The organism is Kribbella sp. NPDC050459 (genome assembly GCF_040655315.1).
Classification (GTDB): Bacteria; Actinomycetota; Actinomycetes; order Propionibacteriales; family Kribbellaceae; genus Kribbella.
Window position 1 is genome coordinate 1 of record NZ_JBFAJQ010000019.1, and the last position, 56,743, is coordinate 56,743.

At 69.7% G+C, this 56,743-nt stretch carries 53 protein-coding genes (1 of these 53 cut by a window edge); 32 read left to right on the plus strand and 21 right to left on the minus strand.

The genetic code is table 11. The features are described 5' to 3' along the window. Positions 1-130: 130 nt before the first annotated feature. The 6 genes from ddaH to AB0I12_RS39065 are packed head-to-tail and all read left to right on the plus strand — an operon-like array spanning position 131 to position 5,509. Positions 131-1,009 (plus strand): dimethylargininase, encoded by an 879-nt coding sequence (gene ddaH, locus AB0I12_RS39040; RefSeq protein WP_359940331.1) that lies wholly within the window; start codon positions 131-133, stop codon positions 1,007-1,009. Beyond that, positions 1,009-1,350: a hypothetical protein gene (locus AB0I12_RS39045; protein ID WP_359940334.1), complete on the plus strand. Its 342-nt coding sequence runs from the start codon at positions 1,009-1,011 to the stop codon at positions 1,348-1,350. Before ddaH ends, AB0I12_RS39045 begins: the two co-directional genes overlap by 1 nt. A gap of 45 nt (positions 1,351-1,395) precedes the next feature. Continuing rightward, positions 1,396-1,848 (plus strand): cobalamin-dependent protein, encoded by a 453-nt coding sequence (locus AB0I12_RS39050; RefSeq protein WP_359940337.1) that lies wholly within the window; start codon positions 1,396-1,398, stop codon positions 1,846-1,848. Next, positions 1,845-3,245, plus strand: a complete 1,401-nt coding sequence (locus tag AB0I12_RS39055) for a methylaspartate mutase (RefSeq protein ID WP_359940340.1) — start codon at positions 1,845-1,847, stop codon at positions 3,243-3,245. Before AB0I12_RS39050 ends, AB0I12_RS39055 begins: the two co-directional genes overlap by 4 nt. Beyond that, the gene (locus tag AB0I12_RS39060; RefSeq protein ID WP_359940343.1) at positions 3,190-4,197 is read left to right on the plus strand and encodes an asparagine synthetase A; all 1,008 of its coding nucleotides are present in this window, start codon (positions 3,190-3,192) and stop codon (positions 4,195-4,197) included. Before AB0I12_RS39055 ends, AB0I12_RS39060 begins: the two co-directional genes overlap by 56 nt. 28 nt (positions 4,198-4,225) lie before the next feature. Further along, complete coding sequence (locus AB0I12_RS39065) at positions 4,226-5,509, plus strand: amino acid permease (RefSeq protein ID WP_359940346.1); 1,284 nt, start codon at positions 4,226-4,228, stop codon at positions 5,507-5,509. Here AB0I12_RS39065 and AB0I12_RS39070 read toward each other — a convergent pair. Then, the gene (locus AB0I12_RS39070) at positions 5,477-6,493 is read right to left on the minus strand and encodes a matrixin family metalloprotease (protein ID WP_359940349.1); all 1,017 of its coding nucleotides are present in this window, start codon (positions 6,491-6,493) and stop codon (positions 5,477-5,479) included. The genes AB0I12_RS39065 and AB0I12_RS39070 overlap by 33 nt on opposite strands. A 36-nt stretch (positions 6,494-6,529) precedes the next feature. Between AB0I12_RS39070 and AB0I12_RS39075 the strand changes: the two genes are divergently transcribed. Then, positions 6,530-7,876: a glutamate synthase-related protein gene (locus AB0I12_RS39075; protein ID WP_359940352.1), complete on the plus strand. Its 1,347-nt coding sequence runs from the start codon at positions 6,530-6,532 to the stop codon at positions 7,874-7,876. Between the two features lie 36 nt (positions 7,877-7,912). On the opposite strand, the gene AB0I12_RS39080 is transcribed toward AB0I12_RS39075, so the two are convergent. After that, positions 7,913-8,683, minus strand: coding sequence for a BTAD domain-containing putative transcriptional regulator (locus AB0I12_RS39080; RefSeq protein ID WP_355695614.1), 771 nt, complete (start codon positions 8,681-8,683; stop codon positions 7,913-7,915). 349 nt (positions 8,684-9,032) lie between these two features. Between AB0I12_RS39080 and AB0I12_RS39085 the strand changes: the two genes are divergently transcribed. The 6 genes from AB0I12_RS39085 (at position 9,033) to AB0I12_RS39110 (ending at position 16,028) form a co-directional block, all read left to right on the plus strand. Beyond that, a complete protein-coding gene (locus tag AB0I12_RS39085) occupies positions 9,033-10,316 on the plus strand; it encodes an ATP-grasp domain-containing protein (protein ID WP_359940355.1) in 1,284 nt (427 codons plus the stop codon). A 24-nt stretch (positions 10,317-10,340) separates the two neighbouring features. Next, complete coding sequence (locus tag AB0I12_RS39090; protein WP_359940358.1) at positions 10,341-11,684, plus strand: SidA/IucD/PvdA family monooxygenase; 1,344 nt, start codon at positions 10,341-10,343, stop codon at positions 11,682-11,684. Positions 11,685-11,699: 15 nt separating this feature from the next. Then, on the plus strand, positions 11,700-13,163 hold the full coding sequence (locus AB0I12_RS39095) for a cation:proton antiporter (RefSeq protein ID WP_359940361.1): 1,464 nt from the start codon (positions 11,700-11,702) through the stop codon (positions 13,161-13,163). A gap of 240 nt (positions 13,164-13,403) precedes the next feature. Then, the gene (locus tag AB0I12_RS39100; protein WP_359940364.1) at positions 13,404-14,030 is read left to right on the plus strand and encodes a sigma-70 family RNA polymerase sigma factor; all 627 of its coding nucleotides are present in this window, start codon (positions 13,404-13,406) and stop codon (positions 14,028-14,030) included. 147 nt (positions 14,031-14,177) lie between these two features. Continuing rightward, entirely contained in the window at positions 14,178-15,212 is a 1,035-nt protein-coding gene (gene mgrA, locus AB0I12_RS39105; protein WP_359940366.1) for an L-glyceraldehyde 3-phosphate reductase, read from the plus strand. A gap of 162 nt (positions 15,213-15,374) precedes the next feature. Then, positions 15,375-16,028 (plus strand): hypothetical protein, encoded by a 654-nt coding sequence (locus AB0I12_RS39110; RefSeq protein WP_359940369.1) that lies wholly within the window; start codon positions 15,375-15,377, stop codon positions 16,026-16,028. Between the two features lie 206 nt (positions 16,029-16,234). Here the strand turns inward: AB0I12_RS39110 and AB0I12_RS39115 are convergent, their stop codons facing one another. Together AB0I12_RS39115 and AB0I12_RS39120 are read right to left on the minus strand one after the other, a co-directional pair. After that, the gene (locus tag AB0I12_RS39115; RefSeq protein WP_359940372.1) at positions 16,235-17,203 is read right to left on the minus strand and encodes a TAXI family TRAP transporter solute-binding subunit; all 969 of its coding nucleotides are present in this window, start codon (positions 17,201-17,203) and stop codon (positions 16,235-16,237) included. Continuing rightward, positions 17,203-19,224 (minus strand): TRAP transporter fused permease subunit, encoded by a 2,022-nt coding sequence (locus tag AB0I12_RS39120; RefSeq protein ID WP_359940375.1) that lies wholly within the window; start codon positions 19,222-19,224, stop codon positions 17,203-17,205. Before AB0I12_RS39120 ends, AB0I12_RS39115 begins: the two co-directional genes overlap by 1 nt. A 118-nt stretch (positions 19,225-19,342) precedes the next feature. Between AB0I12_RS39120 and AB0I12_RS39125 the strand changes: the two genes are divergently transcribed. Continuing rightward, the gene (locus tag AB0I12_RS39125; protein WP_012918592.1) at positions 19,343-20,008 is read left to right on the plus strand and encodes a response regulator transcription factor; all 666 of its coding nucleotides are present in this window, start codon (positions 19,343-19,345) and stop codon (positions 20,006-20,008) included. A 36-nt stretch (positions 20,009-20,044) separates the two neighbouring features. Continuing rightward, entirely contained in the window at positions 20,045-21,385 is a 1,341-nt protein-coding gene (locus AB0I12_RS39130; protein ID WP_359940379.1) for a HAMP domain-containing sensor histidine kinase, read from the plus strand. Between the two features lie 39 nt (positions 21,386-21,424). Here AB0I12_RS39130 and AB0I12_RS39135 read toward each other — a convergent pair whose 3' ends face one another. Next, positions 21,425-22,540, minus strand: coding sequence for a TAXI family TRAP transporter solute-binding subunit (locus AB0I12_RS39135; protein ID WP_359940382.1), 1,116 nt, complete (start codon positions 22,538-22,540; stop codon positions 21,425-21,427). A gap of 190 nt (positions 22,541-22,730) precedes the next feature. Between AB0I12_RS39135 and AB0I12_RS39140 the strand changes: the two genes are divergently transcribed. Further along, complete coding sequence (locus AB0I12_RS39140; protein ID WP_359940385.1) at positions 22,731-25,745, plus strand: glycoside hydrolase family 38 C-terminal domain-containing protein; 3,015 nt, start codon at positions 22,731-22,733, stop codon at positions 25,743-25,745. Between the two features lie 177 nt (positions 25,746-25,922). Next, entirely contained in the window at positions 25,923-27,248 is a 1,326-nt protein-coding gene (locus tag AB0I12_RS39145) for a cytochrome P450 (RefSeq protein WP_359940388.1), read from the plus strand. Between the two features lie 55 nt (positions 27,249-27,303). On the opposite strand, the gene AB0I12_RS39150 is transcribed toward AB0I12_RS39145, so the two are convergent. Further along, positions 27,304-27,807, minus strand: a complete 504-nt coding sequence (locus AB0I12_RS39150; protein ID WP_359940391.1) for a DUF5709 domain-containing protein — start codon at positions 27,805-27,807, stop codon at positions 27,304-27,306. A gap of 59 nt (positions 27,808-27,866) precedes the next feature. Between AB0I12_RS39150 and AB0I12_RS39155 the strand changes: the two genes are divergently transcribed. Beyond that, positions 27,867-29,030, plus strand: coding sequence for an FUSC family protein (locus AB0I12_RS39155; RefSeq protein WP_359940394.1), 1,164 nt, complete (start codon positions 27,867-27,869; stop codon positions 29,028-29,030). 902 nt (positions 29,031-29,932) lie between these two features. On the opposite strand, the gene AB0I12_RS39160 is transcribed toward AB0I12_RS39155, so the two are convergent. Further along, entirely contained in the window at positions 29,933-30,511 is a 579-nt protein-coding gene (locus tag AB0I12_RS39160; protein ID WP_359940397.1) for a hypothetical protein, read from the minus strand. Positions 30,512-30,685: 174 nt separating this feature from the next. Here AB0I12_RS39160 and AB0I12_RS39165 point away from each other — a divergent pair, with 174 nt between their 5' ends. After that, entirely contained in the window at positions 30,686-31,105 is a 420-nt protein-coding gene (locus tag AB0I12_RS39165) for a hypothetical protein (RefSeq protein ID WP_359940400.1), read from the plus strand. 182 nt (positions 31,106-31,287) lie between these two features. Here the strand turns inward: AB0I12_RS39165 and AB0I12_RS39170 are convergent, their stop codons facing one another. After that, the gene (locus AB0I12_RS39170) at positions 31,288-31,815 is read right to left on the minus strand and encodes a hypothetical protein (protein ID WP_359940403.1); all 528 of its coding nucleotides are present in this window, start codon (positions 31,813-31,815) and stop codon (positions 31,288-31,290) included. 301 nt (positions 31,816-32,116) lie between these two features. Here AB0I12_RS39170 and AB0I12_RS39175 point away from each other — a divergent pair, with 301 nt between their 5' ends. Next, complete coding sequence (locus AB0I12_RS39175; RefSeq protein ID WP_359940406.1) at positions 32,117-32,428, plus strand: hypothetical protein; 312 nt, start codon at positions 32,117-32,119, stop codon at positions 32,426-32,428. A gap of 360 nt (positions 32,429-32,788) precedes the next feature. Here the strand turns inward: AB0I12_RS39175 and AB0I12_RS39180 are convergent, their stop codons facing one another. Then, on the minus strand, positions 32,789-33,232 hold the full coding sequence (locus tag AB0I12_RS39180) for an OsmC family protein (protein ID WP_359940408.1): 444 nt from the start codon (positions 33,230-33,232) through the stop codon (positions 32,789-32,791). A 7-nt stretch (positions 33,233-33,239) separates the two neighbouring features. Continuing rightward, positions 33,240-34,394, minus strand: a complete 1,155-nt coding sequence (locus tag AB0I12_RS39185) for a phosphatidylinositol-specific phospholipase C1-like protein (protein ID WP_359940410.1) — start codon at positions 34,392-34,394, stop codon at positions 33,240-33,242. Positions 34,395-34,481: 87 nt separating this feature from the next. On the opposite strand from AB0I12_RS39185, the gene AB0I12_RS39190 reads away from it, so the two are divergent. Further along, positions 34,482-35,099: a TetR/AcrR family transcriptional regulator gene (locus AB0I12_RS39190; protein ID WP_359940412.1), complete on the plus strand. Its 618-nt coding sequence runs from the start codon at positions 34,482-34,484 to the stop codon at positions 35,097-35,099. 30 nt (positions 35,100-35,129) lie between these two features. On the opposite strand, the gene AB0I12_RS39195 is transcribed toward AB0I12_RS39190, so the two are convergent. Both AB0I12_RS39195 and AB0I12_RS39200 read right to left on the minus strand, forming a co-directional pair. Then, positions 35,130-35,522 (minus strand): DUF3592 domain-containing protein, encoded by a 393-nt coding sequence (locus tag AB0I12_RS39195; protein ID WP_359940415.1) that lies wholly within the window; start codon positions 35,520-35,522, stop codon positions 35,130-35,132. A gap of 192 nt (positions 35,523-35,714) precedes the next feature. Then, positions 35,715-37,571, minus strand: coding sequence for a DUF5107 domain-containing protein (locus tag AB0I12_RS39200; protein WP_359940418.1), 1,857 nt, complete (start codon positions 37,569-37,571; stop codon positions 35,715-35,717). Between the two features lie 36 nt (positions 37,572-37,607). Here AB0I12_RS39200 and AB0I12_RS39205 point away from each other — a divergent pair, with 36 nt between their 5' ends. After that, complete coding sequence (locus tag AB0I12_RS39205) at positions 37,608-39,263, plus strand: FAD-binding dehydrogenase (protein ID WP_359940421.1); 1,656 nt, start codon at positions 37,608-37,610, stop codon at positions 39,261-39,263. 75 nt (positions 39,264-39,338) lie between these two features. Then, positions 39,339-40,505, plus strand: a complete 1,167-nt coding sequence (locus tag AB0I12_RS39210; protein WP_359940424.1) for a tannase/feruloyl esterase family alpha/beta hydrolase — start codon at positions 39,339-39,341, stop codon at positions 40,503-40,505. Here AB0I12_RS39210 and AB0I12_RS39215 read toward each other — a convergent pair. Both AB0I12_RS39215 and AB0I12_RS39220 read right to left on the minus strand, forming a co-directional pair. Further along, entirely contained in the window at positions 40,489-41,370 is an 882-nt protein-coding gene (locus AB0I12_RS39215; RefSeq protein WP_359940427.1) for an RIO1 family regulatory kinase/ATPase, read from the minus strand. The genes AB0I12_RS39210 and AB0I12_RS39215 overlap by 17 nt on opposite strands. A gap of 150 nt (positions 41,371-41,520) precedes the next feature. After that, on the minus strand, positions 41,521-42,234 hold the full coding sequence (locus AB0I12_RS39220) for an NIPSNAP family protein (protein ID WP_359940430.1): 714 nt from the start codon (positions 42,232-42,234) through the stop codon (positions 41,521-41,523). Positions 42,235-42,403: 169 nt separating this feature from the next. Here AB0I12_RS39220 and AB0I12_RS39225 point away from each other — a divergent pair, with 169 nt between their 5' ends. From AB0I12_RS39225 to AB0I12_RS39240, 4 genes are read left to right on the plus strand one after another with little or no spacing between them, the layout of a single operon-like run. Continuing rightward, a complete protein-coding gene (locus AB0I12_RS39225) occupies positions 42,404-43,198 on the plus strand; it encodes a sigma-70 family RNA polymerase sigma factor (RefSeq protein WP_359940433.1) in 795 nt (264 codons plus the stop codon). An 18-nt stretch (positions 43,199-43,216) separates the two neighbouring features. Then, the gene (locus AB0I12_RS39230; protein ID WP_359940436.1) at positions 43,217-44,080 is read left to right on the plus strand and encodes a hypothetical protein; all 864 of its coding nucleotides are present in this window, start codon (positions 43,217-43,219) and stop codon (positions 44,078-44,080) included. Between the two features lie 36 nt (positions 44,081-44,116). Next, positions 44,117-45,037, plus strand: a complete 921-nt coding sequence (locus AB0I12_RS39235) for a Ku protein (RefSeq protein WP_359940439.1) — start codon at positions 44,117-44,119, stop codon at positions 45,035-45,037. A 24-nt stretch (positions 45,038-45,061) separates the two neighbouring features. Further along, positions 45,062-45,787, plus strand: a complete 726-nt coding sequence (locus AB0I12_RS39240) for a sulfite exporter TauE/SafE family protein (RefSeq protein ID WP_359940441.1) — start codon at positions 45,062-45,064, stop codon at positions 45,785-45,787. Here AB0I12_RS39240 and AB0I12_RS39245 read toward each other — a convergent pair. Beyond that, positions 45,756-46,418, minus strand: coding sequence for a hypothetical protein (locus AB0I12_RS39245; protein WP_359940677.1), 663 nt, complete (start codon positions 46,416-46,418; stop codon positions 45,756-45,758). The genes AB0I12_RS39240 and AB0I12_RS39245 overlap by 32 nt on opposite strands. A 164-nt stretch (positions 46,419-46,582) precedes the next feature. On the opposite strand from AB0I12_RS39245, the gene AB0I12_RS39250 reads away from it, so the two are divergent. Beyond that, positions 46,583-48,673 carry a thiamine pyrophosphate-dependent enzyme gene (locus AB0I12_RS39250; protein ID WP_359940444.1) on the plus strand — a complete coding sequence of 697 codons (2,091 nt, stop codon included), beginning with the start codon at positions 46,583-46,585 and terminating at the stop codon, positions 48,671-48,673. Here AB0I12_RS39250 and AB0I12_RS39255 read toward each other — a convergent pair. Then, positions 48,666-49,142 (minus strand): DUF1992 domain-containing protein, encoded by a 477-nt coding sequence (locus tag AB0I12_RS39255; RefSeq protein ID WP_359940447.1) that lies wholly within the window; start codon positions 49,140-49,142, stop codon positions 48,666-48,668. The genes AB0I12_RS39250 and AB0I12_RS39255 overlap by 8 nt on opposite strands. Positions 49,143-49,229: 87 nt before the next feature. Between AB0I12_RS39255 and AB0I12_RS39260 the strand changes: the two genes are divergently transcribed. The 4 genes from AB0I12_RS39260 to AB0I12_RS39275 are packed head-to-tail and all read left to right on the plus strand — an operon-like array spanning position 49,230 to position 53,502. Further along, on the plus strand, positions 49,230-49,811 hold the full coding sequence (locus AB0I12_RS39260; protein ID WP_359940450.1) for a hypothetical protein: 582 nt from the start codon (positions 49,230-49,232) through the stop codon (positions 49,809-49,811). Positions 49,812-49,844: 33 nt separating this feature from the next. Continuing rightward, positions 49,845-51,386 carry an aldehyde dehydrogenase family protein gene (locus tag AB0I12_RS39265; protein WP_359940453.1) on the plus strand — a complete coding sequence of 514 codons (1,542 nt, stop codon included), beginning with the start codon at positions 49,845-49,847 and terminating at the stop codon, positions 51,384-51,386. After that, positions 51,383-52,555: an FAD-binding oxidoreductase gene (locus tag AB0I12_RS39270; protein WP_359940456.1), complete on the plus strand. Its 1,173-nt coding sequence runs from the start codon at positions 51,383-51,385 to the stop codon at positions 52,553-52,555. The genes AB0I12_RS39265 and AB0I12_RS39270 overlap by 4 nt, the downstream gene beginning before the upstream one ends. Continuing rightward, the gene (locus AB0I12_RS39275; RefSeq protein ID WP_359940459.1) at positions 52,555-53,502 is read left to right on the plus strand and encodes an ornithine cyclodeaminase family protein; all 948 of its coding nucleotides are present in this window, start codon (positions 52,555-52,557) and stop codon (positions 53,500-53,502) included. The genes AB0I12_RS39270 and AB0I12_RS39275 overlap by 1 nt, the downstream gene beginning before the upstream one ends. On the opposite strand, the gene AB0I12_RS39280 is transcribed toward AB0I12_RS39275, so the two are convergent. From AB0I12_RS39280 to AB0I12_RS39300, 5 genes are all read right to left on the minus strand, one after another. Continuing rightward, a complete protein-coding gene (locus AB0I12_RS39280) occupies positions 53,495-54,238 on the minus strand; it encodes an SDR family oxidoreductase (protein ID WP_359940462.1) in 744 nt (247 codons plus the stop codon). The two genes, AB0I12_RS39275 and AB0I12_RS39280, sit on opposite strands and share 8 nt — an antisense overlap. Beyond that, a complete protein-coding gene (locus AB0I12_RS39285; RefSeq protein WP_359940465.1) occupies positions 54,235-54,714 on the minus strand; it encodes an SRPBCC family protein in 480 nt (159 codons plus the stop codon). The genes AB0I12_RS39280 and AB0I12_RS39285 overlap by 4 nt, the downstream gene beginning before the upstream one ends. Beyond that, on the minus strand, positions 54,711-55,058 hold the full coding sequence (locus AB0I12_RS39290) for a metalloregulator ArsR/SmtB family transcription factor (protein WP_359940468.1): 348 nt from the start codon (positions 55,056-55,058) through the stop codon (positions 54,711-54,713). The genes AB0I12_RS39285 and AB0I12_RS39290 overlap by 4 nt, the downstream gene beginning before the upstream one ends. A gap of 33 nt (positions 55,059-55,091) precedes the next feature. Further along, positions 55,092-55,721: a hypothetical protein gene (locus AB0I12_RS39295; protein ID WP_359940470.1), complete on the minus strand. Its 630-nt coding sequence runs from the start codon at positions 55,719-55,721 to the stop codon at positions 55,092-55,094. Positions 55,722-56,441: 720 nt separating this feature from the next. Continuing rightward, positions 56,442-56,743, minus strand: the 3' portion of a protein-coding gene (locus tag AB0I12_RS39300) for a class I SAM-dependent methyltransferase (RefSeq protein ID WP_359940473.1). It continues 451 nt past the right edge of the window; the window shows 302 of its 753 coding nt (coding positions 452-753); the start codon falls outside the window, past its right edge; its stop codon occupies positions 56,442-56,444.

Sequence of the window (56,743 nt, forward strand, 5' to 3'; positions counted from 1 at the left end):
GTCTCGATGCGGAGCATCGTGGCCTTTGCACCCGTGCGGCGAGGTGCCGTGCCGAGTGCCCCGCAGTAGGCGATGGATCACCAGACAGGGCCTAAGTATCTGATCGCGGCGCCCGCAGGCTCTTGTCGGCATGAACCTCATTTCCGACGCCGGCACCGCGACCGCCACCGCCGACCTGCCGCGCAACGCCGTGATCCGGCGAAGCACCCACCGCCGGTACCTGATGTGCCCGCCGACCTACTTCGACGTCACCTACTCGATCAACCCGTGGATGAATCCGGCCAAGCCCACCGATCAGCCGATCGCGATGGCGCAGTGGCAGCGGATCCACGACCAGCTCGTCGGCCTCGGCCACACCGTCGAGCTGATCCCCCCGGCGCCGGGGCTGCCGGACATGGTGTTCGCCGCGAACGGCGCCACCGTCTGGGGTGACCGCGCGCTGGTGGCCCGCTTCCGGCACGCCGAGCGCGACGCGGAGTCGGCGTCGTACCTGGAATGGTTCCGCAGCCGTGGTCTGCAGGTCCAGCAGGCCGCGACGGCGAACGAGGGCGAGGGTGACTACCTGACCGCCGGCCGCTGGCTGCTGGCCGGCAGTGGTTTCCGTACGGACCGCCGGGCGCATCTGGAGAGCGAGCAGTACTTCGATCGCCCGGTGATCGGCCTGACCCTCGTCGACGACCGGTACTACCACCTGGACACCGCGCTGGCAGTGCTGGACGCGGACACGGTCATGTACTACCCCGGCGCCTTCACATCGGGCAGCCAGGCGATCCTGCGCGAGCTCTTCCCGTCCGCGATCATCGCCGACGCCGACGACGCCGGTGTGTTCGGCCTGAACGCCGTGTCCGACGGCCGTCACGTGCTGATGTCCGCCGGCGCGACGAACCTGATCGCGAAGTTGCGCGAGGCCGGCTTCGAGCCGATCGGCATGGACGTCTCGGAACTGCTGCGAGCCGGCGGCGGCGTGAAGTGCTGCACCTTGGAGCTCCACGATCCGGCGGGTGGCTGATGATCGACTACAACGGCAGGAAGTTCTCCCCGGCCGGCCACGAGGCCGGGGACGGCGAGGCGACGGTCGCGTCGTACCGCCAGCACGGCGACCTGCTCTGGGCGGACTTCAGCGGCGGCCGGGTACGCCGGGGCGCACTCACCGGCCTGTGCCGCCCGGACGACACGCTGGAGTTCAGCTACACCATGGTGCTGTCCGACGGCGAACTCGTCGTCGGACGGTGCGAGAGCACGCCCGAAGTGCTGCCCGACGGCCGGATCCGCTTGCACGAACGCTGGGAGCGGTACGGTCCGCAGGCCGCGACCGGTGTGTCCGAACTGGAAGAGATCGACCCGGGCTGATCGCCGGGATGTATCAGACCGGCGCGGGTCGCCGCTCTGTTCGTCATGGATCACGCCGCGGGGAAGGAGATCAGTGTCGACGGCTTGTCCGTCGTACTGACCAGCGTGTCGTCGGACTCGCACACCTGGAATCTTGTCGTCCTGCAGTTGCTGCTCGAGGAGCTCGGCCATCAGGTCCGCAACCTCGGCGCCTGCGTCCCGGACGACCTGATGGTCTCGGAATGCCTGCGGCTGCGGCCCGACCTGATCGTCGTCAGCACGGTGAACGGGCACGGCTTCCACGACGGGCTGCGGCTGATCGGTCAGGTCCGCAACCACCCGGAGCTGGCCGGTACGCCGATGGTGATCGGCGGGAAGCTGGGGATCTCCGGGCCCGGGAGCGAGCGCAGCCGGTCCCAGCTGAAGGCCGCGGGGTACGGAGCGGTCTTCGAGGACGGCACCGGACTGACCGCCTTCCGGTCGTACGTCGGTCGACTGACCACCGGCCGGGCTTCGTGAGCGGCCCGGGCACCGGCTCGTTCGGTGACTTCGTCGCCCGCGCCCATCGGTCCGGCCGGCTGGTGGTGCAGCCGCGGATGGGGGTCAGCGATCCGGTCGCGATGCGGGCCGGCCTGCTGGCCACCAAGAGCGCGGCGGCCACCACGGTCGGGACGATCACGCTCGACAGCTACACCCGGATGGGTGACAACGTGAATGCGCAGTCGGCGCTGGCGAGCGGCATCGAACTCAACGGCTATCCGATCGTCGCGCACGACCCGGCCACCACCCGCAGGGTCCTGGACGGTGTCGTCGAACCCGACTTCCCGGTCCAGGTCCGGCACGGTTCGCCCTGCCCCGAGCCGATCGTGGCCGCGCTGATCCGCGCCGGGCTGCACGCGACCGAGGGCGGGCCGGTCTCGTACTGCCTGCCGTACAGCCGGATGCCGTTGTCGGAGTCGATCCCGAACTGGGCCCGTAGCTGCGACCTGCTGGCCGAGGTCAGGTCCACCGGAGCCGAACCGCACGTCGAGAGCTTCGGCGGCTGCATGATGGGCCAGCTGTGCCCGCCCAGCCTGCTGGTGGCGTTGAGCGTGCTCGAGTGCTTGTTCTTCCGTCAGCACGGGATCCGCAGCGTCTCACTGAGCTACGCCCAGCAGACCAACCCGGACCAGGACGTCGAGGCGCTCCTGGCCCTACGCCGGCTGGCCGCCCAGTGGCTGCCGGACATCGAGTGGCACATCGTCGTCTACACCTACATGGGCGTGTATCCCAGGACGCCGGACGGCGCCTCGCGGCTGCTCGAGGAGGCCGCACGGCTGGCAGTCCGGACGGGCGCGGGCCGGCTGATCGTGAAGACAGTTGCCGAAGGCTACCGAATTCCCACCTTCGCGGAGAACATCGCCGCCCTGGAGACCGCGGCGCTGGCCGCCGAGCACTGCCTCACGATCGCCGGCGAGACCGCCGACACCGGCATCCACGCCGAGGCGACCACCTTGATCGAGGCTGTGCTGGACCTCAGCCCGGACATCGGGACGGCGCTGGCCACCGCGTTCCGGCGCGGCTACCTCGACGTGCCGTACTGCCTGCACCCGGACAACGCCGGCCGGGCCCGCAGCTACCTCGACAGCGCGGGGCGGTTGCAGTGGTCCTCCGTCGGGTCGATGCCGATCCGCGGTGCGGTCGGCCCGACCGACCCGGCGGACCTGACGGCGGCGGGGCTGCTGGCCTCGTTGTCGTACGTCGAACGCACCTACGACAGCGCCAGCCTGGAGCACGAGTACCGCGCCGCACCCGCGGCCACGCACCTTCCGACACCGACCGCACCGCCCCTACCGGGCGCCTCAGCAGGGAGCACAGGAGATGACCGAGACCCGGATCCCGGAGACCGAAGCCCGGCTGCCCGCCAGTCCGCGTGAGCACCTCACCTCGCCGGTCACCCGGTCGGTGCTGAAGATCCAGCACCGGATGCTGACCGCGGCCCGGCAGTACCTCGGCGCCCAGGGGTTCATCGAGTTGCTGCCGCCCGTGATCGGCCCGGTCACCGACCCCGGCGCCCGCGGCGCCAAGCAGGTCGACGTGGACTACTACGGGCACCGCTACAAGCTGATGACGAGCGCGATCCTCTACAAGCAGGCCGTGCTGACCTCGTTCGACAAGATCTTCTTCATCGCGCCCAACATCCGGCTGGAACCGCTCGAGACCGCGTCGACGAGCAGGCACCTGGCCGAGTTCCACCAGATCGACATCGAGATGGCGAACGCGTCCCGGGACGACGCGATGACAGTCGCGGAAGAACTCGTTCGCCACATCGTGCAGCAGGCGGTGGAGCACCTGCCCGGTGAGTTCGAGGCGCTCGGCCGGGACACCTCGGAGTTCACCGAACTGCTCACTGAACCGTTCCGGCGCCGGACGCACGCGGACGCGGTCGCGGACCTGCAAGCCATGGGGCACGACCAGAACCCGGACGCCGAGCTCGACTGGGAGGGCGAGGCGAAGCTGTCGGCGAAGGCGAGCCGGCCGTTCTTCGTCACCGACTACCCGAAGGGGTCGCGCGGCTTCTACGACCGGGAGAACAAGGACCTGCCCGGGATGCTGCGGAACTTCGACCTGATCGCGGCGGAGGGGTACGGCGAGCTGTGCAGCGGCAGCGAACGCGAGCAGGACTACGCGACGATCATCGCGCGGATGCGGGAGACCGCGGAGAACCCGGCGAAGTACGCGTGGTATCTGCAGATGCTCAAGGACGGCGTCCCGCCGAGCGCGGGCTTCGGACTCGGCCTCGAGCGGTTCACCCGGTACGTCGCGGGGCTGGATTCGGTCTGGCAGGCGAGCGCGTTCCCGAAGGTGCCGGGGATCGCCTCGCCGTGACCGCCCGGTTGCCGCGAAGATATCGCCCATGACAGAAACCTCGTCGGCGCCGGCGGGCCGGCTCAGTCTCGGACAAGGTACGGCGTTGTACGTCGGCGCCGTGCTGGCGACCGGCGTCATCGCGCTGCCGGCGCTCGCTGCCGACGTGGCGGGCCCGGCCTCGCTGCTGGCCTGGCTGGGACTCGCGGTCGTGTCCGCCCCGCTGGCCGCCACCTTCGCCGCGCTCGGCGCCCGCTACCCGGATGCGGGCGGGATCGCGACGTACGCGCGGCTGGCCTTCGGCGAACGGGCCGCGGCGATCGTCGGCTGGTGCTTCTACCTGTCCGTTCCGGTCGGCGGGCCGGCTGCCGCGTTGTGGGCGGGCGGGTATGTCGAAGGGGCGCTGGGCGGCGGACGGAGCACCATCGTCGCCACCATGGTGGCGCTGCTGGTCATCGTGCCGGGCGCGAACGCCTTCGGCATCCAGGTGACGGGACGCGTCCAGATCGCCCTGGCCGGGCTGCTGACGGTCTTCCTGGGTCTCGCGGTCGCGCTGTCGCTGCCGCACGCCGACCTGTCCAACCTGGAGCCGTTCGCACCGCATGGCTGGCAGGCGATCGGACCGGCCGCCGCTTTGCTGGTCTGGAGTTTCGTCGGCTGGGAAACAGTCACCTACCTGACCGCGGAGTTCCGGCGGCCGGCCCGCGACGTACCGCGGGCCACTGCCTTCGCGGTGATCATCGTCGGCGTGATCTATCTCAGCGTCGCCTTCGCCACGGTCACCGTCCTGGGTCCGCGGGCCGGCGACACCGCGGCGCCGCTCGGCGATCTCCTGGCCATCGGCCTCGGCGGCAACGCCCGGGTGCTGGCCGCGGTGGCCGCGCTGCTGCTCACCTTCGGCGCGATGAACGCGTACTACGCGGGCGCCGCCAAGCTCGGCGCCGCCCTGGCCCGCGACGGCGCACTGCCCGCCTGGCTGGACCGCGGCAGCTCAGCAGGTGAGGTTCCCCGGCGCAGCCTCGCCGTACTGAGCGCGATGTCGATGACGACCGCCGCAGTCGTGGTGGTGGCACGGCTGGAGCCGCAATCCCTTGTCCTGCTCACCACCGGGCTCTTCGTGACCGTGTACGCCGTGGGCGTCGCGGCAGCGGTGAAATTGCTGCCGCGACGCAGCGGAGCACGGTTCGCCGCGCTCGTGGCGCAAGGAGCTGTCGTGGTGCTGCTCCTGATGGCCGGGGTCTACCTGATCTGGCCGTTGGTCGTCACCATCGGCGCGTTGCTTTATCTGCGACTGACGCGATCAGCGAGACCCGTAGAGCGCCCGCAGCCCTAGGACGTCGCCGCGGCCGAGGGTGCGCATGTGGCCGGTACAGCGTCGGACGCCTGGGTACATCGTCAGGTTGACGTCCTCGGCCGCGCTGAGGTTGACCAGTCCGTAGACGTGGCCGATCTCGTGGGTCAGCACCGACTCCACGTCGTACCGCCAGCGATCCTGATCGGGCGGCAGCGCCGGCCGGCAGGCGGGGTCGTTGACCGGATCGTAGGTCCACTTGTAGTCGGTGTCGTTCATCCTGATGTCCGCCGAGACGGCCATCGTGACGCCGTGCCGCGTCTCGGCCCAGGTGCACGTCCACGCCAGTGTCGCTTCGAGGAAGCCGCCGGGCAGATCCCCCGCGTCGATCACGTTGCGGCCGTCGGAGTCGCCGCAGGTGGTCTGTCCGTCGGCGTACAGGAAGTTGCCGCGCTCGTTGGTGTGGCCCACGAATGCGCCGGCCGCATGGATTCCGCCGCGCAGACCGCAGGTGTTGCGGCCTTGCGTCATGTTGGCGGTTGCCCTGCGCGCGGCTGCGTCGAAGGCGGCTTGGCTCTGGTTCGCGAGCGCCGTTCCTCTGGTCGTACGGAACAGCCAGGGTTTGTACCACTTGTAAGGACGCAGACTGAACGTGTCCCGCTCGCAAGCCCCGGGCCCTGGCAGGTCCGGGAACTTGCTCGCCTGGTGGTGTGAGTCGGTCGTCACCACGCCGCGGGCGTCGGTGGCGAGGGTGAAGGTCCGGGCTCCGTCCGGATACAACATGTCGAGAGTGACGCTGCGCCCCGGCTGCTGAACCGGGAGCGGCACCCCGTTCCCGGCGTCGACGAGCCGGCCGACGGCACCGCACTCGATCGCGGACCGGGAGGCCAGGTCGGCGAGTTTCAGGACGCCTCGCGGCAGGCCGCACGGATCGGCCGCGACGGCTGCTGTTGTGGTCAAGGGCGGTGCCGAGCCGACGCCGAGCGTCGCGCTCACGAGCACCACGATGGCACGCGTGTACTTCATGATGTTCCCCCCTTGGCGCTGCTACGCCGTATATCCGTGAGAGACTCCGCGCGCGCTGCGGTGATACGGCGTATTTTCGGCGGACCGCCGCCGCCTCTTCCGGTCAGAGACCGATCGAAGGAGGGCATCCTGTACGCCGATGGGTTCCCCGAAGCAGCGATCCGCGAACGCGCCAAGGCCGGCGCCGCCGACGCGTTCCCACCCGCCGACGACTACGGGCAGGCGCTGTTCGGCGCCGGCAGCGGTGCCGCCGAACCGCCGTTGCCCGACGACCCCATCGACCGGCTGCGGCTGGTCCCGCCGGTCTTCGTCCCGCAGCGGCTCGCCCAGCTCGTCGAACTGGCCCGCGAGCCGGTGTACCGCGACGTGCGGCTCGAGACGACGATCGGCGGCTTCCGGTCGACGGTGCCGGTGTACGTGTCGGCGTTCGGGTCGACCGAAGCGGCGAGCGTAGCCCTCGGGGTGGCCGCCGCCCGGCAGGCCGGCCGGCTCGGCATCCCGATGGTCATCGGCGAGAACGTGATGCCGGTCAACAGCTACGGCCGGCTCGAGGCCGACGCGGAGCGTTCACTGCTCGGCCGGATCCGCGCGTACCAGAAGGAGGCGCTCGACGGGTACGGCGGCGTGGTCGTCCAGCAGAGCACCGAGGACGCCGACGCCGAGGTCTGGAACCTGGTGTACAGCGACCCGAATGTCCTTCCGCTGCTGGAATCCGGGCGGCTCGCGTTCGAACTCAAGGTCGGTCAGGGCGCCAAACCGGGACTGGGCGGGATGACGCTGGTCGACGCGAACGCCGCCGCGCGCCTGACGAGCGCGTACCTCATCGACCCCGTGTTCGGTGGCGAGCAGGTCCTGCGCAGCAGCAGCCCGGGAACCTTCACCGAGGAGATCCTGCGGCAGCAGATCCGCTTGATGCGCAACAACTACCCGCGGGCCCGGGTCTGGGTGAAGCTACCGCCTGCCCGCGACGTGTCGGCGGCGGCGCGGGTCGCATGGGCAGCCGGCGCGGACGCGGTCTCCGTCGACGGCGCGGAGGCCGGCACCGGCTGGGCGCCGCGCGCGTTCCTTCGCCATGTCGGGCTTCCGCTCGGCGAGTGCCTGCGGCGGATCGGTCAGGACCGAAACGACGCGGATCCCTCGTGCCTGCTGGTCTCCGGGCGCATGTGGGAGGGTGCCCGCGTCGCCAAGTGCCTGGCCCTCGGCGCGAACGCGGCCGGCCTGGGCCGGGCCGCGCTCATCGCGGTGGACACCGACCCGGAGCAGGGCCTCGTCAACCTCGTCGAGTGCCTGGCGCTCGAGCTGCAGTTCCTCGTCAGCGCGCTCGGCAAGTACCACGTGGAGGCACTCGGCGCCGAGGATCTGTGGAGCCCGGCCGATCGCTGACGTTCCGCCAGGGCTCCACAGATTCAAGCGATTGCTCTAGGCCAAGGTCCTTCGGGACGCGAGGAACCGGCTCTGGTCCAGCCTCGGCAGGTCGGCCACGTTGGTCCGGGGACGGGCCCGGACCTGCCGGCTGCGCACCAGGTTCACCAGGTCCGCCGAGGGTTCGACGCCGAGCTCGGCCGCCAGGCTCCGCTCGAAGAACTCGAGCCGGCGGATCGCCTCGACCACGTTGTCCTCGGCCAGGTGGACCTCGATCAGCACCCGGGTCGCGCTCTCCCGCAACGGCTCCAGACGGACCGCGGCCATGGCTGCCTCGATCGCCTCGGCGTACCGCCCGGAGCAGGTCAGCTGCTGGGCCGTCAGCTCGAGCGCGTGCAACTGGAGCTGGCGCAGGCGTTCCCGCCCGAGCAGGACCCAGTCGTCGTACCAGCCGGGCAGCAGCTCTCCCATCGCCGCGAGCGTCGGCAGCAGACCTTGGTCGGCTCCGCATTCGCCGTCGTTGATCACCCGGCGAATGGCGGTGATCAGCGTGTTCACGTCGACGTCCACGGACTCGTCGACGCGGAGCGTCTCGTCGCCGGTGACCAACGGCTGCACGCTCAGCTGACGGAGCCGCCACAAGGCGGTCCGCAGACAGGCCTGCGCCTTGGAGTCCGACACTTCCGGCCAGAGCGTTCCGGCCACTTCGGCACGGCTGGACCGTCCGCGGAGTGCGACGAACGCGACGACCCGGCGCGCGCTGAGCGGAATGGACAAGGTCTGTTGACCATCGACGACCCAGAAGCCGTCGAGCATGCGAAGCCGCACGGATGGGTGGGCTTCATCAGGCGGGTTCGCCGGATCCGGACGATCCGCCGGTACGGGCTGCGCGTGCATCTATCGATCTCCCCCACTGGATGCGTATTCCTCACGACCGCCACCGATCGACAATGCTCTCCCCCAGCGAGAACCTTGGGCGGGCAGGCTCCCAGGTGCAGGCATAGACGCCTCCTCTTTGCGTGGCTGCCGAGCTACCTTCCGTGAAGTCTGAGCCGTCAACTACTCGAGTGCAAGCCGTCAGGACGACGGATATCCCCTGCCGACGACGGCACTTGGTGTATCACCAACCACGGGTCAGCCGCTCTCGTTCGTCAGTAACAGCTCCCGGGAGGACGGCGTGACCGACAACACCGAAGGTGTCGTGCTGCAGTTGAGCAGTGGCTTCCAGCCGTACCGCGAGTACCTGATGCGCGGCGCGGCCGCCCGCGGGCCGCTGTGGCTGATCGACGACGAACCGGCCGGCTGGCAGCAGCCGTACATCGCCGGCAGCTCCGTCGTCCTTCCGCTCGAGGGCGCGGGACTCGCGCTCGACATCGATCGTTTGCTTGCGGTCGCCGACTCGATCGCTCGTATTCATGGGGTTCGCGGCGTCTTCACCTACGACGAACCGTCGGTGGTCGCGGCCGCGCTGATCGCGGACCGGCTCAAACTGCCGGGCCTGACCGCGGAGGGCGCGCAGGGTTGTCGTGACAAGGCGCGAACCCGGCAGGCGCTCACCGACGCCGGTCTGCCGCAGCCGGAGTTCGCGGTCGCCACAACGGCCGAAGAGGCCGCGACCGCCGCCGCGACGATCGGCTACCCGGTCGTGGTCAAGCCGCGCGGGATGGCCGCGAGCATCGGCGTCGCGGTGGTGGACGACGCGTCCGGAATCGTTGAAGCGTTCGAAAGAGCGGACAGTTCCAGCCGCAGCGGTCCGGCCGAGTACCAGGGCGGGGCGTTGATCGAGGAGCTCGTCGACGGTCCGGAGATCAGCGTCGACGGAGCGGTCGTGGCGGGCGAGTACCAGCCGTTCTTCGTTGCCCACAAGCAACTCGGCGCCCCGCCGTACTTCGAGGAGATCGGCCACATCGTCGACGGCGCGGACCCGCTGCTGACCGATCCCGAGCTGCGCAAGCTGCTGCAGTCCGCCCACGAGGCGATCGGCACGCCGTACGGCATCACGCACACCGAGATCCGGTTCAGCTCCAAAGGACCGGTCGTGATCGAGGTGAACGGACGCCTCGGCGGCGACCTGATCCCGTACCTCGGCAAGCTCGCGACCGGTATCGACCCCGGCGCGATCCTCGTCGACGTGGCGCGCGGCAACCGCCCGTACCTGGAAGCCGATCACCGCACGTGTGTCGGCATCCGGTTCTGCTACCCGCCCGAGGACGCCCGCGTCGTGAAGATCTCCGTCCCGGAGCCGGGAGCCGTGCCCGGCCTGGTGGAGGCGCATCCGATGGTGGCCGAGGGCGCGACGGTCCGGCTGCCGCCGCGGGCGCACATCGGGCGGCACGCGTACGTCATCTGCACCGCGAACGATCCCGCGACCTGTGCCGACCGGCTGACCGCCGCGGCAGAGCTCGTCGAACTGAAGTACGACGCACTGAACGAGTCCGACTACTCGGGCCGGCCCTGGTAAGCCACGACCCTATTTGGAGCCCTCATGACCAACCACGAGGTCGAACTGCTCGCCGTCGGCGCCGGGCCGGCCAACCTCGCCCTCGCCGTCGCACTGGAAGAACTCGGTGTCGACGGCCTGGCCGAGAACTCGCTGTTCATCGAACGCGGTCAAACGGTCGAATGGCAGCGCGGTCTGCTGCTGCCCTGGACGAAGAGCCAGGTGGCCTTCGCCAAGGACCTGGTGACGCTTCGGAATCCGCGCAGCAGGTTCACCTTCCTGAACTACCTGCGCAGCGTCGGCCGGCTAGACGACTTCATCAACATGGGCAGTTTCACGCCGTACCGGGTGGAGGTCTCCGGGTACCTGAGGTGGGTGTCGGAGTCGCTGCGGAAGGTCCGGCTCCAGCTCGGCTGCGACTGCGTCTCGATCGAACCGCAGCGGAACCCGGCCGGCGCCTTGACCGGATGGCTCACCCGGCTCGGCGACGGCAGCACGATCTCCAGCCGCTATCTGGTGATCGGCGCGGGGCGCGACCCGTACGTTCCGGCCGAGTTCGCCAAGTTGCCGGCCGACCGCGTGATCCACAGTACGCAGTACCGCCAGCGGGTCGCAGCACTCGACAAGACCAAGCAGCACCGGGTCGCAGTGGTCGGCGCGGCGCAGAGCGCGGCCGAGATGTTCCGGGCGACGCAGATCGACCTGCCGAACAGCGACGTCAGCTGGGTGATGCGCTCGATCGGGTTGCGCGCCTACGACACGAACAAGTTCACCAACGAGCTCTACTACCCGTCGTACATCGACAAGTTCTTCGAGGCCCGGCCGGAGGGCAGGGACCAGATCCTGCGGGAGATGCACCTGACGAACTACTCCGGCGTCGAGAGCGATCTTCTGCAAGAGTTGTACACGAGCATGTACCTTGACCGGCTGGCCGGTGTCGACCGGCGCCGGCTGGTGCCGATGACCGACATCGTCGGCGCCCGCACCGAGGGGGACGAGGTCGTGCTGGAGCTGAGCGACCGCAAGACCGGTACCGTCAGCGAACTGCGCCGCGACCTGGTGCTCCTCGGGACCGGGTTCGTCCGGGAGATGCCGCGGCTGGTCCGTGGGCTCAGCGACGCCATCGGGCTCGACCGGATCGAGGTGAACCGGCAGTACCGCCTGCAGCTCGACGAGCCGTCGGACGCCGCCTGCTACCTGCAGGGTGTGAACGAGGCGACGCACGGCATCGCCGATTCGCTGCTCAGCGTGCTCGGCAACCGGGCAGGCGACATCGCCCAGGACATCCTCGCGCACCGCGCGGGACGGCGGACCAACGGTGTGCACCGGCCCGCGGCCGAGCGGCTCACCGCGGTCCCGGTGTCCGCCGACGGCGCCGTCCCGGCCTGACCGGGGAGCAGCACGATGCAGCGGCAGGACGGCTCGTTGTTTCCCATGCCCGGCCGCGCCACGGCGGTCGGTGCCCTCCTGGTGGCCGGCGCGGCCGCCCTGGTCGGCATCGGCTACGCCGCCGGCTGGCTGCGCCCGGACCACACATCCGCGGCGGCGTCCGTACCGGGCGCCGCCGGACCGAGCGCCGCGCAACAGATGTGGCGGCTGCTGCTGGCGGTCGCGGTCATCTGCGCGCTGGCGACCCTCTGCGGCCGGCTGGCCCGGCGGATCGGTCAGCCCGCGGTCGTCGGTGAGATCGTCGCCGGTCTGGTGCTCGGCCCCTCGGTGATCGGCTCGCTGGCGCCCTGGCTGTTCGACGCCATCCTGCCGGCCGAGGTCCGGCCGAACCTGGGTCTGCTGGCGCAGGCCGGGCTGGCCGTCTTCATGTTCACCGTCGGGAGCGATTTCGGCCGGGACCGGATCGGCCGCGACCGCGGTGCGGTCGCCGCCGCCAGTCTCGCGATCATGGCGGTCCCGTTCGCCCTCGGGCTGCTCGCGGCGCTACCGCTCTATTCGACGCTGGCCGGTCCCAGCGTCCATCGGCTGCCGTTCGTCGTCTTCATCGGTACGGCGCTCAGCATCACCGCCTTCCCCGTCCTGGCCCGGATCGTGCAGGAATGCGGACTGCAGGGCACCCGCCTCGGCTCGCTGGCCATGCTGTGCGCGGCAGCGGCCGATGTGCTCGCCTGGTGCGCGCTCGCCGTCACGATGGCGATGATCCGGTCGTCCGGGCCCGGTGAAGCATTACTCGCACTCGGCCTGACGCTGCTGCTGGGCGCGGCGGTCCTGCTGGTGCTCCGGCCGCTCCTGCAGCGACTCGCCCAGCGGTTCGCCGGGTCCCTGCCCACGCCCATCCTGGTGCTGCTCGTCCTCGGGCTGATCCTCGGCCTGGCCGCGGCGACCGACCAGATCGGCGTCCACGCGATCTTCGGCGGTTTCCTCGCCGGTCTGGTCCTGCCGAAGGACAGCCCGCCGGTGGCGGCCGTGGCCGAGCAGATCGGCGGGCTCAACCGCGCGCTGCTGGTACCGGTCTTCTTCGCCTCGATCGGCCTGCAGACCAACGTCAACGCGGCGATCTCGCAGCCGCAGGTGCTGGCCGCCGGCGCTGTCCTGCTGGCCGTCGCGGTCCTCGGCAAGCTGGGCGGCGCCGTACCGGTGGCCCGGGCCGGCGGGCTGCCGGTGCGGTCCGCGGCCGGCCTGGGAGTCCTGATGAACGCTCGCGGGATCACGGAGATCGTCGTTCTGTCTGCCGGGCTCGGCGTCGGCATCATCAACCACAGCGCCTTCACGGTGATGGTGCTGATGGCCCTGATCACCACGATGATGGCGGCACCGTTGCTGCGCTGGTTGGGCCCGACTTTGCGCGATCGGAGCGTTACCGAGCAGTCGCCGAGCGACACATATGCAAACGGTGACGCGACAAGCACGATTCCGTGACGAATTGACTACGCCTGCGTGACGGCCCCGGTGATCGAATAGGCGCCGAAGGCAGCACTGACGACGACCACGGGGGCATGGTGAGGCAGAGGGCCGTCCGGAGTTTTGCCGCAGCACGGCTGCACCGAAGCCGCTGATGCCAACGGCTTTCGGGCCGGTGCATACGCGCACCGGCCCGATCTTCCCCTGCCCACGCGCGCTCCGTCGCCACCTGCGCGGATCAGCGAAAGGAAGTGAAGCGTGTCGACGATCTCGCTACGCAGCACTGCACGGCCGGCCAACGGAACGCGTCACCACACCGATTCCATCCACTCGAGCACGATCGAGGATGTCCTGAACCGCGCACTCGCCTCGGACTGGTCGGCGTGGAAGGAGTTGGAGCGCCGCTACGGCTCGCTGCTGCTGCACACTGCGCGCGGTGTCGGCCTGAGTCACAGCGACGCCTTCGACGTCGCTCAGCAGACGTGGCTGCGGTTGTGGCAGCACGGTGGCCAGATCCGTGATGCGCAGTGCCTTCCCGCGTGGCTGGCCGCGACGGCACGGCGGGAGGGGCTGCGGGTGGCGATCAGCCGCAAGCGGTACCTGCTGTACGCCGATCCGACCACCGAGCACGGCGACGGCCAGCGGGCGGCCGTGGTCGACGTCTACCCGGCCGACGGTGAGTACGAGCCTTCCACCGAGCGGGCCCTGGCCCGGCTCCCAGGGCGCTACCAGCGACTGATCCGGCTGCTGATGTCGGACAGCTGCCCGTCGTACCTGGAGATCGCCGAAACGCTGAACCTGCCCATCGGAAGCATCGGACCGATGCGGATGCGGGCCCTGCAGATGCTGCGCCGTACCCCCGAGCTGGCCACCGCCGCCCGATGACCGGCGCGGCCGCGAGCTCCGGTGCCCCGGACCGGGGACACCGGGGCTCGTGGCCCAGAAGACGGGGTTCTGGGTTTGAGTGCTGCCGTTTCTGCTTGAAAACAAGGGGTTTCACACTTGTCGTGACATGGGGCAGACTGGGCTTCCGTGACTGATTATGTGGCGGCCGAGAGCCGGTACGACGACCAGATGAGCTACCGGCGGACCGGACGGAGCGGGCTGCAGCTGCCGGCCATCTCGCTCGGCCTGTGGCACAACTTCGGCGACGACAAGCCGTTCGCGACGCAGCGCGACATCCTGCGCCGGGCGTTCGACCTCGGCGTCACGCACTTCGACCTGGCGAACAACTACGGCCCGCCGTACGGCTCGGCCGAGACGAACTTCGGGACCCACTTCGCGCGCGACTTCCGGCCGTACCGCGACGAGCTGATCATCTCGACCAAGGCCGGCTACGACATGTGGCCGGGGCCGTACGGTCAGGGCGGCGGCTCGCGGAAGTACCTGCTCGCCTCGCTCGACCAGTCGCTGAGCCGGATGGGCCTGGACTACGTCGACATCTTCTACTCGCACCGGTTCGACCCGGACACCCCGCTCGAGGAGACGATGGGCGCGCTCGACGCGGCGGTCCGCTCGGGCAAGGCGCTGTACGCCGGCATCTCGTCGTACTCCGCCGACCGGACCCGGGAGGCCGCGCGGATCCTGGCCGACCTCGGTACGCCGCTGCTCATCCACCAGCCGTCGTACTCGATGCTGAACCGCTGGATCGAGGAGGACCTGCTGGACGCGGTCGGCGACCTCGGCGTCGGCGTGATCGCGTTCTCGCCGCTGGCGCAGGGCGTGCTCACCGACCGGTACCTGGGCGGCATCCCGTCCGACTCCCGCGCGGCGCAGGGCAAGTCGCTCAACCCGGATTCGCTCACCGAGGACACCCTCAAGCACGTCCGTGCGCTGAGCGAGATCGCGCAGCAGCGCGGCCAGTCCGTCGCCCAGCTCGCGCTCGCCTGGACGCTGCGCGACGACCGGGTGACGAGCGCGCTGATCGGCGCCTCCAGCGTCGCCCAGCTCGAGGACAACCTGGCCACCGTCCGCAACCTGAAGTTCAGCCCCGACGAGCTCGAGGCCATCGACGCCGACGCCGTCGAGGCCGGTATCAACCTCTGGAAGAAGAGCTCCGACGCCTGAGTCGTACTCCGCACCGCCCACGCCCGCCGCGACCTGTCCGCGGCGGGCGTTCGCGTTCCGGGGTACGGCCGGGGTACGGCCGGGTTACGGAGCGGGGTGAGGCGGTTGCGGTTCGGGTGGGATGGGCACACGCTGGAGGGAGACCCTCTGGAGGTGGTTGTCATGACCGCTTCGACGCTTGAACTGGCCCTGACCTACGAACACGCACGGATCCGGGAGCTGGCCGAGCCGGCTCACCACCCGGACGCCGCGCACCCCGAGCACCGGCACCAGACCGACCGGTTCTACGCGATCGCGGCGCAGCACCTGGCCGCGGCCGAGGACGTGCTCCTCCCGCACGTGCGGCGGCTCTCCGACGGGGAGGAGCTGGTCACCCGGTACGTCGGCAACGCGAAGGAACTCGAACGCTCGCTGCGCTTCCTGAAAGGACGGCAGTACGGCGACAGCCGGTTCGTGGATCTGCAGCACGACGACCTGTGGCGGCAGATCGACCGGCTGCTCGACGAGCACGAGACGATGGAGACGACGTACGGCCGCCGGATCTCCGAGCAGCTCGACGGGCCGGACGTGAACCGGCTGACCGAGAACCTGCTGGAGGCCGAGGAGATCGCCCCGACGAGGGCGCACCCGTACTCCCCGCACACCGGCTCGGCGGGCCGGCTGGCGCACCGGATGTGGCGGATGGCCGACGCCGCGTGGGACAGCGCCGAGGGACGGGTCATACCGACGAAGTACCACGCTCACCCCAAGCGCGACTCCGCGCTCTCGCACTACCTGTACGGCACACCGATGCCGCACGAGGAGGAACACGAGTAGAGCCCGGCCCCGGCGGATGCCTCCGCCAGGACCGGGCCCGGTTGCCGACCATCACTGCGCCTGGTTGTGGGGCCGGCTGGGTCCCGTCCCCGCTGCGCCTGAGGTGCGGAGCCGGGGCCCTGCGTCCTCCCCCGCTGCGCCTGGTGTGCGGGGGAGGACGGTCTGTGAGCCTGGGTACCGCAACAGCTACCGGTACCCAGGACTGGTTATTTGAGTCCGTCGAGCGCCTTCTTCGCCCCCGGGTGCAGCAGCACCGGGTCGGTCTTCGTCGCGTTCTCCAGCGTGATGCCCTTCGCCGCCGCGTTCACCGCGACCAGGGCGCCCATGTTCTCGTACAGCGTCTTCGTCAGCTGCTCGGCCAGCTCGTCCTTCATGTCCTTGCGGACCAGCAGCACGTTCGGTACGACGATCGTCGCCACGTCGGCCGGCTGCTTGTACGTCGCCGCCGGGATCGGGGCCTGCGAGTAGACCGCGCCGTACTTGTCGAACATCTTCGGCAGCAGGTCCGCGATCGGCAGCAGCTTCACGCCCTTGCCCATGCTGGTGGTCAGGTCGGTGATGCCGCCGGTCGGCAACCCGCCGGACCAGACCAGCGCGTCGATCGACCCGGACTTCATCGCGTCCACCGACTCCGGCAGGCCGAGCCGCTGCGCGGTCACGTCACTGGCCGGGTCGAGCCCCGCCGCCTCGAGCAGCCGGCGCGCGATCACCTCGGTGCCCGAGTTCGGCGAACCGGTCGAGACCCGCTTGCCCTTCAGGTCCGCGATCGAGTTGATGTTCGCCGAGGCGCGGACGGCGACCTGCGTGTAGTTGTTGTACAGCCGGGTCAGCGCGACCACGTCCTGCTTGGTCTTGAAGCTGTTCTCGCCGTTCACCGCGTCCGCCGCCGAGTCGCCGAGCGAGAACGCGATGTCGTAGTTCCCGCCGACCAGGCCCTGGATGTTCTGCACCGAGGCGCCGGTTTCGCTCGCGGTCGCCCGGTAGCCGGACATCTTCTGCGAGATCACCGAGGCCAGCGCACCGCCGAGCTGGTAGTACACGCCGGTCGTGTTGCCGGTGGCGATCGTCAGCCGGCCGCCGGACTCCGAACCGGATCCGGACGGTTCGCGCTGACCTCCGCAGGCGGCCAGCGACACCACGGTGACAAGTGCCACTGCAACAGATCGGAGTCTCATCAGGCAACGGTTCCTTCCTCGGCAGCGGCCTGGCGTTGCCGCCGGACCAGGTTGATGACGACGGCAACAAGTAGCAAACAGATTCCGGCGGTGATGGTTACGGGCGCGAGGTAGAGCAGCAGCGCGGCGGCCGGTACGCAGAACGCGCGCTCGAGCCAGGTCGCTCGGACGAAGACCCAGCCGCCGGTGACCACGGCCAGCGCGGCCACCGCCAGCATCGACACCAGCGTGGTCCAGACCATGCCCGCGAACGAGCCCTGACCGAGCAGGTGCGCGCCGTTGTCGGTGAGCACGAACGCGAACGGCACCAGGAACGCCGGCAGCGTGTACTTCCAGGCCTGCCACATCGTCGGCATCACCTTGCCGCCGGTGATCGCGGCGGTCGCGACCGCGGCCAGCGCGGTCGGCGGCGACACCTCGGACAGGACCGCGTAGTAGAAGATGAACATGTACGCCTCGGGCTGCGTCACGCCGAGGTTCACCAGGGCCGGCGAGATGATCACCGCGGCGATGATGAACGACGCGGTCACCGGCACCGCCAGGCCGAGGATCAGCACGGCGAACGCGGACAGCACGACGGTCAGGATCAGGACCACGGTGTGGTTGTCGGTCAGCCCGCGGGCCGCGTTGACGATGATCTCCGCGAGGTTCAGCCCCAGGCCGGTCTGGGTCGTGACCGCGACGATCACACCGGCCGTCGCACAGGTCGCTGCCACCGGCAGCACCGAACGGGTGCCCTGGGCAAGCGCCTTGAACAGCGGCTGACCGGTCAGCCGGTGCTCACGGTCCAGGAACGACAACCCGAACTGCACGATCACCGCGTAGACCACGGCCTTGAACGGCGGGACGTCGACCGCCATGAAGCCGATGATCACGAACAACGACAGGAAGTGGTACCCGAACCGCAGCAGCAACCGCCAGGCGGACTGCTGCGAGGTCTCCGCCGACGTGGTCCCGTGTTTGCGGGCGTCGATCTCGATCGCGAGCAGGATGCCCAGGTAGTACAGGATCGTCGGGATCACGGCGAACCCGAGGACCTTCAGGTACGAGACCTGGAGGAACTCGGCGATGATGAACGCGGCCGCACCGAGGGTCGGCGGGGACAGGATCGCGCCGATCCCGGACGCGGCGAGCATTCCGCCTGCCGGTTCGGGCGGATAGCCGGCCCGGCGCAGGATCGGCCACGAGACGGTGCCCAGCGACACCGCGGTCGCCGTCCCCGACCCGGACACACTGCCGAGCAGGAAGCCCGCCAGCGTGACCGTGCGGCCAGGTGCGGTGCGGCTGCGCCGGAAGGCGGCGAACGACAGGTCGATGAAGAACTTGCCCGCGCCCGAGAAGTCGAGCACCGCGCCGTAGATGGTGAAGAGCACGATGTACGACGCGGCGACGTTCAACGGGGTCCCGTAGAACCCCGCCGTACCCATCGTGAACTGGGCGATGATCGCGTCGAAGTTGAAGCCTTGGTGCGCGAGCGACCAGGTGTAAGGAAGATAGCCGCCGTAGTAGGCGTAGGCGATGAAGACCAGGCTGAACACCGGAAGCACCCAGCCGGTCGTGCGGCGGCACGCTTCGAGCAGCAGCACCAGCAAGACAGCACCGGCGACCACGTCCATCGCCGACGGAGCCTGCCGGCGCTCGAGGTAGCCGTCGAAGTCGAGGAGCGGATAGACGCACACCGCCAGCGCCACCAGCGCGAGGACCCAGTCGGCCACGCCGGGGTCGTCATGGGCGCGGGCCCGGAACGGATTGACGACCGCCGGCACCTTCCAGCCCCGGTAACACAGCAGCGTGATCGGCAGAACCGCTGCGAGAAAGATCACCAAGTAGAACTGCGTTCCTTGTGGTAAAGGCGCGAACACCTGCACCAGGACGCCGACGCTGACGATTGCGCACCAGACCGAAATCACCAGGTCCAGGGCAGGCCGGAGCCGCCGAGCGGGGCGTTCCTGCTCGTACTCGGCCAGTTCTTCCTCGGAGGGCACGGTCGCGCCACCCCCGCTGTGAACACCGACAGTCATCTAGCGGTTCCCTCCTGTGTCCGGAAGGCTAATGTTGCCGAACACTGGGTGGAGTCGCGTGATTACGTCTTTACCAAGATCTGACACATCAGGCCGTGACCTGGCCTACGATCACCGCATGAGTGGCGCGGTCCGGATTCTGCTGGTCGAGGACGATCTCGATATCGCCAATGCACTGATACCCGCCTTGCGGCGTTACGGCCTGATGGTCACGCACGTCCGCACGGCCGCCGACGCCCTGGCGGCCGACCCCGGCGACCTGGTCCTGCTGGACCTGGGACTGCCGGACGGGGACGGTATCAACGTGTGCCGGCAGATCCGCACGGTCTCGGACGTGCCGGTGATCGCGGTGACGGCGCGCGGCGAGGCCGCCGACCGGGTCCGCGGCCTGCGCAGCGGCGCCGACGACTATGTGGTGAAACCGTTCGCGATTTCCGAGCTGCTGGCCCGTATCGATGCTGTACTTCGTCGTACCGGCCTCTTGCAGCCCCGCCCCCGGGTGACCGTCGGCGACCTGACCGTGGACATCGAGGCCCGGACGGTTCAGGTGGCCGACAAGCCCATCAGTCTGACCCGCAAGGAGTTCGACGTGCTCGCAGTGCTGGCCGCGCACCACGGCCGGGTGGTCCCCCGTGAACAGGTCGCGCTGTACGCCTGGCAGTCGGTGTTCGAGGCGTCGTCGCGCACCATGGACGTGCACGTCGCCAGCCTGCGCGCCAAGCTCGGCCGGCCCGAACTGGTGCAGACCATCCGCGGCGTCGGTTACCGCCTGGGCTCGGACTGACCCTTGCGCCGTCGACTACTGCAGTCCCTCGTTCCGATGGTCGTCGCCCTGGCGATCGTCGCTGTGATCCCGCTGGCGAACTTCATCGCCACGAGTACGTCGCGCACGCTCTTCCTGTCCCGCAGCAACGACGCCGACTGGTTCGCCGCGATGGCCGAGTCGCCGTTGCAGACCGGCGACATCGCGAACCTGCGCGAGCTCGCGGTCCGGTACCAGGAGCTCTACAACACCCCGGTCTTCGTCGTCGACGTCGACTCCCGCGTCGTGGCCACCTCGGTGTCCGGTGTGGACGTGAAGGAGGAGGACATCTCGGCTGCCCTGCACAGCACGCTGGCGGGCCGGCTGCCGGCCGAGCCGCCGCCGCTGTGGCCGTGGCGCTCCGGCGAGATGGTCGTGTCCCGCCCGGTCGTCAACAACGGCAGTGTGCTCGGTGCCGCCGTCCTGCGGGTGCCGACCGACAAGGCCCGCGACCAGGTGCAGAGCGGACTGCTGCTGCTCCTCGGCGGCCTGCTGATCAGCATCGGCGCGATCATCATCGGTATCGTCCGGCCGATCACCCGCTGGGTGCTGCGGCCGCTGCAGGACCTCGACAACGCCACCCACCAGATCACCCGCGGCGCGCTCGACACCCGGGTGTCGACCGACGGACGCGCACCGGAGCTCCGCCGGCTGGGCGACAGCTTCAACTCGATGGCGCTGAGCCTGCACCAGGCACGGCAGCGTGAGCGTGAGTTCGTCGCGGACGCGTCGCACCAGCTGCGGACGCCGCTGACGTCGGCCCGGATCCACATCGAGGGCCTGTCCCGGCTGTCGCCGACCGCGCGGTTCGCACTCAGCGACATCGACCGGCTCGGCCGGATCGTCCAGCGGCTGTCCCGGCTGGCCGGCTCGGACCGCCCGTCGGGCGATGCCGAGGGCAACGAAGAGCCGCTGGACCTGGCCCAGGCGGTGAAGGAGCGCCTGGTCGGCTGGAAGGCCGTGTACTCCGCCGACGACCTGGAGCTGATCGTCGGCGAGATGGTGCCGGGCGGGGTCGCCCCGGAGCTCGAGGTCGACGACATCCTCGACGTCCTGCTCGACAACGCCTCGAAGTACGGCGCGCCGCCGGTGGAGGTCTCGGTCACCCGGGACGGCACCGAGGTGGTGATGTCGGTCCGCGACCACGGTCTGGGACTCGGCTCCCGGGACCTGAAGAAGGTCGGCGAGCGGTTCTGGCGCAGCGCGCACCACCGCGAGATGCCGGGCACCGGCCTCGGTCTGGCGATCGTCCGCTCCGAGGCGGCCCGCGTCGGCGGCCGGGTCGTGGCCCGCCCGCCGATCGGCGGCGGCCTGGTCATCGAGGTCCGCGTCCCGCTGATCGACGACTACGACGCCTGATAGGACGCCTGAGGAGTCACCCGGGTCGCCCCGGGTGACTCAGATGTGGTTCTGGCGGTACCAGCGCTCGGCGGCGGGGTGCAGCGGCACCGGCATCGTGGCGATCGCGGAGCGCGGGTCCAGCGCACCGGCTTCGGGGTGACCGCCCGTGCCCGGGCTGGCTCCGGGCGACGGTGTGCCCTTGATCAGGTCGTTCTGCCGGCGGAAGAGGGTGTTGACCGTCCACCAGGCCCAGGAGTCCGACAGGTTCGGCTTCGCGATCAGGTAGTTCGGGATCGCCAGCGTCGGCACCGACTGGGCCAGCCCGTACTGCGAGGGCGGGATCGCCGACACCATGAACCCACCGAACTCCTTCAGGGCGATCGCCTCCGCGACGCCGCCGATGTCCAGCAGCCGGAACCCGATGGTCTTCTGCAGTGCGACGATCGGATCGGTCGGCACACCGCCGCTCCAGACGAACGCGTCGATCGACCCTTTGGCGGCACCGGGCCGGGGCTGCAGTGCGGTGACCATCTCTCCCAGCGTCAGGTTCTTCCGGGTGACGGCGACCGTGGCCGGGTCCAGCGTCGGGTTCTTCTGGATCACGTCGGCGCGGGCCTTGTCCAGGATCAGGTTCGCGACGATCTCGGTCCCGGAGTTCTTGGGGCCGACACCGACGACCGTCCGCCGCGTCGGGTTGTCCTTGCTCGGGAACAGGTCGTCCAGGCTCTTCGCCTTCGACGCCATCGGTACGACGACGTGCACGTAGTTGTCGTACACCCGGGCCAGCGCGGTGAAGCGCAGCGCGCCGGTGCTGAACTCGCCGGTGCCCTCGTACGCCGCGAGCGCGGAGTCCGACGTACACAGTCCGAGGTCGGCTTTGCGGCCGGAGACCCGGTACAGGTTGTCCACCGAGCCGTCGGTCACGATCGGCTTCAGCTCCATGCCGGTGACCTCGCTCACCAGCCCGCTGAGCGCCGTCCCGAACGTGTTGTAGACGCCGTTCAGGTTGCCGGTCGCGAAGATCCCCGCCTCCGAGGGCGCCGGCTCGTCGGCGCGGCCGCGCGAGCAGCCCGGCAGCAGCAGTCCGGAGGCCGCGGCGGCGCCGAAACCGAGGAAGCCGCGGCGGGTCAGCCCGGTCGGCCGGGCAGGGGTCAGCAGGCGGGGGCGATCCATGCAGGACAACCTAGACAACAATGAGGCCTTGCGGGTAGCCGCGGCGGCGGCCCGCAACCCAACCGCTACGCACAGAGATTCCACACAGCGAGAGACAAACTGCGTCTGGACGCGGCCGGGGTCGGTGTGACAGCGTTGTCATCTGCGGCCTGCTCGGCCGCGTGAGGATCCTTTCCCGGAGGCTGATTTCGTGCACGACGACCGTCAACTCATCGAGGAGCGGCTCAAGCGCGCCCTGCGGGAGCGACTCCGCCCCGCGATCTACGGCGCGGCGGTCCCGCTGGACATCGAGGTGTGGCACGCACCCGGTGAGCCGGTATCACCCGCCGAGGCGCTCGCCCAGACCTACGAGCCGGCCGCGATCGGCCTGCCGTGGGGCCCGGCCTGGGGCACCGCCTGGTTCAAGTTCAGCGGCCAGGTGCCTGCCGAGTGGGCCGGCCGTGAGATCGAGGCGGTCATCGACCTCGGCTTCAGCGGCGGCCCCGGCTTCTCCGCGGAGGGCCTGGTGCACACCACCTCGGGCCGGCCGCTGAAGGGCCTGCACCCGCGGCAGACCTACGCCCCGCTGTCGATCCTCGGCCCGGACGGTGCGGCGGCCTCGCCCGGCGACCGGATCGAGTTCTACGTCGAGGGCGCCGCGAACCCGGAGATCCCGCTCGACAACGCCTACGCGAAGGTCGACATCGGCGCCAAGCTCGGTGAGACGCCGATCTATCAGCTCACCCGCGCCGACCTGGCCGTGTTCAACGCCGAGGTGTGGGACCTGATCCTGGACCTCGAGGCGCTCGACGGCCTGCAGCGCGAGCTGTCCCTGCAGGACCCGCGCCGCCGGGAGATCCTGCGGGCGCTCAGCCGCTCGCTGGACGCGCTGGACTACGAGGACGTGGCCGGCACCGCCGCCGACGCCCGCGCCCAGCTGACCGAGGTCCTGAGCCGGCCGGCGCACGCCAGCGCGCACCAGCTGTCGGCGGTCGGCCACGCGCACATCGACTCCGCGTGGCTGTGGCCGCTGCGGGAGACCCGCCGCAAGGTGGCCCGGACGGTGTCCAACGTTGCCACCCTGGCCGAGGAGTACCCGGAGCTGGTCTTCGCGTTCTCGCAGGCCCAGCAGCACGCGTGGGTGAAGGAGAACTACCCGGAGGTCTGGGAGCGGCTGAAGAAGGCCGTCGCCGAGGGGCACATCGTCCCGGTGGGCGGCATGTGGGTCGAGTCCGACACCAACCTGCCCGGCAGCGAGGCGCTGGCCCGGCAGTTCGTGCACGGCAAGAAGTTCTTCCTGGACGAGTACGGGATCGACACCCAGGAGGTCTGGCTGCCGGACTCGTTCGGCTACACCGCGGCGCTGCCGCAGCTGGTGAAGCTGTCCGGCTCGAAGTGGTTCCTGACCCAGAAGATCTCCTGGAACAAGGAGAACAAGTTCCCGCACCACACCTTCTGGTGGGAGGGCCTGGACGGGACCCGGGTGTTCACCCACTTCCCGCCGATCGACACCTACAACTCCGACCTGTCCGGGCGCGAACTCGCGCACGCGCAGCGCAACTTCCAGGAGAACGGCGCCGCGACCCGCTCGCTGGTCCCGTTCGGGTACGGCGACGGCGGTGGCGGCCCCACCCGCGAGTTCGTCGCGACCGCGCGCCGGGTGGCGAACCTGGAGGCCTCGCCGCAGGTGACGATCGAGTCGCCGACGGAGTTCTTCAGCGCCGCCGAGGACGAGTACAGCGAGCACGCGCCGGTCTGGTCCGGTGAGCTCTACCTGGAGATCCACCGGGCGACGTACACGTCGCAGGCCAAGACCAAGCAGGGCAACCGGCGGACCGAGCACCTGCTCCGCGAGGCCGAGCTGTGGAGCGCCGCGGCGGTCGTCGCGGGCAAGCTCGACGCGTACCCGTACGAGGACCTCGACCGGCTGTGGAAGGTCGCGCTGCTGCACCAGTTCCACGACATCCTGCCGGGCTCCTCGATCTCGTGGGTGCACCGCGAGGCGGAGCGGACCTACGCGAAGATCGCCGACGAGCTGGACGCGATCATCTCCCGGGCGCAGCAGGCGCTGGCCGGCGAGGGTTCGGAGCAGATCGTCTTCAACGCCGCGCCGCACGGCCGCAACGGGGTCGCCGGCCTCGGCGCGGGCGTCGCGACCGCCGCGGGCCAGGCGGTCACCGTCGAGAACGGCGTGATCGACAACGGCCTGATCCGGGTCACGATCGACGAGCGCGGCCTGATCACCTCGCTGTACGACGTCGAGGCGCAGCGCGAGGTCATCGCACCGGGCACCGCAGGCAACCTCCTGCAGCTGCACGTGGACACCCCGAACCACTGGGACGCGTGGGACGTCGACTCGTTCTACAAGAACAACGTCCGGGACGTGACCGAGGTCGACAGCGTCGACTTCAGCACCGCCGACGACGAGGCGATCGTCGTCGTCAAGAGGTCCTTCGGCCGGTCCACCGTCACCCAGACGCTGCGGGTCGTGCCGGGCGCCAAGCGGGTCGACATCGAGACCGAGATGGACTGGCACGAGACCGAGAAGTTCCTCAAGGCGGCGTACCCGGTCGACGTGCACGCCGACCGCTCGGCGTCCGAGACGCAGTTCGGGCACATCTTCCGGCCGACCCACCAGAACACCTCGTGGGACGCGGCGAAGTTCGAGATCGCGGCGCACCGCTGGGTGCACGTCGGCGAGCCCGGGTACGGCGTCGCGGTGGTCAACGACTCGACGTACGGCCACGACATCAACCGGACCGCGCGTGAGGACGGTGGCACCACGACCACCATCCGGACGTCGCTGATCCGGGCGCCGCGATTCCCCGACCCGCAGACCGACCAGGGTGTGCACGTCGTGAACCACGCGCTGGTGGTCGGCGCCGGGATCGGTGAGGCGATCGAGGAGGGCTACCGGATCAACCTGCCGGAGCGCCTGGTCACCGGTGCCGCCGGCGTCGAGCCGATCGTTGCCGTCGACAACGACAGCGTGATCGTCGAGGCGCTCAAGCTGGCCGACGACCAGTCCGGCGACGTGGTCGTCCGGCTGTACGAGTCGAGCGGCGGCCGCTCGCGGGCGACGGTCACCCCGTCGTTCCAGGCTTCCTCCGTCACCGAGGTCGACCTCCTCGAGCGCCACCTGGCGGACCGGGACCTGCAGGACAACGGAGTCAGCTTCGAACTCCGCCCCTTCCAGATCCTCACCCTCCGCTTCAAGCGTTCCTGACCCGGGCCCCCGGCCTCCACCCCTCCCCCCACCGCGGAGGCCGGCCCCATCCCAGGAGGTTCCACCTCCTCCCGCGCCCGGCGCCGCACAGCGGTGCCGGGCGCGGGTGTCTCGGATCGTCGCAGCACTTGTGGCGTTCGATGCCCGGCGTTCACCCGGCTGACGTAGCGTGAAAGCATGGCTCCGACACCCTTGCTCGGTTCCCGCACGCTCGACCGTCAGACCGCCCGCACGCTGCCGCCCGGCCCGAAGCTGCCGACGCTCGCCCAGACCGTGCTGTTCGCGAGTCACCGCCGCACGTTCTTCCCAAGGATGCGGGAGAGGTACGGCGACGTGTTCACAATCCGCCTGGTGCCGTCGAGCCGCGTCTGCGTCGTGCTGAGCCGCCCGGAGCACATCCGGGAGGTGTTCGGCAGCCCGCCGTCGGTGATGCACGCCGGCGAGGGCAACACCGTGCTCGAACCGATCATGGGCTCGCACTCCCTGCTGCTGCTCGACGACGAGGATCACGTGCGGATGCGGAAGCAGCTGATGCCGGCGTTCTCCGGCGCCGCGCTGCGCGGGTACGCCGCGATGGTGCTCGAGCTCGCCCGCGCCGACGTGGCGAAATGGCCGGTCGGCGAGCCGTTCAAGGTGCACCAGCGGATGCGGAACCTGACGCTGGAGATCATCCTGCAGGTGATCTTCGGCGTCACCGACTTCGACCGGCTGAACACGCTGCGCCCGCTGCTGGACAAGATCGTGTCGGTGTCGCCGGTGATCATGCTCGGCGGCTTCTACCCGCAACTGCTCCACGTCCGGCCGTGGAAGACGTACCTGGACACCCAGCGGCAGGTCGACGAGATCCTGTACGACGAGATCGCTGCGCGCCGCGAGACGTTCGCCGGGCGCACCGACGTCCTCTCGCGGTTGCTTGCTGCCGGCAACTGGTCGGACGTGGAGCTGCGCGACCAGCTGGTGACCTTGCTGCTGGCCGGGCACGAGACGACGGCGACCGCGCTGGCCTGGACGTTCCACGAGCTGGCCCGGCGGCCGGCCGAGCTGGCGTTCGGGCAGCGCGCCGCCGACGCCGGGGCCGACGACGAGCTGGAGGCGATCGTCAAGGAGGCGATGCGGCTGCACCCGGTCGTCTACCAGGTCGGCCGGCGGCTGACCGAGACCTCGGACATCGCCGGCTACCGGCTGCCGCGCGGGACGACGATCATGGCTGCGATCGGCCTGGTGCACCGCGACGGCGAGCATTTCCCGATGCCGCAGGACTTCCGCCCGCAGCGCTTCCTGTCCGACGATCCGCCCGCGCCCGGCACCTGGATCCCGTTCGGCGGCGGCGCCCGGCGCTGCATCGGCGCCGGCTTCTCGCTGATGGAAGGCACCGAGATCCTCCGCGCCGCCCTGGCCGCCTACGACTTCCACGCGCCACACCCCAGGCCGGAGCCGCCTCAGGCCAAGAACGTCACCCTCGTCCCGCGCCACGGCGCCGAGGTCGCCGTAACCCCCCGCTGACCCGTCGCCGTCCCCAGCCGGGCGCGCACGGCGGGGCGGCGGGGGTGTTGTCGGGTCAGTCCTCCAGGTCGCCGACGTCGCCCAGGTCGACGTCGCGGTAGCTCTCGAGGTTCTGGTCGTCGTCGTCCTCGAGCTCGAAGTCGTCCTCGTCGTCGACGACGTGCACGGCCGCCTCCTCCGCGCCGGCGGCGGCGCCGTCGATGCCGACGTCTTCGGCGTACAGCTCGCTGTCTTCGTCACTGTGCGCGCCCTCGTCGGAGGCGACCAGGCGGCCCGAGCGTTCCGTGCCGACCTGCGGGCCGCCGACGTCCTCGCCGTCCTCGGCGTACGGGTCGACGTCCGGGACCTCCTGCGCGATCCGCTGGTCCAGGGACTCGCCCTGCAGCGCCTCGTCCGCGGTTGTCCCGAAGCCTTCGCCCGCGGACCACTTCTCCGGCGGCGAGTAGCCCTCGTCGAGCAGATCCGCCACGCCCCGGTCGTCGAGCGTGTCCTCCGCCTGCAGCTGGTCCTCGTCGTCGACGGAGTAGCTGCCGTAGTCCTCACGGTTGTTCTCGGTCATGGCCCAACATTGGCCCTCACAGCCCGCGTGAATCAAGCTGGGCGCTCACATCCCGCAGAATGGGGCGCGTGGATCCGGTCAGGCTGACGTTGGACCAGTTGCGGGAGCTGCGCGACGACATCGCGCCACAGGCCGCGCGGCGGTCGCGCGCCTCGATCGACCGCCGGATCGAACGCTGGCGCAGCCGGGTGTTCTTCATCGCCCAGTGCGCGCTCGCGGCCGGCCTCGCGTGGACCATCGCGCACTATGTCATCGGTCACAAGCAGCCGTTCTTCGCGCCGGTCGCCGCGATGGTCTGCCTCGGTTTCAGCTTCGGTCAGCGGCTGCGCCGGGTCGCCGAGGTGATGGTCGGCGTGGCGGTCGGCGTCGGCGTCGGCGACCTGTTCGTCAAGGTCTTCGGGACCGGCATCCTGCAACTGGTGTTCGTGATCGCGCTCGCGATGAGCGTCGCGGTGCTGCTCGGCGCCGGCAACCTGATGACCACCCAGGCGGGCGTCCAGGCCGCGATCGTCACCACGCTGCTGCCCAATCCCGGTGCCGCCTTCAGCCGCTGGCAGGACGCGGCGATCGGCGGACTGGTCGCGCTGGCCGCGGCCACGATCGCGCCCGCGGCGGCGATCCGGCGCCCGCGGCAACAGGCGGCCGGGGTCCTGAACGAGCTGTCCGAGATTCTGGTCGAGACCGCCGACGGTCTGCGGACCCGCGACGAGGACGCGGTCACCGACGCGCTCCGTCGCGCCCGGGCCAGCGAGTCGCGGCTCGACGACCTGCGCAGCGCCGCCGCCGAGGGGGTCGCGGTCGTGCGGCTGTCCCCGTTCCGCCGCCGGCATCGCGGGCGGGTCCAGGAGATCGCCGATCTCGTCGTACCGCTGGACCGTGCGATCCGGAACACCCGGGTGCTGGTCCGCCGGTGCGCGGTGTCGGTGTGGCGCGACGAGGCCATGCCCGCGGAGTACCCGATGCTGCTCGACCGCCTCGCCGACGGCACCCGCCTGATCGGCGAGTCCCTGTTCGAACCGGCCGCCGACGTGGCCGCGCACCGCGTCCTGGGCGAGCTGGGCCGGCGGACGGCGGACCTGCCGCAGCCGGCCGGATTGTCCGCGGTCGTGGTCCTCGGTCAGCTCCGCTCGACGATCATCGACCTGCTCGAGCTGACCGGTACGTCGTACGACGAGGCCCGCAAGCTGGTCCCGCTGCGTCCGGACGGGCTCGACGAGAAGTAGTGACTCAGGTCACAGACCGGATTCCCGTCATACCTTCGGGAGCGCGGCGTCTCACCGGCATGACGATCCACCGACTGATGACCACGATGGCCACCGAGCAGGTCCGTGAGCTCGAGGACCTCCTGGCCCGGACCACCGACGACCGGACCGACGCCGCCGCCGAGCAGTAAGGCGCCAGCCGGACGAACGGACCCGGGCGGCGCACCCGGACGGTCTTGCCCACCGAGCCAGACCGCACGGAAGCCGCACGCAAACGCAGAGGCGCCCCAGTGCGAAGCGCCCCCGGATCCGTGACCGGTGCACCGCCACAGAGGTGCACCCCACCACCCGCCGACCATCCTGACGCCGTTTGCGCGAGGCTCAGGCCGGTCGGCGGGTGGTTTTTATATACCCAGAGAACAGAGAACAGACATGGCGGGCTAGCTCCCAGGCCAAGGCCTCGGAGGACTGGTAACAGCCGGCAAGAAATTGGAGAAAAACAAAAGCCAGAGTGGGAGTTGGGTGCGTGCCTGAGTTCGGCGGTCCGTGACCGGTGCGCCACGTCACGGCTGAGCACTCCACCGATCTGCCGACTGATCCCTGGACCGCAGCAGTTCCGAAGTCACCAGCCGAGTCGGTACGGCTTGAGGCGGATGGGATGCAGATGATGTTGGGCAGTTCGGTGAGCCCGACCGCGGTAGGTGGTGGCGACCTGGATCTTCAGACCGCACTTTCGCCGGCCCCTGAGATCCCGGAAGACCTGCCGGCCAACTCGGCGATCTCGTCACGATCGGGCACTGTCCTCCGCCGGACGATGCGCGACACTCGTCCGCCGGTGATCTGCGACAGTCGAAACCGCGGATCGCGGCTACTTGCGTTTGTGGACGGCAGAACGTGGTTAATCTCGGCGGAAGCGCCGAGCCCTATAGGTAGTCCCGCCAGAACGGGACTGACATCTGCGGCTCCTGGAACTCGCGGGCCACGTAGTCTTCGAGGTCCAGTCCGTAGACCATCATGTCGGTCAGGTGATGCACGGATACGACGGGCTGTCCGGCTGTGGCCCGACCGGCGGGAAGGTAGCGGTGGGCGTACACGGGGATCAGCCGCGGTACGTCGGCCAGCCGCCGTCGCGCCTTGGCCACCGCCGACTCAAGGGTGTAGGGGCGCTTGCCCCACCCGGAGTGCCATCCGCCGCCGGTGATGTGGCGCATGATGCAGTCGGTTGGCCAATCAACTTGCTGGCGCAGCGCTTCCGAATCGGGGGTCCGCCAGTCAGGCCAACCCCAGCTCGCCTTATCTGGGTCGTCGTCGTGACCTGTCGTCCAGACGGGCAGGCCGGCGGTGAGAAAGGCTCGATGGTCGTCGGCGAACTCGAACCCGAATCGTTGCTCGACACGAGCGACCTCCGTCTCACTGAGGCCCGGCCGGATCTCGGTTGTTCCCAACCTAACCAGGCGTTCCGCAGCCCTGAGTCCGACGCTGGCATCCGGTGCGGCCGTCACGGACGCAGCCTAACCGCCCGCCCGGGTCGGCATGGTCGGCGTCGCTCTCGGCAGCAGGTCCGGAAGTTGCTGCGTTGGTCCGGTGGGTTGAGGTTCGGTCGTGAATCCTGTAGATCATCGGCGTGCCTGTCATGCCAGGCTGGTCAGTCCAGGAGCGTCGAGAGTGGGACCAAGATGCTGGAAGAGCTGCACGCGGAGATTGCCCGACAGGGCGGGTATGAGGATGGTTCTGGACCAGAGCCTGTTGTCAGCCTGGAGCTGTTCTTCGACGGGAACGAAGATCCCGCATCGATTGGGAGCAACCTGTCGGACCACCCTGGCCCTGGTCGGTTCTACGAGATACTGAGTGCGATCCGGGACCGCCCCGAGGTTCACAGTGTCTGGGTAGGCATCTCCGAGGTGATGGACCCAGACGATTGGCCCTTCAGCGATCACGTGTACGTCGTCACGACGGCCTCGCCGGCCGATGTCGGGTCGTGGACAGTCGCGCTCAGTCCGGACGCGCCAGGCGACAACTGGTGGAACGGCGCACCTCCGCTACAGCAGGTCGATGTTCCACCTGACTCCCACCTGGTCACCCTCTGGTGGGATTGAGCCAGGGTATGGGCCGCTCGCTGACCTCGGCGTGATCACGCGCATCGCGGCATGCGCGGATGTTCGGCGGTGCCTGGTCCAATGAACTTCGGGCACACTCAGCGCACGGAACGTGCGACCCGAGCTGGGATTCGTAGGGCGCCCGTCGATGAGGACCCGGCACGGATTGCATGGTGGTTCCCTCAGCTGTCGATCCGAGCGCCGTCGACTATTGGGACGAAGCCCTCGGGCCAGACCTGGTCGGGGACTGGGAAGTCGCGGCGCCAGGCGACGTTGTCGGTGAACGTGACCTCGGTGAAGTCGTTGCCGGTGATCACGTTGCGCCTCGCTCGGCCCCGGGAGTCGTCCTCCAGACCTGTGCCGCCCCACACGCAGCGGTTCATGCGCCCGATGAACTGACAGCCGATCAGGTCGGCGTCGTAGCCGAAGTGCCCTTCCCATCGGCAGTTGACGAACGTGCAGTTCTCGAAGCGGCCGGCATCGGTGTTGAAGCCGCCAAGGATCTTGAAGCGGACGCGCTCGAAGGTGCAGTCCCGGTAGATGGCCGGGCTATTGGCGAACGAGCCTTGTGCCGCCATGCCGTACTCGTTCAACACAGGCCGGACGCGTTGTCGGAAGTGGCAGCTGTCAAACTCGGACCACTCGACTATGAGACTGATGTCGTTGAGCCACAACTCGACGCCTGAGACGGCCGCCCCGAAGAAGTACACCCCGCGCAGCCCAGAGCGAGGTGCGACCGCGTCCAGATCGACCGAGGTCACCGGTCCCGATACAAGCAGGTCGGCCGGCGCAGGGTACCGGGGGTGACGGGTCGGCGGCTGTCCGCGCCACCACTCCGGCTGACTGTTCATGGAGACATCATCTCGGCATCTGGTTGCGTCTCTCGAGTAGCAGCAGCGATGCAACGCACCAACATCGGCATGACCGCGCGGATCGCTGATGACCGGACGGCGTGGATGGCTGGAACGCAGCCGCTCGCCCCCTCGGCGGTGGTCTGGCATCATCCGATGCGTGGCAACCCTGCTCGAAGTGATGGCGACACTCGACCAGATTCCCGACGATGATCCCTTCGAAATCGAGTCCACCATCTTCGCCCGCAAACCGTGGACCGTCGACTCCCAGGCGATTGTGCGCAACGAGGAGGTGGTTGACTCCGTGGCTCCAAGTGCTCCCGCCTTCAGTTACCTTCTCGAAGTCGACTTGGCCAAGGAGGTCATAAGGGTCTGGAGTGAGTGGCGAGATGGCGCAGTGCCGACTTCGGAGGAAGCCGCGCAGGCGGTCATCTTCTACGGCGAGCACGACTCGTATCAACCTCTCGCATAGGTCGTTCGTAGCATCCGCTCATCGGCTGCTCCGTGGATCGCCCCGACACGTAGACAGAGTTCTAGCCTGTCCACGTCAGCTGGCGGAGATGCGGCGCAGGTCTGTTGGCGGATCACACGTCACGATCGGGCAGGAGCGTCGGATGACGCCGCTCGACCACCCTGTATGAAGCTCTTGAAGAGACTGCACAGTCAGACTTGCGGCTCACCACAGAAGCCAGCCACCTCTCTGAATCTCTCTTCTTTTCTTTGATTTCCTTCTTTTTCCAGGAAGAGCTCTCCCGCGCGCCGAACCCAGGCAGGCAGCAAACACCGTCTCTGTCTCTTCCTTTGTGCTTTCTTTTGCAGTTCGCTGGTTCGGTCAGCCGGCGACGGTGATCTCGGTGGTGACCGAGTTCGCGATGAAGCACTCGCGGTGCGCCACTTCGTGGATCCGCTTGATCGTGGCGGCGTCCGGCTCGGGGCCGTTCCAGACGATCGTCGGGTGCAGGGTCACCTGCGTGATCGCCAGCCGCCCGGTGGGTCCGGGCGCCATCACCCCGACCGCGTGGTCGTCGTACGCGTCGACGACCAGCCGCTTCCGGGCCGCGATCGCCAGGAAGGTGAGCATGTGGCAGGACGAGATCGCCGCCACGAACGCCTCCTCCGGGTCGACCGGGCCCGGGTTCCCCAGATACTTCGGGTTCGCCGAGCCCGGCACCGTGACACCGCCGTCGAAGCGCCACTCGTGGTCGCGGTCGTAGGTGTCGTAGGTGAACTCGTTCGCACCACGGCTCCAGCTGATATCGACCACGTGCTCCGACATGCTCAGGTCACCTTCCCGCGACGTCTCCGTGGCACCAGGTCGGCGCCGTCACCGGATTGCATCGTACGGCGGTGTGCCCGGGCAGCTTGGCGACGAAGTCGCTGTCGTACCGCGCGGCCATCCCGGCGACCGGCCAGTCGGTCGTCACCACTTGCGCGCCGCTGGCCAGGGCGATCCCGAGCCGGCTGTAGTCCTTGTCCCGGATCGTCGCCATCGGCTCGTCGGACCGGGTCCGGATCAGGTACCCCTTGGCGACCAGCCGCTGGATCTCGGCCTGGTTCGCGCCCCGCGGGTCGTTCACCTGCGTGATCGCCGCATCCGGCTCGCCCTCGGGACCACGCGTGAAGACCGCCCGGCCCTCGAGGTTTTGGTGACCGGTCCGGTAGAGGTCGCGGATCGCCCCCGGGCCGCCGTTGTCGAAGTAGAACAGCACCTGGCCGCGGACGTCGTCGAGCTTCGGCCAGCCCTTGGTCAGCACCGACTGCTCCAGGGTCAGGCCGGGCTTGCGGACGTCGTCCGGCGTCAGCAGGTCCTGCTCGGAGAACACCGACCGGATCTCGCGGTCGACGCCTTCCAGGGTGGCCGCGTCCCACGGCGGGGACTGCACGCCGCCGGCCGCGACCACCTTCGGGTCGGACTGCTTCAGCTCGAGGTTGATCGTGATCGGCACGTGGTTCGGGTGCTGGTCCGACCACGACTTCACCTGCTGCAGGCACAGCACGAAGGTGTCGCAGGTGGTGTTGTAGTCGAAGTCCGGGATGTGCATGACCTTGATGCCCGGCTGCGCCATCGCCGGGTCGGTGAGCGGCCCCTGCCCGGTCAGTTTCCGGATCAGCGGATACGTGTACAGACCGCCGTTCGGGTCCGGCAGCAGGTCGAGCTCGAGCGTGCGGACGTTCTGGTCCTCGAACTGCTGGGTGATCGGCGCGTGCGAGTACCAGAGGTCGACCGATCCCGGGTTCTGCGCCTGCTGGACCTTCTGCTCGGCCGGGCTGAGCTCACGGTGGTACGAGTTGTGCGAGCCGATCATCTGCACCTGGTTGAAGCGCAGACCGCCGCCGTTCCCGCTCGAGTGATCCCGGCTGAGCGCCGTACCGGCGACCCCGGACGCGGCCAATGCGACGGATGCAAGGCCCGCAACAGCTGTCTTGTTGATGCGCATACGAGTTACCCCTCCTCATGACCAACTGTCGGCAATCTGTCACAAAGAGGTGGCAACGTTGTCCCCCCGAGCGTGGACAATAAGTGAATGGTGACTTCGGGGGCCTATCCGCTGCGCCGGACGCCGACCCAGGACCGGGCCAGCCGGCAGGTCGAGCGGATTCTGGACGCGGCGTGTGCCGAGGTGGTCGAGCGCGGGTACGACGCGGCGTCGACGAGCGGGATCGCGAAGCGGGCCGAGATCGCGGTCGGCAGCGTGTACCGGTACTTCCCGGACAAGCGCAGCCTGATCCAGGCGATCGAGCGGCGGAACCAGGCGCGCTACACCGACGCGGTCGGAGAGCGGCTGGCGGACGTGACGAGCTGGCGCGCGGCGGTCGACGTCACGCTGGAGACGTTCCGGGAGATGCACCGGACCGACCCGGGCTTCAAGGCGGTCGTACTGAGCGGGCTCGGCGACCCGGAGCTGGAGGCGAAGCCGGGCGAGTTCGACGACCAGCACGCCGGCGAGTTCGCGGAACTGCTGGCGGCGCGGTTCGGCGCCCGTGACTCACGGGACTTCCGGCTGGCGGTGACGCTGAGCATCACGATGGGGGAGGCGCTCGCTCACCTGGCGGACCGGTTGTCCGCGGACGAGGCGGAGTACGTCCTGGATCAGGGCCGGCCGGTGCTGTACAACCTGCTCGCGCCCCACCTTCCTGCTTGAGCCGGAGAGGAGGCTCAAGCAGGTGTTCCGTCAGGCCGCGGACGGCAGGCCCAGGGCCGGCCAGTGGCTGACCCGGCCCGCCAGGCGCGCCCGGCGCGGGTTCCGGACGTCGTACGCGACGATCACCCGGTCACCCTTGGCGTAAGTAATCCTGCTCCCGACCGGGAACTTGCGAGCGACCTCGTACGGCCCCTCACCCCGGCGGGTGTAGTACTCGACGATGACCTCGGTGTAGACCGCCGGGGCACCGCTCTGCAGTTGGCCGCGGACCGGGCCACGCACCCGGATCACTCGTCCCGCGGTCTTCTCTTCCGTGCCGGTGGGGATCTGGGACGGCCGAAGACCGGCCAGAACTTCGGTCACGATGAAGGCCGCGACCACCAGCACCAGGCCGAACCCACCGAGTACAACGATCGTCAACATGGCACTCACCCCCGACGCGCCGCCCGCGAGCGACGCGGTCGTTGTCGAAACTGCCTTGCGCGGCCCTTGCCGCACACCGGTGGGACGCCACCGGACTCCACTTGGTTCCAGGTAAGTACAAAAACTTTTCTACAGGACCATAGTAGAGTCCGGTGGAGTGGTGTTTCTAGAGGTAGAGTTGACCTGAAGTTGTCAGTTTCCGCCCATTCCGAACTGGTACTGCGGCGGTACTGGCCGGTGCGTGCCAAGTGCCTCCTCGGCGGCCAGCCAGTAGTCGGTCAGCGGGTTCGCACCCTCCCGGACCGTGGCCAACTGGATCCCGGCAGCCAGCAGGTCGTGTGCCGTCGCCGGGTCACCGGTCTCCAGCGCGTGCCGGACCCGCAGCAGCTGGATCCGCGGGTCGTCGGGTGCCTGCGCCAGCATCCGCTCCGCCCGCGGTACGTCGGTGTCGAGCGCGGCCGCGACGGCCTCCACGACAAGCGGCACCAGGTCGGGCCGGAAGGCGACAGCGCGCTCGTAGTACTCCAGCTCCCCCGTGACGAGCCCGAGGTTGCGCAGCGCCCACACGTTGTCCCCTGACTGCCGCCACGCCTCGACGGCACCGTCGACGTCACCGTCGTAGTGCCGCGCCACGCCCCGGTGGTACCAGACGAGCCAGTTGTCCTCGGCCGCTTCCAGCAGGTCCCGCCACGCCACCAGAGTGCCGTCCGGTACGTCGTCGACGGCAGGCAACTGCCCGTCGAGCAGAGGCAGCCATGCCTGCTCGCGCGACGTCAACGTGTCCTCGCTGAACGGCGTACCGTCAGACACCGTCCAGCCGGTCCGCCGCAGCTCCAGCGCACCCCACCCGGACCCGACGGCAAGCCGCTCCACCGGCGCTGCGTCAACAACGCCCAACCACGCCTCCTCACGAGCCGGCAGCTCGTCGAGCAACGGCTCCAGCACCGCGGCCCCGCCGTCCCGCGCTGTCTTCCAGTCCGGGGAGTGCGCCGCACCGGCGTCCATCGACAGCCGTCCGTACGCCTCCAACCAGTGCCAGGAAGTCTCACCAGGCAGCCTCAGATGCTCCATCTGGGTCCGCGCGAGCCCTGCCTGGATCTCGGCGTACCCATCCCCTTCCAGCCCCGGCGACAACCACTCCTGCCACCGTCGCCCGCCGTCTCCTTGCCCCCACACGAAGAGCTTCCGGCCGCGCAGCCGCTCGGTCGACGCCTGCACGAGCCCATCACCGGCCCCGTCGACGGACGCGATCCACGACCGCTCCCCGGCCAGCGGCTCGAAGAAGTAGTCGATGGCGCGCGGATGCCGCATCGGATAGGTCAGGTCCGTCGTCACGTCGACGAGGTCGAGGCGGCTGCCGTAGCCGAACTGCCAGGCCTGGTCGGCCGGCACCAGCACGCGGTGGTCCGGGGACTGCGGGACCGCGATGTTCGACCACCAGTACGCCGGGACGTCGGCGTCGGACGGGTTCTGCAGCCGGACCCCGACGTACAGGAACTCCGAGTCCTCCGGCAGCCAGAAGTCGAGCTGGGTGACCAGGTTCCGGGTGCGTTCGAGCTCCCACAGCCGCAGGACCGGCGTACCGTCCGGGCCCTCGACGCGGGCGGCGTGCATCGGCGCGCAGGTGCCGGTCCAGTGGCCGGTGCTGCCGACGTTCCACTCGACGCCGCCGGCGAACCAGGCATTGCGCAGGGCGAGGTTCGCGGGCTGGAAGACCGGGTTGCGGTAGAGCAGCTCCTGCCCGTGGTGGACGAGCGAGTAGAGCCGGCCGCCCAGGCTCGGCAGGATCGTCGCGCGCACGTGGTCGTTCTCCAGCACGAGCGCCGGGAGCTCCGTCTCGACCAGGGTGCGGTCGTACCCGTCCTGGTTCAGGCACGGCAGCGGGCTGTGCAGGCGCCCGTACTCGACGTTCGCCCGCAGGTCCGCGGGAAGCTCGGCGATGTTCTCGACGTGGTGCGGCTCGCGCTGGGTGCGGAGCGGCGCCAGCGGGTTCTCCGAACCGAGCGAAGCTGCGGGAAGTACGACGTTTTGAACAGAAAAGATCGTCACTGCTACATCTTCCCAAGTGCGCTATACATGGTCGACATGGACGCTGATGTGATCGTCGTCGGGGCGGGACTGGCCGGCCTGGCCGCGACCGCCGAGCTGGCCGACGCGGGCCGGAAGGTGCTGCTGCTCGACCAGGAACCCGAGGCGTCGCTCGGCGGACAGGCGTTCTGGTCGTTCGGCGGGCTGCTGTTCGTGAACTCCCCGGAGCAGCGCCGGATGGGGATCAAGGACTCCCGCGACCTCGCGCTGCAGGACTGGCTCGGCTCGGCCGGGTTCGACCGGCTGGACGACGAGGACAAGTGGGCCCGGCAGTGGGCCGAGGCGTACGTCGATTGGGCGGCCGGCGAGAAGCGCCCGTGGCTGCACGCGCAGGGCGTGCGGTTCTTCCCGGTCGTCGGCTGGGCCGAGCGCGGCGGGTACAACGCCGACGGCCACGGGAACTCGGTGCCGCGGTTCCACATCACGTGGGGCACCGGGCCGGGGCTGGTCGCGCCGTTCGAGCGCCGGGTCCGGGAGGCTGTCGCGAAGGGGCTGGTCGAGTTCCGGTTCCGGCACCGGGTGGACGAGCTGACGGTGACCGGCGGCGTCGTCGACGGTGTCGCGGGCAAGGTGCTGGAGCCCAGCGACGTAGCACGGGGGATGCCGAGCTCGCGCGTCGAGGCCGGCGATTTCCAGCTGACCGCGCAGGCCGTGATCGTCACGTCCGGCGGGATCGGCGGCAACCACGACCTGGTCCGCGAGCAGTGGCCGCAGCGGATGGGCCAGCCGCCGAAGCGGATGATCAGCGGCGTACCGGCCCATGTGGACGGCCGGATGCTCGCGATCACCGAGCAGGCCGGCGGCCGGTACGTGAACCGGGACCGGATGTGGCACTACACCGAAGGCATCCAGAACTGGGACCCGATCTGGCCGATGCACGGCATCCGGATCCTGCCCGGGCCGTCGTCGCTGTGGTTCGACGCGACCGGGAAGCGGCTGCCCGTACCGCTCTTCCCGGGGTTCGACACGCTCGGCACGCTCGAGCACATCATGCGGACCGGGTACGACTACACGTGGTTCGTGCTGACCCAGAAGATCATCGAGAAGGAGTTCGCGCTCTCCGGCCAGGAGCAGAACCCGGACCTCACCGGCAAGGACATCCGCGGCGTGCTCGGCCGGGCCCGCGGCGGCCCGACGGCGCCGGTGCAGGCGTTCATGGACAGGGGCGCGGACTTCGTTGTCCGCGGCAACCTTCCGGACCTGGTCCGGGGGATGAACGACCTGACCGGCGAGGGGCTGATCGACCTCGACGACCTCGAGCGGCAGATCCTCGCGCGGGACCGGGAGCTGACCAACACGTTCACCAAGGACCTGCAGGTGACCGCGCTGCGTGGCGCCCGCAACTACCGCGGCGACAAGCTGATCCGGGTGGCGTCGCCGCACCGGATCCTGGACCCGAAGGCCGGTCCGCTGATCGCCGTCCGGCTGAACATCCTGACCCGCAAGTCGCTGGGCGGCCTGCAGACGGACCTGGAGTCCCGCGTCCTGCGGGCCGACGGCAGTCCGCTCCCCGGTGTCTACGCGGCCGGCGAGGTGGCGGGCTTCGGCGGCGGCGGTGTCCACGGCTACCGCTCACTCGAGGGCACCTTCGTCGGCGGCTGCCTCTTCACCGGCCGTACGGCGGGACGCGCAGCGGCCAAGGCAGTGTCCTGACGGACCATCGCGGACACCGTCGTTGTGTGCCGCGATCCGATGTCCGGGCGGAAGGACGGCTTCTAGCGTGACGCCATGCGCCGCCTTCTCGCCTTGTCCTCCGCCGTCCTGTTGCTGGCCGGTGTGACCGTGCCCGCCAGCGCCCATCGACAGCTCCACGTCCCGGGTGCCGAGTATCAGGAACTCGCGCACCTGGACGATCTCACCACCGCCGGCACGGTCGCGTCCGGTCATACGAATCCCGCCGACTACGTGGGCCTCACCCACTCCGGGTTGCCCCAGCAGTCCGGCGTCCCCGGGGTGCAGATCGACGGGTACTTCCCGGACACCTCGCACACCAACACCAACCACGGCTGGAACCACGACGCGCAGTTCGTGATCCGGCTGCCGCAACGCTGGAACGGCGGGCTGGTCGTCTCCGGCTCACCCGGCGTGCGAGCGCAGTACGCCAACGACAAATCGATCTCGGACTACGTGCTGTCGCTGGGCTACGCGTACGCCGCGACCGACAAGGGCAACACCGGCGCCGCGTTCTCCACCGACGGCATCCGTCCCGGCGACGCGATCGTCGAGTGGAACGTCCGTACGACGCAACTCGCTCGCGCGGCACGCGCCACCGTCGCGCAGCACTACGGCCGCCCGGCGCGCGAGGTGATCGCGGCGGGCATCTCGAACGGCGGCTACCTGGTCCGCTGGCAACTCGAGAACCACCCCGAGCTCTACACCCGCGGCGTCGACCTGGAAGGCACGCTGTGGACGGTCGACGGACCGAACCTGTTCACGTACTTGCCCCAGGCAATCACAGGCTACGAGCAGCACGACACCGCCAAGATCGTGGCAGCCGGATTCAACCCGAAGTCCGACTTCCTGTGGGACTACCACTACACGGTCTACTGGAAGCTGACCCAACGCATCTACGCGGCAGAGCTGGACCCCACCTACACCGGCGCCGAGGCGGACTACGACTACACGCAGCGCCCCGAAGCTCGCAAGGCCATCGCGCGGATCGCTCTGACCGGAAACATCCGCCGGCCGCTGACCACGATCCACGGCACATACGACAGCCTGCTCCCGATCAGCCAGGATTCCGACGTGTACGCCGAACTGGCGAAGCACACCGGTCTGCACACGTACCAGCGGGTCGAGGCAGGCAACCACGTCGACGGTCTCGTCGACACCTACCCCGACCAGCTGGTACCGCTCGTCCCGTACCTGCAGCGGGCGATCAGAACACCATTGTGAGCAGATCGGCGAACAGTTCCTGTTCGTCGATCTCCAGGCCGCGGTTCGTGAACCAGGCGGCCATGTTGTGGCAGTCGCGCAGCAGGAAGTCCATGCCCTTCGGGTTGCCGACGATGTCGATCACCTGCGGGAGATCGATCATCACGATCCGGTCGTGCTGCGCGAGCACGTTGTACGGCGAGAGGTCGCCGTGCGCCAGACCCGCGCGGGCCAGCTCGCGCATCCCGTCACGGAGCTGCTCGAAGTACAGGTCGAGCAGCTCCTTCGACGGCCGGACCTGGGCGAGCCGCGGCGCGGCGCCGCCCTCGCCGTCGTCGATGAACTCCATCAGCAACTCGGTGCCGTCGACCTGGACCGGGTACGGCACCGGGACGCCGGCCTTCCACAGCCGGTTGAGGGCGTCCCATTCGGCGTACGCCCACTGCCCGGCCGCGACGGACCGGCCGTGCGACGTCTTCTTCGCCATCGCCCGGGTGTCGCGGCTGTTGCGGGTCCGGCGCCCTTCGACGTACGCCGTGCTGCGGTGGAAGGACCGGTGCTCCTCGGTGCGGTACCGCTTCGCGGCCAGCAGTGAGGACTTCGCCGGGTTGTCGCCGATGGCTTCGACGGCCCGTTCGAGCAGGAAGACGTCGGCTTCCTTACCGGTTTTGAGGACGCCGAGCTCGGTATCGATCGCGGCCTGTTCCGTCACCACCCAGTCCGGGCGGGGATCAGGCCCGCGAGAGCCGCGCTCGACGTCCAGCCAGGTGGACCACCGCTGATCGGGGCCCAGCTCCTCGTCGACCGTATGGAACTTGAAGACGAAGGCGTCGGCCGGGTCGGTGTCTGAGTAGTTATCGGTGAGTTCGTACTCGGGAAAAGACAACGGAGATGCTCCTGAACCGTGAAGTGGGACTGATGCGGACATGCCGCAGCACAGTGATGGCCATCCGTCAGCCCTCCTTAGGTCCAGGCAGCGCGCGTCGCCGCTCGGGTCAAACCAGGATGCCGGGCGCTCCCGCCGCCCGCAACGCATTTACCGGAACTGCGATCCCGCGGTCGGCCGCAGCCGCAGCTCCTGGGCCGGTTTCGCCGACCGGCAGACCAGCTCGGGCTGCACCTGCCGCTGCCACACGGGCGACGCGGCCAGCTGCCGGCGGTGCTCGTCGTACGCGGTGTCGTCGGCGAATCGTGCGAACCAGGCGAGCACCACCTCGTCCCGCAACGGCAGCTGCGGGAAGTTGTTCTCGGCAACCAGGCTCTCGAACACCGCGACCGGCTCGGCGCCGGTCGCGGTGAGCACCGGGGCGACGTGGTCGGTGAAGAACTCGACGAACTCGTCGTCCTCGCCGGCGCGGTGGTAGACCGCTCCGGCGATCACCGAACCCGCCGCCTCGCCCGTCCTGGGCGCGTCCAGGGCCGGGTAGCCGGCGCCGAGCCGCACGGGCCGCAGCAGCAGGGCGTTGTCGGAGTCGATCATCGTCACGTTGGCCGCCGCCGCATGCGCGCGCCAGTCCGGCCCGAAGTAGAACGCGTTCAGCGCGTCCGCGCGGGCCGGCAGGTCCCGGAAACCGCGGATCCAGACGAACCGGTCGGGGTCGTCCAGATCGCGGAACTGACCGACGATGTGCATCCCGGTCCGCTCCTGGCCGTCGACCAGGTGGGTGTCGAAGACGTCGATCAGATCGTCGCGCTTTCCGGGGTGCAGGGTGTACTGGCGCAGGTCGACCACGGCGCAACACTCGTTCATGAGTGCGAGCAAACCATTGAAACCTGACAGTTACTGTCAGGCTACAAGCGTTTCAAACAGCCGTAACAGGCGGGCACTTGAAAGGTCCGGCCGAGTTTGATCTGGTGGAGACAGGTGGTTCAGCCCCCAAGCCACCCGACCTGCACGACGACACGACGAGGTATCTCCCGTGACGATCGCAGCTGCCGAAGTCTCCAAGCAGAGAATTGCCGATGCCACCCACGAGCTGCTGCTCGAGGCCGACACCGTTCCCGATCCCCGCCACCAGGAGTGCCTCGACGAAGTCATCCTGCTGAACGCGCCGGTGGCCAGATCGATCGCCTCGCGCTACCGCAGCAAGGGCGTCGACGCCGACGACCTCGAACAGGTCGCGTACCTCGGGCTGGTGAAAGCCGCGAACGGGTACCGGCTGGACGCGTCGACGGCCTTCCTGTCGTACGCCGTACCGACGATCCGCGGCGAGCTGAAGCGGTACTTCCGGGACTGCGCCTGGACCATCCGGCCGCCGCGCCGGGTGCAGGAGATGCAGGGCAGCATCGCCGCGGCGGAGCCCGAACTGACCCAGCGGCTCGGCCATGTGCCGACCGACCAGGAGACCGCCGAGGCGCTCGGCACGCACCCGTCCGAGGTCGCCGAGGCCACCTCGGTCCGGGGCTGTTTCAGCACCCTCTCGCTGGACGCACCCGGCCCGACGGACGGCGCGACGAGCCTGATGGAGACGGTCGCCGACGCCGAGGACGGCTACGACCTGGTCGAGAACGTGCACACCCTCACACCGGCGGTCGCGAACCTAGGCGACCGCGACAAGCGGATCCTCCAGCTGCGGTTCTGCAACGGCTTCACCCAGGAGGAGATCGGCAACGAGCTCGGCGTCAGCCAGATGCAGGTCTCCCGGCTGCTGCGCGGCATCCTGGAGACGCTGCGCACCGAACTGGCTGTGCAGCCACCTCCCCCGGCCGGCTGATTCGGGTACCGTCGCCTGGTGGACTTCGAGGAGGCGGCGGATGCGATGTACGCGGCGCCGGCGGCCGACTTCATTGCTACTCGCAACGAGCTGGCCAAGCAGCTGAAGGCCGACGGCGACGCGCTCGCGTCGACCCGGCTGAAGGCGCTGCGCAAGCCGACGGTCGCGGCCTGGATCGCGAACCTGGTGGCCCGCAGGCTGCCCGACGAGCTGGACGACCTGCTCGCGCTCGGCGACGAGTTCCGGGAGGCGACCGCCGACCTGGACGGCGAGCGGCTGCGGGAGCTGACGCCGAAGCGCCACCAGCTCCTGGACAAGCTGTCCAAGGAGGCCGCCCGGCTCGCGGACGAGGAGGGCCAGAAGGTCAGCGCGGACGTCGGCCAGAAGCTCCGCGAGACCCTCGACGCGGCGCTGGTCGATCCGGCCGCGGGTGACGCCGTCCGCGAAGGTCGACTGAGCAGCGCGCTGCGCCACGTCGGTTTCGGCGTCGTCGACGAGACCGGCGAACCGTCCAACGTCACCCCACTCACCGACGAGCGTCGCAAGGCGGCCCGGGACCGGCGGAAGGCACAACAGGCCGAGACCGACGAAAAGGCAACCGCCGAGCAGCAGCGCGAGGCCGCCCAGCGCGAGCAGGACGAGCGGGACGCCGCTGAGAAGGCCAAGGCCAAACAGGCCTTCGAGGACGCCGTTGCCGCGGCGCAGCAGGCCGAGGCCGAGGTCGAGGATCTGGACACCCAGCTCGACAACGCCCGCGAGGCGCTCGCCGAGGCCCAGGCCCTGGTACACCGCTTGGGCGGTGAGCTCGACGAGGCACGTCGTACCGCCCGGGAGGCGCAGAAGGAGAGCCGCGAGGCACGGAAGCGCTACAACCGGCTCTGAACTGGGTACCTGCCGGGGCGGCGAGAGGAGCCGACCATGGCGCGGGCGATCTGGAGCGGGTACATCAACTTCGGGCTGGTCTCGGTGCCGGTCGGCCTGTACAGCGCGACCCAGGAACACGAGATCGACTTCCACCAGTTCCAGAAGGGGACGTCGGACCGGATCCGGTACAAGCGGGTGAACGAGCGCACCGGCCGCGAAGTCCCGTACGACAAGATCGTCAAGGGCCACGACGTCGGCGGCGGCGAGTACGTGATCGTCGAGCCGGACGAGCTGGACGACATCGCGCCGGGCAAGTCCCGGTCGCTGGAGATCGACACGTTCGTCGACCTCGACGACATCGACCCGATGCACTTCCAGAAGAGCTACTACCTCGGCCCGTCCGACTCCGAGAACGCCTCGTCGTACGCGCTGCTGCGGGACGCGCTGGCGAAGACGAACCGGGCCGGGATCGCGAAGTTCGTGATGCGCGGCAAGGAGTACCTGGCGACGATCCGGGCCGACGACAAGGTGCTCGTGCTGGAGACGATGTTCTTCGCCGACGAGATCCGCGACCCGGACGAGGAGCTCGGCACGCTGCCGCGGAAGTCCGGCGCCGGCAAGCAGCTGTCGATGGCCGTCGACCTGATCGAGGCGATGAGCGGCGAGTGGAAGCCGGCCGCATACGAGGACACCTACACCGAGCGGGTCAAGGAGCTGGTGAAGTCCAAGCACCAGGGCAAGGAGATCGTGTACTCCGAGGAAGAGCCGCAAGCCACGAACCCGACCGACCTGGTCGCCGCCCTCCGCGCCAGCGTCGAGGAGGCTCGCAAGTCCCGCGGCGCCCGCAAGAAGACCGGTCCGGCGAGGAAGACCGCCGCGAAGAAGACCGCCGCGGGAAAGACCGCCGCCAAAAAGACTGCGGCCAAGAAGAGCACGGCCAAGAAGTCGGCCCAGGGCAAGAAGAAGGCGGCCTGACAGCACCGGCTAGAGTCGGCGGGCGTGGCTGGGCTTCTGCTGGGTGGCGTCGTACTGCTGGGAGCGTCGGTCCAGTGGATGACCGGGATGGGGTTCGCGCTGGTGGCGGTCCCGGCGCTGGTCCTGGTTCTCGGACCGCACGACGGGGTGTCGCTGGCCAACTGCGGTGCCGGGCTGATCTGCCTGGCGGGACTGGCTGAGGGCTGGCGGCAGGTCCGGCTGCGTTCGATGGTGCCGCTGATCGTCGCGGCGGCCTGCACGGTCCCGCTCGGTGCCTGGTTTGCCCGCCGCCTGCCCGAGCCCGTCCTTCTCGTCACCATGGGCGCCCTGGTGACGATCGCCGTACTCCTGCTGCTCCGCGGCTTCCGCCTGCGCGCACTGACCGGTCTCGGCGGGGCGGTCGGCGCCGGCGCGGTCGGCGGTTTCATGAACGCGTCGGCCGGCCTCGGCGGACCGCCGATGTCGCTGTACGCCGTCAACGCGGGCTGGACGATCCGCGAATTCGTCCCGAACGCGCTCTTCTACGGCGCCGTCGTCAACGTGTTCTCGGTCGCGACGAGCGGACTGCCCGATCTCGACGCGGGTCGTTGGGCCACCGCCGGCGCGGGGCTGGTGGCCGGAGCGGTCGTCGGGCGCACGCTCGCCGGGCGGGTGTCCGAGCCGCGGGCCCGGCTGCTCGTGCTCATGCTGGCGCTGATCGGCGGCGCGACGACACTCCTCAAAGGGGTGTGGGGCCTTCTCCCGGCGTAGGGAGCAGGTAGCGGCTCGGGTTCGCCGGGGCGCCGGCGTCCAGCCAGCGGTGGAAACCGTCGGGGTTGCGGCGCTCGAACTCGTCGAGGCAGATCCGGCGCACCTCGGCGACGGCCTGGCGATCGCGCAGACCGGCGCCGTGCGCGAGCTGCGTCGCGGTCTCGGACCACACCCCGCACAGCTCCTGGATGCTGAGCGGGCACTGCAACGACGCGATCAGCCGCTCGTCCTCCGCGAACTGCGTCTCGGACAGACGCTTCAGCTGGCGCTGTCGGCGCGAGGGTCGCGGGCCGCGGTCAGGGACGGCGAGATCGATCAGCACGAACACCGCGGCGAGGATCAGCGCCGCCGTCACCCCGAGGGCGCCCCACGCCAGCAGCCGGACCATGCCCGGCAGGCACAACACCGCGGCCGCCGCCGTCGCGGCGACCAAGACCGCCGAACCGTACGGCGCGTCGTCGGTCACGTGCCGGACCACCGCGGCCAGCGGCCAGACGAGCACGAACACCACGACCAGAAGGAGCGACGCCGCGAGCGGACCCAGCAACAGGACACCGGCCAGCGCGCCGGCTGTCCCGACCCCGAGACCGGCCGCGAATCCCGCCCGCCGGACGACGCCGGGAAGGTGCATCACCACAGCTCACTCACCGTCACCACACCCCACAGAGTCCCCCTCGCTCCCCCAACGAACAAGCCCTTCGTACCGTTCCCCGGCCGGCGCGGCGGCAACCAGGTGACCTGTTCAACCCGTGGTCGGAGCTGTGCTCGGCCGGGCGATCCCGGATCATGGATGAAATGAGGACCTTCGCCGACCGCGTCCGCGGCCTCGCCCCGGCCCCGTGGGAGCACGACGCGGAACCGCTCCGCGGCCTGTTCGACGCTCAGCTCGGCAGCCGGCATGCGGACCTCGCGGCCCGCTGGATGCAGTCCCAGGGCACCGGCTTCTACACGATCGGATCCGCCGGGCACGAGGGCAACGCCGCCGTCGCCGCCGCGCTGCAGCCGACCGACCCGGCCCTGCTGCACTACCGGTCCGGCGCCTTCTACCTGACCCGCGCCGCGCAGTGTGGCTCGAAGGAGGGCCTGCGCGACATCCTGCTCGGCGTCGCCGCGGCGACCAGCGAGCCGATCGCGGGCGGCCGGCACAAGGTGTTCGGGCGGCACGAACTGTCGGTCATCCCGCAGACCTCGACGATCGCCTCGCACCTGCCGCGCGCGATGGGCGTCGCGTTCTCCATGAACCGGTCGGCCAAGCTCGGCGTACCGTCCCCGTGGCCGGCCGACGCGATCGTGGTGACCAGTTTCGGCGACGCGTCCGCGAACCACTCGACCGCGACCGGCGCGATCAACGCGGCGCTGCACGCGTCGTACCAGGGGCTGCCGATGCCGTTGCTGCTGGTCTGCGAGGACAACGGCATCGGGATCAGCGTGCGCACCCCGGACGGCTGGATCCGGCAGGCGTACGGCTCCCGCCCCGGTCTGCGGTACTTCGACGCGGACGGCACCGACCTCGACGCGGCGCTGTCGATGGCTCGTGAAGCGGCGACCTTCGTACGGCGGAACCGCCGGCCCGCGTTCCTGCGACTGCGTACCGTCCGCCTGCTCGGCCACGCGGGCTCCGACGTCGAGACGGCCTACCGCTCGCCCGCGGAGCTGGCCGCCGACGAGGAGCTCGACCCCCTGCTCGGTACGGCGCGCTACCTGCTCGGCGCCGGCTGCACCGCCGACGAGATCATCGAGCTGTACGAGGAGAAGCAGGCCGAGGCGCTCCGGATCGCGGCCGAGGTCGCGGGTCTCCCACAGCTCACCTCGCCCGAGGCTGTCGCCGCGCCGTTGCGCTTCCCCGAGCCAGACGCGGTCGCCGACGCGTTGCCGCGTCCGGTCACGACCACGGAGCCGCTGACGCTCAGCCAATCCATCAACCGGGCGCTGAGCGACGTGCTGGCGTCGTACCCGGAGGCGATGGTCTTCGGCGAGGACGTCGGCCGCAAGGGCGGCGTGTACGGCGTGACGCGCGGACTGCAGAAGGTCTTCGGACCGGCCCGCGTGTTCGACACGCTGCTCGACGAGCAGTCGATCCTCGGCCTCGCGCTCGGCGCCGGCATCTCGGGTCTGCTGCCGATCCCCGAGATCCAGTACCTCGCCTATCTGCACAACGCCGAGGACCAGTTGCGCGGCGAGGCGGCGTCGCTGAAGTTCTTCTCGCAGGAGCAGTACGCGAACCCGATGGTGCTGCGGATCGCCGGCTACGGCTACCAGAAGGGCTTCGGCGGCCACTTCCACAACGACGACGCGATCGGCGTCCTGCGGGACATCCCGGGCGTCGTGATCGCCTCCCCGTCCCGGCCGGACGACGCGGCGTCGATGCTGCACGCGTGTGCGGCGGCGGCCCGGTCGTCGGGCACCGTCAGCGTGTACCTCGAGCCGATCGCCCTCTACCACCGGCGCGACCTGTACGCCGACGGCGACGAGCTGTGGCTGGCGCCGTACGGCGGCGAACCCGTCGAGATCGGGCGCGGCCGGACGTACGGCGACGGCACCTGGCTGACCATCGTCACATTCGGCAACGGCGTCCCGATGAGCCTGCGGGTGGCGGCACGGGTGCCGGGAATCCGGGTGCTCGACCTGCGCTGGCTGGCGCCGCTGCCGGTCGAGGATCTGTTGCGCGAGGCAAACATCACCGGGCGGGTGCTGGTCGCCGACGAGACCCGGCGCTCCGGCGGGGTGTCCGAGGGCGTGCTGGCCACGCTGATCGACCACGGGTACGCCGGGCGGCTGGCCCGGGTGACGAGCTACGACTCCTACGTCCCGCTCGGCGCGGCCGCGCACGAAGTCCTGCTCAGCGAACAGACGATCGAGGACGCCGCCCGGGCACTGCTCAGCTGAACAGGCGCTGCCAGAAGGACTTCTTCCGGGGCGTCGACGCCTCGGCGGGTTGCGGGACCGGCGTGCGGGACGGGCGATCCATCCGCCACTGGGCGACCACCGCGTCCTCGTTCACCGGGCCTGTCGGCACGACCGGTCCGGTGGTGTCGCGGATGGCGAGCCGGATCCGCTTGTTCAGGTCGGCGAGATACTCCCGAACCTCGGACTCGCGCCGCATCCCGCGGACCTTCTCGTGGACCTGCTGCTTCTCCTTGCGGAGCTGCATCGCGGACGGCAGCAACGCCTCGGTCTCGACGTCCTCGCGGCGGAGGAAGTCCTTGACCCACCAGTCGGGGTCGTGTTGCTCGGCGAGCTTCAGCGGTTTGCCGGCGCCGGGGAGGTCGTCGAACTCGCCCTGGTTCTGGGCCAGCTTGATCTGGGACTCGACCCATTCCTGGTTGCTCATGCCCGGCGGTCTGCGCTTCGTCATGGCCACACCTCGTCTGTCGTCGTCGACAGTTGCTCCGAGACCTCACCCTACCGGCTTGTGATTGCATTCACAAGGCATACTCGATACGTGCAGCTGACCGACGAAGAGATCGCGGCGATGACGCCGCAGGAGCGGCGGGCGCTGATCCTGCGGCTCGCACCGCGGCCTGCCGGGCTGCCGTCGCGGCGGACGATCGACCGGATCCGCAAGTGGCGGACGGTCCTGATGCTGGTCTGCGCGGCCGCCCTGATCCCGTGGACCGTGTACCTGGCCATCACCCTGCCCAGCCACTACGTCGCGCGGAACTGGGTCGCGACCTGGGTCGGGTTCGACATCCTGCTGCTGACGACGCTGGTGCTGACCGCGCTGGCCGGCTGGAAGCGCAAGCAGCTCGTGTTCCCGACCGCGTTCGCGTCCGGCGTGCTGCTGATCTGCGACGCCTGGTTCGACGTGATGACCAGCCAGCGCGGCGGCGACCTCACCCAGGCCCTGCTCAGCGCGTTCCTGGTCGAGCTCCCGCTGGCCGTCGTCCTGATCGCCGGCCCACTACGTCTGCTCCGGTACGTCGCGATCCGGCACGGCATGATCCACCCCGACTCCCACCTGTGGCGGATGCCGATCCCGATCCCGGACCTCTACCCCGGCCAGAAGGTGCCGCCGGCGTCATAAGGTGGTGGCCCAGCGTCGGGAGAGGGGTGCCGGATGTCCGAGGTGCTGTCCGTTGTCGGTGGCGAACGCGTGGCGGAAGCGGTACGGCGGACTCCGTCGACCAACCCCGCGCGGCTGAGTGAGGTCGTCGGGACTGTCGGCAGTGCCGGGCCGGAGGTGTTCGTGCGGGCGGCTTCCGCGGCGCGGGCCGCGCAGCCGGGATGGGCCGGGACGCCGGCGCCGCAGCGGGGTCAGGTGATCTCGAACGTGGGCCGGCTGATGACTCTGAACAAGGAGCGGCTGGCCGCGCTCGTCACCCGGGAGATCGGGAAACCGCTGGCCGAGGCGCTCGGCGAGGTGCAGGAGATCATCGACACCTGCGACTTCTTCCTCGGCGAGGGCCGCCGGCTCTACGGGCAGACGGTGCCGTCGGAGATGCCGGACAAGCAGCTGTTCACGTTCCGGCGGCCGGTCGGAACGGTCGCCGTGATCACAGCCGGAAACTTTCCGGTCGCCGTTCCGTCCTGGTACATCGTCCCGGCACTGCTCTGCGGAAACACCGTGCTGTGGAAACCGGCGGAATATTCCGCGGTCGTTTCCGACGCGTTCTACGAGATCTTCGCGCACTCCGGCGTACCGGCCGGGGTGTTCAACGTCGTCTACGCCGACGGCCCGGACACGTTTTCCGGTCTCGAGCAGGCGTTGCAGGCGGGGCTGATCAACAAGGTCGGGTTCACCGGGTCGAGCGCGGTCGGCGCGCAGATCGGCGAGCTGTGCGGGCGCCACCTACAGACACCGTGCCTGGAACTCGGCGGGAAGAACCCGATGGTGATCACCGAGGACGCGGACCTCGACCTGGCCGTCGAGGGCGCCCTCTTCTCCGGTTTCGGCACGGCGGGACAGCGGTGCACCTCCTTGGGGACGGCGATCGTGCACCGGTCCGTGTACGACGAGTTCCTGGACCGCTTCGCCCGGGCGACCGCCGAGGCGGCGATGGGCGATCCGACGCAGGACGTGCTGTTCGGGCCGTTGCTGGACGCGAAGTTCGCGGCCGGGTTCGAGAAGTCGCTGGGCTGGATCGCGGCGCACCATCGGGTGATCGGCCGGGTCGGCCGGGTGACCGCGGAGAACCCGCGGGCCGGGTTCGTCGGCGATCCCGGCGCCGGGTTGTTCTACCACCCGACGATCGTGGCCGGGGTGCGGGCGGACGACGAGCTGTTCCTGAACGAGACGTTCGGCCCGGTGGTCGGCGTCACGCCGTACGGCACGCTCGACGAGGCGATTGCGTTGGGCAACAAGTCCGGGTACGGATTGTCCAGCTCGATCTACACGACCGACCCGAACAAGGCGTTCCGGTTCGCGCAGGGCATCTCGGCGGGCATGGTGAGCGTCAACAACTCGACGTCCGGCGCCGAGGCGCATCTGCCGTTCGGCGGGAACGGGAAGTCGGGCAACGGGTCGCGGCAGAGCGGTGTGTGGGTGCTCGACCAGTTCACTCGCTGGCAGTCGATGAACTGGGACTACTCGGGCAAGCTCCAGAAGGCCCAGATGGACACCGAGACGGTCGAGGCCGACCTCACCTTCCAGCTCCCGTGACCTCCGCAGGCCTGCCGGAGTCCGCCGAGGTGGTGATCGTCGGCGGCGGCGTGATGGGCACGAGTATCGCGTTCCACCTGGCCGAGGCCGGCGTGCGGAACGTGCTGTTGCTGGAGAAGGACCAGCTCGGCTCGGGCTCCACCTGCAAGGCGGCCGGCGGCGTCCGGGCGAACTTCTCCGACGAGGTGAACATCGCGCTCGGCGCCCGCAGCCTGGAGGCGTTCGCGCGGTTCGGCGACCGCCCCGGGCAGGAGATCGACCTGCACCGGGTCGGCTACCTCTTCCTCCTGGAAACCGCCGAGCAGGTCGAGCATTTCCGCGAGAGCACCGACCTGCAGAACAGGCTGCCGGAAACCGCTGGATTACCGACCCGAATGGTGTCGGTGGACGAGGCGGTTTCCTTGGCGCCGATCGTCGCGCCGGACGGGCTCGTCGGCGCCTGCTTCTCGCCCACTGCCGGACACTGCACGCCGGAGTCCGTCGTGCTCGGCTACGCCTCGGCCGCCCGGCGGCTGGGCGCACGGCTGGTCACCGGCTGCGAAGTACTGGGAATCGATGCTGTGGGCAACCACATCTCCGTGGTGCGGACGAGCGGCGGCGAGGTCCGGACCGGGACGGTGATCTGCGCCGCGGGCGCCTGGTCGGCGCGGATCAGCGAGATGGCCGGCGTCGGGCTGCCGGTGGTCCCGCTGCGGCGGCAGATCGTCGTCACGGAGGCGATCCCGGGCCTGCCGGCCAACTTGCCGATGACGATCGACTTCGGCACGACGTTCTACTTCCACCGCGAAGGCCCCGGTCTGCTGGTCGGGATGTCCGATCCCGACGAGGAGCCCGGATTCCACCTGAACCGGACCGACACCTGGATCCCCCGCCTGACCGAGGCGATGGCCCGGCGGGCGCCTTCGCTGCTGGACGTCGGGCTGAGCGGTGGATGGGCAGGCCTGTACGAGGTGACGCCCGATCACAACGCGCTGATCGGCGAGGCCGGCACGGTGTCCCGTTTCCTTTATGCCACAGGATTTTCCGGCCACGGATTCCTCCAGGGCCCCGCGGTCGGCGAGGTGATCCGGGATCTCTACCTCGGCCGGGAACCGATCATCGACGTCGGCCCGCTGGACGCGCAGCGGTTCGAGCGGTCCGGGGCGCGCGCCGAGCGGAACGTCGTCTGATGACCCTGCTGTTCACCCACTCGGACATCCTGCGATCACTCGAGATCCCTGCCGTTCTCGAAGCGTTGCGAGCCGGCTTCCGCGCGGCCGCCGACATCGAGCCGCTGCGCATCCGCACGGACCTCCCCGGTCCCGGTACGGCGACCGCTTTGCTGCCAGGGCTCATTCCGGGGATCCCGGCGTACACGGTGAAGGTCAACGCCAAGTTCCCGGATGCCACGCCGGCGCTGCGCGGGGTCGTCTGCCTCCACGATCTGACGGACGGCTCGCTCCTCGCCCTCCTCGACAGCTCGACCGTGACCGCCTGGCGCACGGGCCTCGCGGCCGCCCTTGCGACCGACATCCTCGCTCCGACAGGAACGGCCGAGGGCCGAGGCGTTGCCGTCGGGGTGGTCGGGGCCGGAGCGCAAGCCGCCATGGTGCTGGCTGGGTTGGCCGCGCTCCGGCGGGTCGACCGCCTCGTCGTGCATGACGTCGTACCGGCGCGGTCTGCGGAATTCCTTGCCCAGCAGGGAATCCCAGGCAGTGTGGCGAGTGACGCGAGAGAGGTGGCCGCCACCGCAGACGTCGTCATCCTCGCGACCTGGTCGCGCGAGCCGCTGCTCACGGCAGCCGACGCGCGGCCCGGCCTTCACCTCACCACACTCGGCGCCGACGAGCCCGGCAAGATCGAGCTCAGCGCCGACCTGTTGGCAGCCGCGCGCGTGATCGTCGACGACCGCGCCCTCGCCGTACGAATGGGTGCCCTGGGCAACGTCAACCTCGGAGTCGATGCCGCCCACGCGACACTGACCGACGTACTGACCGGCGTTGCCCCAGGACGGCGTACACCTGAGGAAGTCACCGTCTACGCGCCGGTCGGGCTGCCCTGGCAGGACCTTGCGATCGCCTGGCCTGTCTACCGAGCCGCGGCCGATCACGGCCGCAGCATCGATTTCCTCAGTTGACCACCGCGCCGGCGGTGATGTTCAGGGCGGTGCCGGTGATGGAGCGGGCGAGGTCGGAGGCGGCGAAGACCGCGGCGGCGCCGACATCGGACAGGGTGGCGGCGCGGTTCAGCATCGTCTGGGCGGCGGTGTGCTCCGCGACCTCGCGCCGGAAGTCCTCCGGGTAGGTGTCCGGGTTCGACTCCGGGATGCCGTTGGTCTGCAGCGTGAGCACCCGGATGCCGTGCGGGCCGAGCTCGGCGGCCAGCGTCCGCCGCAGCGCCTCGACGGCGCCGAATCCGGCCTGGAAGGCGCCGAGGTTCGGCGCCGGGTCGCCGTACCCGCCGAAGGTGAGGATCACGCCGGAGCCCTGCTCGATCATCCGCCGGGCGGCCGCGCGGGACGTGAGGTAGTACGTGCGCAGCATGTTCCGGACCGGTTCCTCGACCTCGGCGAGGGACAGGTCGATCAGCGGCTTCCCGAAGTACTGCCGGTGGCCGATCAGGTTGAACGAGATGTCGATCCGGTCGAGGGAGGCGGCGTGTTCGTCGACGGAGGCTTCGTCGAGGGCGTCGACGACCGCGATCTCGGCCTTGCCGTCGTTCGCGCGGATCTCGTCGGCGACCCGTTCCAGGCGTTCCGCCGTCCGTCCGGCGAGGTGGACGGACGCGCCCGCGGCGGCGAACGCCTTCGCGACCGCGCCGCCGATCGGTCCGGCCGCGCCGTACACGACCGCGGACTTGTTCTCGAGCATCATGAGTGGGCCTCCTCGGCCAGTTCGGTGACGAGGGCGTCGAGATTCCGCATCGAGGCGCGGAGACCGCGCTCCATCCCGCCGTCGACGTACAGGTCCCGGTCCTCGACGGCGAAGAACACGGTGTTCTGCGTCAAGGTGGTGACCCCGTCGGCCTCGTCGAAGGTGATCAGATTCAGGTAGACGGTGCCGGGCGCCTGATCGAACTCGTACGTCTGCACGATCCGCTCCGGCGTCGGCGACCCGTGGTACAGCCCGTGGAAGGCGTAGCCCTTGCCGTCGCTGTCGTAGTGCGTCCACCGCCAGCGCCCGCCGTGCCGCGGGTCGAGCTGGTTCACGACCAGCTCGAGCCCGGCCGGCCCGAGCCAGCGCTTCACCAGATCGGGCTCGGTGTACGCGCGGAACAGCAGCTCCCGCGGCGCACGGAACTCCCGGACGACGACGACCTGCGGCACGCCCGGCTCGACGACGATCTTCACGACTCCCCCTGCAGGTCGTCGAGCAGGTCGTCCAGACGGTCGAAGCTCTCCGTCCAGTAGCCGCGGTAGTCCATCAACCAGCCGACGGCCGCCCGGAGCGGCTCCGCCTCGAGGTGGCTGAGCCGGGCGGTCGCGCGTTGCGAACGGCTGATCAGACCGGCCTGCTCGAGCACCTTCAGGTGCTTGGAGACGGCCGGCTGCGACATGCTGAACGGCGCCGCGAGCTCCGCGACCGTCGCGTCGCCGCCCTTCAGCCGGGTCAGGATCGCCCGGCGGGTCGGGTCGGCGAGCGCCGCGAAGACACCGGTCAACCCGTCTTCATAACCAACTGGTTTCAGAACCATGTGGTTAAGAATGCGCGGTGACTCCGGCCGGCGTCAAGGGCGCCGGTGCTCCCACTTGGCCGGATCGCACCAGGACGGGTCGATGCCACGGTCGATGCAGTACTGCCGGAGGATCTGCTCCCGGGTCGACGGGCGGCTGGTCGGACGCGACGACGTCACCGGCGTACTGACGGTCGCGCGGGTCGGCGTCGGCGCGCTCCGCTCGGGAGTCATGGCGGTCGACGTCCGGGTCGGGCGCGGGGTCGGCCGCTTGGCCGGCCGGGGCGTCGCGGCCTTCTCCGGCACCACGATCGTCCGCGGTGGCGTTTGCTGTACGACGGGAGGCGTCGAACTGGCCGGCGGACCGGCGGACGGCGTTTCCGCCACGAACGTCACGGCCGCCGGGTCGTCCGATCCGCCGCCGAACAGGCCGATCACGGACACCGCCCAGATGTTCACCGCGAGGAAGACGAGCAGCGACGTGGCCCCGGCGTACGCGGCCCGGCGGGACGGAGCGCCGTACCGGCCGATCGGGCCGAGCACCGCCTTGCCGTTGCCGTCACGCCAGAAGTGCCAGCCCGGCGGCGCCGGCGGCCAGGACGGATCCGGACGCCAACTCTCCGGCGGAATCCAGTGGCGCCGGGGCGGAATCGGCCAGTTCGGCGGTGCCACGAACCGCTTCAAGAGAACTCCTCCACTCCACCGACACGACCCTCGCACCATGCCAACGACACAGACCCCACGCGAGCTACTTGCAGCTTCACCACGAAGTGCGTGTCGACTGGCTTCTCCGATCAACCCGGGGCGGGGAGCGGTAGGTCCGACCCACGCGTGCTACGCAGCCGCCCTCTCGTCGCTCCGCTCCTCGGTGCGTCCGCTACGCGCGCTCCCACCCGCCCCGGGCTAGCGCCCGTGCACCAGCTCCCGGCTGGCGCCGGGGTGTTGCGGGCTTGTTCGCGCTGGCGCGCGGGGCGACTGCAAACGAACGCCTTGCCGAGCAGGACCGTCGCCGGCGAGCGGTCCAGCCTTCCACCCACTCCGGGCCAGCGCCCATGCGCCAGCTCCCGGCTGGCGCCGGGGTGCTCCCGGCTGCCACCGGGCTGTTGCGGGCTGGCGCGCGGGGTGACCGCAAGCGACAGCCCCACCGAGCAGGACCGTCGCAGTCAGCGGGCCGCCCCTCCACCCGCCCCCGGCCAGCGCCCATGCACCAGCTCCCGGCTCGCGGCGGACCTGCGGACTACTGCCCGCGAGCGAAAGCCCGGGGCACCGCACGGACCAGAGCCAACCGTGCCAAGAGGCAAGCGTGCGCTGGTGAAAGGCGGCAGGTCGAGCCGGAGACGTACGTTCAGACCTCTGCCGAAGCACGACCCACGCGCGCCCCGGCATCCGTGCCCCAAGCGTCGATCACGCGGGCTCGCAGATGCAGAGCTGAAGGGACGCACCTGCGGCGAATGGACTTCCGGACCAGTCGCCGAAGCGGTCGATGAGGCGGAGGCCGCCGTTTGCGACGAGCAGCGGTAACTCCTGCGGGAAGATGCTTCTGATCTCGAGTGGTGCGACGGCGAAGTCGGGCTCGAAGTCGGTCGAGAGGTACCACGTCCCGCGGGTGACTTGCGCGGCCGCATCGTACGTCTCGGCGACATCGACGCGGACCTGGCCACGGTCGGGATCCACGAACGACAACGACTCCCGCGTGCGCCGTACGC

Coding starts and splice junctions, on each gene's coding strand:
- AB0I12_RS39095 (WP_359940361.1), top strand. CDS start 11,700: ATGCAGCGGCAGGACGGCTCGTTGTTTCCCATGCCCGGCCGCGCCACG.
- AB0I12_RS39060 (WP_359940343.1), top strand. CDS start 3,190: ATGACCGAGACCCGGATCCCGGAGACCGAAGCCCGGCTGCCCGCCAGT.
- AB0I12_RS39165 (WP_359940400.1), top strand. CDS start 30,686: ATGCTGGAAGAGCTGCACGCGGAGATTGCCCGACAGGGCGGGTATGAG.
- AB0I12_RS39235 (WP_359940439.1), top strand. CDS start 44,117: ATGGCGCGGGCGATCTGGAGCGGGTACATCAACTTCGGGCTGGTCTCG.
- AB0I12_RS39125 (WP_012918592.1), top strand. CDS start 19,343: ATGAGTGGCGCGGTCCGGATTCTGCTGGTCGAGGACGATCTCGATATC.
- AB0I12_RS39220 (WP_359940430.1), bottom strand. CDS start 42,234: ATGAACGAGTGTTGCGCCGTGGTCGACCTGCGCCAGTACACCCTGCAC.
- AB0I12_RS39130 (WP_359940379.1), top strand. CDS start 20,045: ATGGTCGTCGCCCTGGCGATCGTCGCTGTGATCCCGCTGGCGAACTTC.
- AB0I12_RS39115 (WP_359940372.1), bottom strand. CDS start 17,203: ATGAGACTCCGATCTGTTGCAGTGGCACTTGTCACCGTGGTGTCGCTG.
- AB0I12_RS39265 (WP_359940453.1), top strand. CDS start 49,845: ATGTCCGAGGTGCTGTCCGTTGTCGGTGGCGAACGCGTGGCGGAAGCG.
- AB0I12_RS39155 (WP_359940394.1), top strand. CDS start 27,867: ATGGGGCGCGTGGATCCGGTCAGGCTGACGTTGGACCAGTTGCGGGAG.
- AB0I12_RS39185 (WP_359940410.1), bottom strand. CDS start 34,394: ATGCGCATCAACAAGACAGCTGTTGCGGGCCTTGCATCCGTCGCATTG.
- AB0I12_RS39255 (WP_359940447.1), bottom strand. CDS start 49,142: ATGACGAAGCGCAGACCGCCGGGCATGAGCAACCAGGAATGGGTCGAG.
- AB0I12_RS39070 (WP_359940349.1), bottom strand. CDS start 6,493: ATGAAGTACACGCGTGCCATCGTGGTGCTCGTGAGCGCGACGCTCGGC.
- AB0I12_RS39205 (WP_359940421.1), top strand. CDS start 37,608: ATGGACGCTGATGTGATCGTCGTCGGGGCGGGACTGGCCGGCCTGGCC.
- AB0I12_RS39050 (WP_359940337.1), top strand. CDS start 1,396: ATGGATCACGCCGCGGGGAAGGAGATCAGTGTCGACGGCTTGTCCGTC.
- AB0I12_RS39275 (WP_359940459.1), top strand. CDS start 52,555: ATGACCCTGCTGTTCACCCACTCGGACATCCTGCGATCACTCGAGATC.
- AB0I12_RS39145 (WP_359940388.1), top strand. CDS start 25,923: ATGGCTCCGACACCCTTGCTCGGTTCCCGCACGCTCGACCGTCAGACC.
- AB0I12_RS39120 (WP_359940375.1), bottom strand. CDS start 19,224: ATGACTGTCGGTGTTCACAGCGGGGGTGGCGCGACCGTGCCCTCCGAG.
- AB0I12_RS39045 (WP_359940334.1), top strand. CDS start 1,009: ATGATCGACTACAACGGCAGGAAGTTCTCCCCGGCCGGCCACGAGGCC.
- AB0I12_RS39210 (WP_359940424.1), top strand. CDS start 39,339: ATGCGCCGCCTTCTCGCCTTGTCCTCCGCCGTCCTGTTGCTGGCCGGT.
- AB0I12_RS39190 (WP_359940412.1), top strand. CDS start 34,482: ATGGTGACTTCGGGGGCCTATCCGCTGCGCCGGACGCCGACCCAGGAC.
- AB0I12_RS39135 (WP_359940382.1), bottom strand. CDS start 22,540: ATGGATCGCCCCCGCCTGCTGACCCCTGCCCGGCCGACCGGGCTGACC.
- AB0I12_RS39280 (WP_359940462.1), bottom strand. CDS start 54,238: ATGATGCTCGAGAACAAGTCCGCGGTCGTGTACGGCGCGGCCGGACCG.
- AB0I12_RS39090 (WP_359940358.1), top strand. CDS start 10,341: ATGACCAACCACGAGGTCGAACTGCTCGCCGTCGGCGCCGGGCCGGCC.
- AB0I12_RS39065 (WP_359940346.1), top strand. CDS start 4,226: ATGACAGAAACCTCGTCGGCGCCGGCGGGCCGGCTCAGTCTCGGACAA.
- AB0I12_RS39110 (WP_359940369.1), top strand. CDS start 15,375: ATGACCGCTTCGACGCTTGAACTGGCCCTGACCTACGAACACGCACGG.
- AB0I12_RS39290 (WP_359940468.1), bottom strand. CDS start 55,058: ATGGTTCTGAAACCAGTTGGTTATGAAGACGGGTTGACCGGTGTCTTC.
- ddaH (WP_359940331.1), top strand. CDS start 131: ATGAACCTCATTTCCGACGCCGGCACCGCGACCGCCACCGCCGACCTG.
- AB0I12_RS39195 (WP_359940415.1), bottom strand. CDS start 35,522: ATGTTGACGATCGTTGTACTCGGTGGGTTCGGCCTGGTGCTGGTGGTC.
- AB0I12_RS39245 (WP_359940677.1), bottom strand. CDS start 46,418: ATGCACCTTCCCGGCGTCGTCCGGCGGGCGGGATTCGCGGCCGGTCTC.
- AB0I12_RS39180 (WP_359940408.1), bottom strand. CDS start 33,232: ATGTCGGAGCACGTGGTCGATATCAGCTGGAGCCGTGGTGCGAACGAG.
- AB0I12_RS39250 (WP_359940444.1), top strand. CDS start 46,583: ATGAGGACCTTCGCCGACCGCGTCCGCGGCCTCGCCCCGGCCCCGTGG.
- AB0I12_RS39150 (WP_359940391.1), bottom strand. CDS start 27,807: ATGACCGAGAACAACCGTGAGGACTACGGCAGCTACTCCGTCGACGAC.